Annotated in this window: 57 protein-coding genes, 1 tRNA gene and 2 pseudogenes (1 of these 60 running past the window's edge); 6 read left to right on the top strand and 54 right to left on the bottom strand. The window is 46.8% G+C overall.

What is annotated here, in order from left to right; all coding sequences use genetic code 11:
• The 4 genes from LJD32_RS04505 to LJD32_RS04490 all read left to right on the top strand — a co-directional run.
• Positions 1–720: the 3' portion of a tyrosine-type recombinase/integrase gene (locus LJD32_RS04505; protein WP_083991711.1), read on the top strand. The gene continues 75 nt to the left of window position 1, outside the view; the window shows 720 of its 795 coding nt (coding positions 76–795); its start codon lies off the left edge, out of view; its stop codon occupies positions 718–720.
• Positions 704–976 carry a hypothetical protein gene (locus tag LJD32_RS04500; RefSeq protein ID WP_048923449.1) on the top strand — a complete coding sequence of 91 codons (273 nt, stop codon included), beginning with the start codon at positions 704–706 and terminating at the stop codon, positions 974–976. Before LJD32_RS04505 ends, LJD32_RS04500 begins: the two co-directional genes overlap by 17 nt.
• Positions 951–1487 (top strand): restriction endonuclease subunit S, encoded by a 537-nt coding sequence (locus tag LJD32_RS04495; protein WP_198142577.1) that lies wholly within the window; start codon positions 951–953, stop codon positions 1485–1487. Before LJD32_RS04500 ends, LJD32_RS04495 begins: the two co-directional genes overlap by 26 nt.
• Positions 1488–1576: 89 nt before the next feature.
• The gene (locus tag LJD32_RS04490; protein ID WP_227391823.1) at positions 1577–2398 is read left to right on the top strand and encodes a site-specific integrase; all 822 of its coding nucleotides are present in this window, start codon (positions 1577–1579) and stop codon (positions 2396–2398) included.
• Between the two features lie 33 nt (positions 2399–2431).
• Here LJD32_RS04490 and LJD32_RS04485 read toward each other — a convergent pair whose 3' ends face one another.
• The 24 genes and pseudogenes from LJD32_RS04485 to LJD32_RS04375 form a co-directional block, all read right to left on the bottom strand.
• Positions 2432–3973 (bottom strand): recombinase family protein, encoded by a 1542-nt coding sequence (locus LJD32_RS04485; protein ID WP_161170256.1) that lies wholly within the window; start codon positions 3971–3973, stop codon positions 2432–2434.
• The gene (locus LJD32_RS04480; RefSeq protein ID WP_154265163.1) at positions 3958–5607 is read right to left on the bottom strand and encodes a recombinase family protein; all 1650 of its coding nucleotides are present in this window, start codon (positions 5605–5607) and stop codon (positions 3958–3960) included. The genes LJD32_RS04485 and LJD32_RS04480 overlap by 16 nt, the downstream gene beginning before the upstream one ends.
• Positions 5608–7236, bottom strand: coding sequence for a recombinase family protein (locus LJD32_RS04475; protein ID WP_154265164.1), 1629 nt, complete (start codon positions 7234–7236; stop codon positions 5608–5610).
• Between the two features lie 135 nt (positions 7237–7371).
• Positions 7372–7587: a DUF6870 family protein gene (locus tag LJD32_RS04470; RefSeq protein WP_005361189.1), complete on the bottom strand. Its 216-nt coding sequence runs from the start codon at positions 7585–7587 to the stop codon at positions 7372–7374.
• Between the two features lie 603 nt (positions 7588–8190).
• A complete protein-coding gene (locus LJD32_RS04465) occupies positions 8191–8610 on the bottom strand; it encodes an RNA polymerase sigma factor (protein WP_117658903.1) in 420 nt (139 codons plus the stop codon).
• Positions 8611–9115: 505 nt separating this feature from the next.
• Positions 9116–9508, bottom strand: a complete 393-nt coding sequence (locus LJD32_RS04460; RefSeq protein ID WP_154252854.1) for a winged helix-turn-helix domain-containing protein — start codon at positions 9506–9508, stop codon at positions 9116–9118.
• 124 nt (positions 9509–9632) lie between these two features.
• Positions 9633–10403, bottom strand: coding sequence for a response regulator (locus LJD32_RS04455; RefSeq protein ID WP_154252855.1), 771 nt, complete (start codon positions 10401–10403; stop codon positions 9633–9635).
• Positions 10404–10589: 186 nt separating this feature from the next.
• Positions 10590–12965 carry an ABC transporter permease gene (locus LJD32_RS04450; protein ID WP_154252856.1) on the bottom strand — a complete coding sequence of 792 codons (2376 nt, stop codon included), beginning with the start codon at positions 12963–12965 and terminating at the stop codon, positions 10590–10592.
• Positions 12966–12979: 14 nt separating this feature from the next.
• Entirely contained in the window at positions 12980–13645 is a 666-nt protein-coding gene (locus LJD32_RS04445; protein ID WP_002586598.1) for an ABC transporter ATP-binding protein, read from the bottom strand.
• A gap of 5 nt (positions 13646–13650) precedes the next feature.
• A pseudogene (locus tag LJD32_RS15465) lies at positions 13651–13911 on the bottom strand (hypothetical protein).
• Positions 13912–14037: 126 nt separating this feature from the next.
• On the bottom strand, positions 14038–16425 hold the full coding sequence (locus tag LJD32_RS04440) for an ABC transporter permease (protein ID WP_035300449.1): 2388 nt from the start codon (positions 16423–16425) through the stop codon (positions 14038–14040).
• 165 nt (positions 16426–16590) lie between these two features.
• Positions 16591–17622: a sensor histidine kinase gene (locus tag LJD32_RS04435; RefSeq protein ID WP_154253022.1), complete on the bottom strand. Its 1032-nt coding sequence runs from the start codon at positions 17620–17622 to the stop codon at positions 16591–16593.
• The gene (locus LJD32_RS04430; protein ID WP_154253023.1) at positions 17619–18311 is read right to left on the bottom strand and encodes a response regulator transcription factor; all 693 of its coding nucleotides are present in this window, start codon (positions 18309–18311) and stop codon (positions 17619–17621) included. Before LJD32_RS04430 ends, LJD32_RS04435 begins: the two co-directional genes overlap by 4 nt.
• Positions 18312–18675: 364 nt before the next feature.
• A complete protein-coding gene (locus LJD32_RS04425) occupies positions 18676–20085 on the bottom strand; it encodes a relaxase/mobilization nuclease domain-containing protein (RefSeq protein WP_055158534.1) in 1410 nt (469 codons plus the stop codon).
• 88 nt (positions 20086–20173) lie between these two features.
• Positions 20174–20464 carry a CD1845 family protein gene (locus LJD32_RS04420; protein ID WP_005361132.1) on the bottom strand — a complete coding sequence of 97 codons (291 nt, stop codon included), beginning with the start codon at positions 20462–20464 and terminating at the stop codon, positions 20174–20176.
• Positions 20465–20549: 85 nt separating this feature from the next.
• Positions 20550–20894: a plasmid mobilization protein gene (locus tag LJD32_RS04415; RefSeq protein WP_055158497.1), complete on the bottom strand. Its 345-nt coding sequence runs from the start codon at positions 20892–20894 to the stop codon at positions 20550–20552.
• Complete coding sequence (locus LJD32_RS04410; RefSeq protein WP_055158499.1) at positions 20891–21589, bottom strand: hypothetical protein; 699 nt, start codon at positions 21587–21589, stop codon at positions 20891–20893. Before LJD32_RS04410 ends, LJD32_RS04415 begins: the two co-directional genes overlap by 4 nt.
• Entirely contained in the window at positions 21589–22509 is a 921-nt protein-coding gene (locus LJD32_RS04405) for a DUF4316 domain-containing protein (RefSeq protein WP_005361129.1), read from the bottom strand. Before LJD32_RS04405 ends, LJD32_RS04410 begins: the two co-directional genes overlap by 1 nt.
• 13 nt (positions 22510–22522) lie before the next feature.
• Positions 22523–23155, bottom strand: a complete 633-nt coding sequence (locus tag LJD32_RS04400) for a hypothetical protein (protein WP_025580946.1) — start codon at positions 23153–23155, stop codon at positions 22523–22525.
• Between the two features lie 153 nt (positions 23156–23308).
• Positions 23309–23677, bottom strand: coding sequence for a cysteine-rich VLP protein (locus LJD32_RS04395; protein ID WP_055156923.1), 369 nt, complete (start codon positions 23675–23677; stop codon positions 23309–23311).
• A gap of 5 nt (positions 23678–23682) precedes the next feature.
• Positions 23683–24066 (bottom strand): hypothetical protein, encoded by a 384-nt coding sequence (locus LJD32_RS04390; protein ID WP_025580944.1) that lies wholly within the window; start codon positions 24064–24066, stop codon positions 23683–23685.
• Entirely contained in the window at positions 24063–26171 is a 2109-nt protein-coding gene (locus LJD32_RS04385; protein ID WP_173725462.1) for a DNA topoisomerase 3, read from the bottom strand. Before LJD32_RS04385 ends, LJD32_RS04390 begins: the two co-directional genes overlap by 4 nt.
• 3 nt (positions 26172–26174) lie before the next feature.
• On the bottom strand, positions 26175–26300 hold the full coding sequence (locus LJD32_RS04380) for a DUF3789 domain-containing protein (RefSeq protein ID WP_081017347.1): 126 nt from the start codon (positions 26298–26300) through the stop codon (positions 26175–26177).
• Between the two features lie 65 nt (positions 26301–26365).
• Positions 26366–26875, bottom strand: coding sequence for an SLOG family protein (locus LJD32_RS04375; RefSeq protein ID WP_055158503.1), 510 nt, complete (start codon positions 26873–26875; stop codon positions 26366–26368).
• Between the two features lie 149 nt (positions 26876–27024).
• Between LJD32_RS04375 and LJD32_RS04370 the strand changes: the two genes are divergently transcribed.
• Entirely contained in the window at positions 27025–27339 is a 315-nt protein-coding gene (locus tag LJD32_RS04370; protein WP_005361112.1) for a helix-turn-helix domain-containing protein, read from the top strand.
• 119 nt (positions 27340–27458) lie between these two features.
• On the opposite strand, the gene LJD32_RS04365 is transcribed toward LJD32_RS04370, so the two are convergent.
• The 29 genes from LJD32_RS04365 to LJD32_RS04220 all read right to left on the bottom strand — a co-directional run bounded on the left by LJD32_RS04365 (position 27459) and on the right by LJD32_RS04220 (position 56882).
• Complete coding sequence (locus tag LJD32_RS04365; protein ID WP_055158506.1) at positions 27459–27872, bottom strand: dUTP diphosphatase; 414 nt, start codon at positions 27870–27872, stop codon at positions 27459–27461.
• Complete coding sequence (locus LJD32_RS04360; protein WP_254887923.1) at positions 27869–28612, bottom strand: FAD-dependent thymidylate synthase; 744 nt, start codon at positions 28610–28612, stop codon at positions 27869–27871. Before LJD32_RS04360 ends, LJD32_RS04365 begins: the two co-directional genes overlap by 4 nt.
• 19 nt (positions 28613–28631) lie before the next feature.
• Positions 28632–28973: a hypothetical protein gene (locus LJD32_RS04355; protein WP_226875831.1), complete on the bottom strand. Its 342-nt coding sequence runs from the start codon at positions 28971–28973 to the stop codon at positions 28632–28634.
• 59 nt (positions 28974–29032) lie between these two features.
• A complete protein-coding gene (locus LJD32_RS04350) occupies positions 29033–30031 on the bottom strand; it encodes a nucleotidyl transferase AbiEii/AbiGii toxin family protein (RefSeq protein WP_227391822.1) in 999 nt (332 codons plus the stop codon).
• Entirely contained in the window at positions 30028–30645 is a 618-nt protein-coding gene (locus LJD32_RS04345) for a DUF6088 family protein (protein ID WP_055158509.1), read from the bottom strand. The genes LJD32_RS04350 and LJD32_RS04345 overlap by 4 nt, the downstream gene beginning before the upstream one ends.
• A gap of 181 nt (positions 30646–30826) precedes the next feature.
• The gene (locus tag LJD32_RS04340; protein ID WP_015542949.1) at positions 30827–31309 is read right to left on the bottom strand and encodes a hypothetical protein; all 483 of its coding nucleotides are present in this window, start codon (positions 31307–31309) and stop codon (positions 30827–30829) included.
• A 62-nt stretch (positions 31310–31371) separates the two neighbouring features.
• Positions 31372–36264: a class B sortase gene (gene srtB, locus LJD32_RS04335; protein WP_173725464.1), complete on the bottom strand. Its 4893-nt coding sequence runs from the start codon at positions 36262–36264 to the stop codon at positions 31372–31374.
• 39 nt (positions 36265–36303) lie between these two features.
• On the bottom strand, positions 36304–37416 hold the full coding sequence (locus LJD32_RS04330) for a DUF4366 domain-containing protein (protein WP_173725466.1): 1113 nt from the start codon (positions 37414–37416) through the stop codon (positions 36304–36306).
• Complete coding sequence (locus tag LJD32_RS04325) at positions 37406–37651, bottom strand: DUF4315 family protein (RefSeq protein WP_025577937.1); 246 nt, start codon at positions 37649–37651, stop codon at positions 37406–37408. Before LJD32_RS04325 ends, LJD32_RS04330 begins: the two co-directional genes overlap by 11 nt.
• Before the next feature lie 18 nt (positions 37652–37669).
• On the bottom strand, positions 37670–40348 hold the full coding sequence (locus tag LJD32_RS15460; protein ID WP_173725468.1) for a CD1108 family mobile element protein: 2679 nt from the start codon (positions 40346–40348) through the stop codon (positions 37670–37672).
• A 33-nt stretch (positions 40349–40381) separates the two neighbouring features.
• Positions 40382–42817, bottom strand: coding sequence for a VirB4-like conjugal transfer ATPase, CD1110 family (locus LJD32_RS04310; RefSeq protein WP_373130278.1), 2436 nt, complete (start codon positions 42815–42817; stop codon positions 40382–40384).
• A complete protein-coding gene (locus LJD32_RS04305) occupies positions 42756–43190 on the bottom strand; it encodes a PrgI family protein (protein ID WP_005361092.1) in 435 nt (144 codons plus the stop codon). The genes LJD32_RS04310 and LJD32_RS04305 overlap by 62 nt, the downstream gene beginning before the upstream one ends.
• Before the next feature lie 36 nt (positions 43191–43226).
• Positions 43227–43967, bottom strand: coding sequence for a hypothetical protein (locus LJD32_RS04300; RefSeq protein WP_217780176.1), 741 nt, complete (start codon positions 43965–43967; stop codon positions 43227–43229).
• Positions 43968–43969: 2 nt separating this feature from the next.
• Entirely contained in the window at positions 43970–44527 is a 558-nt protein-coding gene (locus LJD32_RS04295; protein ID WP_173726314.1) for an MT-A70 family methyltransferase, read from the bottom strand.
• Positions 44527–44979 carry a SpoVG family protein gene (locus tag LJD32_RS04290; protein ID WP_064785871.1) on the bottom strand — a complete coding sequence of 151 codons (453 nt, stop codon included), beginning with the start codon at positions 44977–44979 and terminating at the stop codon, positions 44527–44529. The genes LJD32_RS04295 and LJD32_RS04290 overlap by 1 nt, the downstream gene beginning before the upstream one ends.
• A gap of 38 nt (positions 44980–45017) precedes the next feature.
• On the bottom strand, positions 45018–45881 hold the full coding sequence (locus LJD32_RS04285) for a VirB6/TrbL-like conjugal transfer protein, CD1112 family (protein WP_005361084.1): 864 nt from the start codon (positions 45879–45881) through the stop codon (positions 45018–45020).
• Between the two features lie 10 nt (positions 45882–45891).
• On the bottom strand, positions 45892–46107 hold the full coding sequence (locus LJD32_RS04280; protein WP_005361081.1) for a Maff2 family mobile element protein: 216 nt from the start codon (positions 46105–46107) through the stop codon (positions 45892–45894).
• A gap of 243 nt (positions 46108–46350) precedes the next feature.
• Entirely contained in the window at positions 46351–48195 is a 1845-nt protein-coding gene (locus LJD32_RS04275; RefSeq protein WP_005361076.1) for a VirD4-like conjugal transfer protein, CD1115 family, read from the bottom strand.
• Positions 48192–48668, bottom strand: a complete 477-nt coding sequence (locus LJD32_RS04270) for a PcfB family protein (RefSeq protein WP_005361074.1) — start codon at positions 48666–48668, stop codon at positions 48192–48194. The genes LJD32_RS04275 and LJD32_RS04270 overlap by 4 nt, the downstream gene beginning before the upstream one ends.
• 45 nt (positions 48669–48713) lie before the next feature.
• Positions 48714–49529 carry a hypothetical protein gene (locus tag LJD32_RS04265; protein WP_005361071.1) on the bottom strand — a complete coding sequence of 272 codons (816 nt, stop codon included), beginning with the start codon at positions 49527–49529 and terminating at the stop codon, positions 48714–48716.
• Positions 49530–49546: 17 nt separating this feature from the next.
• Entirely contained in the window at positions 49547–49963 is a 417-nt protein-coding gene (locus LJD32_RS04260) for a DUF3846 domain-containing protein (RefSeq protein ID WP_005361068.1), read from the bottom strand.
• Entirely contained in the window at positions 49960–50790 is an 831-nt protein-coding gene (locus tag LJD32_RS04255) for a hypothetical protein (protein WP_040446570.1), read from the bottom strand. The genes LJD32_RS04260 and LJD32_RS04255 overlap by 4 nt, the downstream gene beginning before the upstream one ends.
• An 18-nt stretch (positions 50791–50808) precedes the next feature.
• A complete protein-coding gene (locus tag LJD32_RS04250) occupies positions 50809–52824 on the bottom strand; it encodes an LPD1 domain-containing protein (RefSeq protein WP_226897047.1) in 2016 nt (671 codons plus the stop codon).
• 39 nt (positions 52825–52863) lie between these two features.
• Positions 52864–53766, bottom strand: coding sequence for a hypothetical protein (locus tag LJD32_RS04245; RefSeq protein WP_040446567.1), 903 nt, complete (start codon positions 53764–53766; stop codon positions 52864–52866).
• A gap of 82 nt (positions 53767–53848) precedes the next feature.
• A complete protein-coding gene (locus LJD32_RS04240) occupies positions 53849–54130 on the bottom strand; it encodes a helix-turn-helix domain-containing protein (RefSeq protein WP_005361060.1) in 282 nt (93 codons plus the stop codon).
• A gap of 32 nt (positions 54131–54162) precedes the next feature.
• Entirely contained in the window at positions 54163–54387 is a 225-nt protein-coding gene (locus LJD32_RS04235; RefSeq protein WP_005361058.1) for a hypothetical protein, read from the bottom strand.
• Between the two features lie 13 nt (positions 54388–54400).
• Positions 54401–55381, bottom strand: a complete 981-nt coding sequence (locus LJD32_RS04230) for a DUF3991 domain-containing protein (RefSeq protein WP_067536870.1) — start codon at positions 55379–55381, stop codon at positions 54401–54403.
• 77 nt (positions 55382–55458) lie between these two features.
• A complete protein-coding gene (locus LJD32_RS04225) occupies positions 55459–56331 on the bottom strand; it encodes a DUF6017 domain-containing protein (RefSeq protein WP_005361053.1) in 873 nt (290 codons plus the stop codon).
• Between the two features lie 29 nt (positions 56332–56360).
• Positions 56361–56882, bottom strand: a complete 522-nt coding sequence (locus tag LJD32_RS04220) for a DUF5720 family protein (RefSeq protein WP_005361050.1) — start codon at positions 56880–56882, stop codon at positions 56361–56363.
• A 269-nt stretch (positions 56883–57151) separates the two neighbouring features.
• Here LJD32_RS04220 and LJD32_RS15455 point away from each other — a divergent pair.
• Positions 57152–57313: pseudogene (locus LJD32_RS15455) on the top strand (site-specific integrase); the annotation flags it as partial.
• Positions 57314–57452: 139 nt separating this feature from the next.
• Here LJD32_RS15455 and LJD32_RS04215 read toward each other — a convergent pair.
• Positions 57453–57529 (bottom strand) — tRNA-Arg (locus LJD32_RS04215).
• Positions 57530–57671 lie beyond the last annotated feature (142 nt).

Here is a 57671-nt window from a genome sequence, read left to right as displayed (position 1 = left end):
CAAATGGTTGGTGGTCAGTTTAAGCCATTTTTATATGAACTAATTAAACACAAAACGCAGGTGATGTCTTCTATTTTCAAAAAGCCAATTGTATCTGAACCAGTGCGAGCAATTACGAGAAAAGAATATAATATCATTTTTCAGGCATGTGTAAACAATAGAGATAAATTGCTCATAGCTTTGCTTTTTGAAGGTGGCTTGTGCCTTAATGAAGCATTAGGAATGCATTTGTGTGATATTTCAGAGATTGAGGATAAGATTGTTCATATCGTAGCAAGAGAAAACAATGAAAATGGGGCAAGAGTTAAGGGGAATGCAGAAGGTATCGTATACCTTCCTGATTATGTAGTAGACCTATTGCTCAAATATATCAATGAAGATGTATTGGAATATGACTCTGATTTTTTGTTCATCAATCTTTATGGAAGCAACAAAGGAACTCCATTTAAAGACTGTACAATCGAGCAACTTTTTATTCGGTTATCAAAAAAGACTGGAATTAAAGTTCATCCACATATGCTCAGACATGGTTTTGCACAGGAAAAATTAGAAGCAGGTTGGCAATTGGAACAAATTCAGGCTTATTTGCGTCATAAAAATCCAACTTCAACAGAAATATATGCTCAATTCACAGATGCTCTAAAGATTAGTAAAATGCAGGAATTTGAAGAAGTCTATGATTATACAAGGGAGGCGAAGTTACTTGGCAGACACGATTAACCTTGTGATAGAAGCAGCAATAAATGAAAAAAGAATCCACTTATTAACATTTGCTGAAGCAAATCCGAATTTAGAATATTATGAGTTCTATAAAGAACACTTAGTAGACCATATCATAAGGAAACCTATAATTTCATCCGTTGATCTTAGTCAAATAACCGATGAAAAACTTCTTAGGAGAGTTGTCGGTTTTATGTGGTATAGCATGAATCCAAATCGTCGAGGAGCAAGTGGATATCACTTGGGAACAGCGTAAGTTGGGGGATATCGCTGTTAAAATTGGCAGCGGAAAAACTCCTTCAGGTGGAAAAAGTGCATATGTTGAGAATGGAATTCCACTTATCAGATCTCAGAATGTGAACGGTGATAAGGTGGATTTTGCAGATATCGTTTTCATTGATGAAGCAACAGATGAATCAATGGCAAACTCTCGTGTTTATACCAATGATGTTTTACTGAATATAACTGGTGCTTCAATTGGAAGAAGTGCCGTATATAAAGGATTAGAGTCCGCAAATGTCAATCAGCATGTTTGTATTATTAGACCAACAGAAGGATATCAGCCTGATTTTATTCAACTGAATTTATCTTCTGATAATGGTCAGAAACAGATTGATGCAAGTCAGGCTGGAGGTGGTCGGGAAGGTCTTAATTTTCAGGAAATTGGGAAGATGCAATTTTCCTTTCCGTCATTAAATGAACAGAAGTATATTGGAAGGTATTTCAATAATTTTGACAACCTTATTACCCTTCATCAGCGTTTGTAAATATTAGTGATAATTTATATTTTTTCAATAAGAATTTGCATGTGAAATATATATTTATATTTGTGGACCACAATAGAGGGAGAATTTATATGGATGATATAGATAAAGATGATTTATTTTGTGATTACTATGAAAAATGGATAAAAATATATAAAGAAGGTGCTATAAGAAAAGTAACTTTGGATAAGTATAAGATGACTCTTAGGTGGTTGAGAAAATTAATTCCTGATTTGAAGATAAAGGATTTAACGAGAATATCTTATCAAGAGTTATTAAATAATTATGCTTTGGAACATGAAAGACAAACAACGATGGATTTTCATCATCAATTAAAAGGTTCTATTTTAGATGCGGTAGATGAAGGATTACTTGATAGAGATCCTACTAGAAAAGCAATTATTAAAGGAAAAACACCAAGTGTTAAGAAAGTGAAATTTATTAATCAATTTGAATTACATACTTTATTAGATACATTAGAGTTGAAAAATGAAATTAGTTGGGAATGGATGATTCTCTTGATTGCTAAGACGGGATTAAGATTTTCGGAAGCGCTTGCCTTAACACCAGCGGATTTTAATTTTTCAAGACAATCAATATCTGTTTCTAAAACATGGGATTATAAAGGTGATGGTGGTTTTTTGCCTACAAAAAATCAATCGTCTATTAGAAAAGTACAAATTGATTGGCAAACAGTTATTCAGTTTTCACAATTGATTAAAGATTTACCAGAGGATAAACCAATATTTGTAAAAGGAAAAGTTTATAATTCTACAGTAAATGGAGTTTTAGAAAGATATTGTAAAAAAGCAGAAGTTCCTGTAATTTCGATACATGGTTTAAGACACCCGTATGTCAAGCCCACGACAAAAAAATTTATAACTTTTTTTGAAGTTTTTCGGGCAGCTTCATAGCTGCCCATAGCTGTTTCAAATGGGTGTTCACGGTTATACCTCCTTTTCGGATTCCTTAGTTTCTAAGAAATCCTGTGTTGCATATTCAATCTCAATCCGATTTCCTGGAAAGACGTAAACTTTGTTGATAAGCCGGTCAATCAGAGCTTTTGTCAGCATGTTGGCGTTTCCGACTTCCTGCACAATTTCCTGTTGTTTCAGCTTAATCTCATAATCACTTTTTATCTGCTTTGTCTGTGCAGTAATGACAGCATGAACATTTTTGGCTTGTACCAGCTCCGTGTCATAAACCGCTTTTCGTGTTCGATAGGTTTCCAAATCAATCTCTCCGAGTGCATACTGTTCATAAAGATGCCGCTTGCTGTCTTGAATAGAACGGAGTTTTTCTTCATGTTCGGCCTGCTGGACTGTCTGCAAATCCAATTTATCCTTATTGCTATCAATTCCCAATGCCGGACACATTTGAGCCCGAATTGTTTCAAATACAACCTGCTCCAGATCTGCCATCTTTATGCGCACACCATGACAAGGAAGCGTTTCAGCCACCTCGGAATGACGGCAATAAAACCACGCACCATTTCGTAGAGACATTGCATGATCGCAGCATCCACAGAACACCTTACCACGGAGCAGATAATCACGTGGCTTTTTATTTGACAGAGAGAAACGCTTAATTGAAGCATTGGCTTTCTCAAATAGATCCACACTTACAATAGCCGGATGATGGTTCGGTATTTTGAACCACTCACTTTCATCCTTTAACTGTGTATGTCGGCTGCCAATCTCTTTTACTTTTCTCTTGCCAATTACATAGGTACCGATATATCTTTGATCTTCTAAAATACGCAGGACCGTTGATGTACTCCAAACGCCGTTTGTTCGGGAAACATTGTAATAGTCCTTGCCTTTAAGTTTGCGATATTCCCCAGGGGTGGGGATATTCATAGCATACAATCTTCTTGTGATCTCGGCTGCGGTGTTGCCTTCAGACGCCCATTGAAATATCATCTGCACATTCGGGGCAACATCCTCGTCCGGTTCCATACGTCCGTCTGCACTCTTGCGATAGCCGTAAGGACAGATGACACTCTGATATTCTCCACGACGCATCTTTGCGTATTTTGCACTTTTGGTTTTCATGGACATATCCCGGCTATAACACTCGCTAATAAGATACTTGAAAGCAATATCAATCCCTCCGGTATCACCTTTGAAATTAGCTGTGTCAAAATCATCACTGACGGAAATAAAACGGGTGTGGTAAAGAGGAAATACCCGCTCAATAAAATAGCCGGTTTCAATGCTGTTGCGTCCAAATCGGGAAAGGTCTTTTACAATAATACAGTTGATCTTTCCGGCCTGAACCATTGTTAAAAGTTCCTGCACCGCTGGACGCTCAAAGTTTGTCCCTGTATGACCATTGTCAATAAATTCCAAAATCTCACTGTTATCCCATTCCGACAGAGACATAGCTTTTTCACGAAGAATCAGTTTTTGATTTGGTATGCTCAAACTTTCGGTTTTGAAATCTTCCACAGAAAGACGGATATAAAGGGCAATCACATAGTTGTGCACGGTTCCACCGCCTTTCCCTGAAATTCATTTTTGAAACGGAAGGTTACATGAATATTCCGCTCATGGTCGATCTCAATTCGTTCAATCAGCCGTTCAATCAGTTCTGCAGTCAGCAGATGATCCTGTGCCAGTGCTTTTGCATCCTTTTCCATTGCACGGTATCGGGCAAGCTGGTTGTCCAGGGAGTCCATAGATTTTTCAAATACTTCAATCTCACCAGATAGAGCATTGATAGCATATTCATAATCCGCCTTCAATTCAAAGTATTCATCATTTGTCAAAATACCCTGCACAAAATTTTCATATAGACCACGGATCAGCCGGCGTGTTTTTTCAATTTCCTGCCGTTTGGCCGACATCTGAATTTTCAGCTTATCTTTTTCATGTTTTTGTCTTGCCTCCAACTGAAAGAGTGGCAGCGACATTCCCAGCGCAACAGTCAGCTCTTTTTCAAGAATAGCCGTAACAGTAGAAATCAGTTCCTTTTCCTGCATCGTTGCGCCTTTGCAGCTATCTTTTTCTACCCGGCTGTTTGTAAGGCAGTGGAACCAATAAGTATCGGGGCCTTTCCGGCGCTCGGCACGTTGCCGGTGAAGGCTTCTGCCACAATCAGCACAGAACACTTTGCCTTTGAAAATGTTTGGCGTGTAGGGGCGTTTTGGAGTTGCTTTGCTTTCTTCACAGATCTGTTTTCTGTATTCCTGAACTGCATTAAACAATTCATAGCTAATGATCGGTTCATGGGTGCATTTGGCAATAATCAGATTATCTTCTCCAGCCTTGACCTGCTGATGATCTACAATCTTTGTTTTTCCTTGCACCAGATCACCTGTATAGACTTCGCTTTCTAAAATTTTCATCACTGTACGGGTCTGCCATTTGCCGCTTCCGATCAGGCCCGGACTGGTAATCTCGCCAGTGGTCTTTTTATAATGGCTCGGTGCCGGAATCCCCATCTCATTTAGATTACGGACAATCCGGTTTAGCGACACATGCTCGTGTGCCCATTCAAAAATCTGTTTTACCACAGGGGCAGTATTTTCATCAATCAGAAGTTTATGACAATTATCAGGGTCTTTCCTGTAACCGTAAGGTGCCCGTGCACCAATATAGTCGCCATCTTTCATAGCCTGCCGCGCTTGTGCTTTGATTTTTCGTCCAATGTCCAGAGCATAGGCTTCATTGATCATATTTTTCAAAGGCAGCATGATACCGCCATGAAGATTTCCGGAATCCGCTGTATCAAACTGATCCGTAACAGCAATAAAGCGAACATTATGTGCATGGAAATACTGTTCGATATAATAACCTGTGTCAATAGAATTTCGCCCTAATCGGGAAAGATCCTTAACAATCACACAGTTAATGTGGCCTGCTTCAATATCAGATAGCATTTGCTGAAATCCAGGGCGGTGAAAATTTGTCCCTGTCGCTCCGTTGTCGATATAGGTATCATACACAACGAAGTCCGGTTTATCTGAAAGAAAGTCATTCAGTACCAGCTTTTGGTTTTCTACTGAGCAGCCTCGCTTTTTGTTATCCTCCACAGAAAGACGGATATACAGAGCCACATGTACATACAAAGATGGTGCCGGCATAGGTGCCGCCGTCTGTTTTCTGCTTTTTCTTGCCATTTAGCCCACCATCCTTTCTTCATTTTTTGTAGCAATCTGTTCCGCCAAAGAGATTGCTTTCTGATATTCATCCTGGTAATTAAATTCAATATGCAGTTCATCTTTACCCATTACCCGTATGCTTCGGATAAGCTGCATGACTGCCCGGCGGTCAATATCCTCCATAGTAGAAAATTTCATAAAATGGTTGATCCAACGGTTTCGTTCGCTTCGGTTTTCCAATACATCTGTAAGTTTATCGTTCCATTCAGCGATTGCCTTTTGGAACAGTTCAATATCTGCATTGTATTTTCGCTTATAAGAGAGAAATTCTTCCTTTGTCAGAATTCCACTCACCAGATTTTCATAGAGTTTTGCCTTAAAGCCCTCGGTCTGTGCCACACGCTTTTCATTTACTCTGATCTGTGCGGCATATTCCTGCGCCAATTCCCGGTTGATCCGTTCCTGACTGATACTGGACAGCAGGGCATCCAGAGAAGCAACATTTTCAATATGTCCTTTCAAACTGTCCTGCACACATTCAATCAGATCCGACTCTTTCAGCATGACCGACGATGTGCAGCCATTCTTTTTGCCGGTTGGGCAGTAATAATAGTGATACTCTTTATCTTTATAGCGGTTCGTCTTGCGGGTCATACGGCAGCCACAGCAGCCGCAGATCAAAATACCGGAAAACAGGTAAACCTTATCCGATTTGGGAGAAGTCCTTGTGTCAATCCTGCGGAGTCGTTGCACCAGATCAAAATCGTGCTTTTGTATGATCGCTTCATGGGTTCCCTCCACACGAATCCATTCCGAAGAAGGTTTGTCCTCACGCTCTTTTAATTTGAAATGGGGCGTTGTCTGTTTGCCCTGGATCAGTGTTCCGGTGTAAGTTTCATCCTGCAAAATGCGGATGATTGTAGTTGCAGACCATTTGCAATCCTTTCGGTCTGTATAGCCACCTTTTGCATGAGGCATTCCGTGATTGCGCTTATACGCTAATGGCGAAAGAATTCCTAATCGGTTCAGTTCATCCGCTATATGGGAAGCGCTGAATCCCTCCAGCCGTTTTCTGAAAATATCCCTCACAACATTAGCAGCATATTCGTCTACTTCCAGGCTCTTGTGTTTATCGCCGACTTTCACATAACCATAGATGGTAAAAGCACCTACAAAATCCCCGCTGCGCCGTTTTACTTCCAGGGCGCTCCGTGTCTTAACGGAAATATCCCGACAGTAAGCCTCATTCATAATGTTTTTGACAGAAACCGTGAGATCATCGGCAGCGTCATTTTCCGTGTCCACATTATCGTTAATTGCGATAAAACGCACTCCATAGGCTGGAAATACCCTGCGCATATAACGGCCTGTTTCTATGTACTCACGACCTAAGCGGGAGAGGTCTTTGACAATCACGCAGTTAGCTTCGCCTTGTTCGATCATCCGCATCATTTCCTGAAATGCTGGGCGATCAAACAAAACACCACTATAACCATCGTCAATTTTTTCTGCCACAACCTCAATTTCCGGGTGTCGGGCTATGTAGTCATCGATCAGGCGCCGCTGGTTAGCAACGCTGTCACTTTCTACTGTTTTATCATCCGTATAAGAAAGACGGATGTACTTAATCGCTTTGTAAACCTGCATAAAAAAACACTCCTTTCGTTGCACAGAAAAATCCCCGCAATTCAAGAAGTGTGGTTATTCCATATTCAATTCCTTTTCCGATTCTTATTCTACCATGCTTTTACGGAAAAGTCAGCCCCTTTCTTAAAATTGCAGCTATCGCAAAATACCCTTGATACATTCTTCCAGGGTAGCACCTTCAGCAGAAAAACTGGCTTGTACAGTAAAACGTCCACACTTAAAGTGGTATGGATTTTTGATTTGCTGAACAAATTCTGCAATCCGTTCATCACGGGAAAGTTCTTTGTTGACAGAGACATCCCGAATGTCTACCAGCGTACCCACTTCACTGACAATGGTGTTCAATTCCATAGTATCAACTCCCTTCTGAAAACTGTGTTATCAAAACCACATGAATAGGTCGGATCTATGGTTATTGCACACATAAATCCGGCCCATTATATCTGATTTCGATTTTACTGCCGTATTTGCCACGCACCCCGGCAAGTCCTTCTGTTATAAGGACGGGGCTGTTACAGGCTGCGGGTAGCGTTACCGCATCATAGTCCCACATACGCCGCCGCTTTGCCAGAGCAAGCAAACGCCGCAGGAACTCTCCCCAAGTCTTTAGGAAGCTGTGAAGAAGTACCATTATGATCTGCGTCGTTATCGCGTCCGGCCTGCCACAGCCGGTTTCGTAGGTTGCGTTTATCGCTCGGACAGCCTGGATTCATCACCTCCTTAGGCCGCCTGTCACCGCGCCGCCCCATCTGCCGCTCGGAACACAGAATGAAGTACCTGTAACAGCGTATATTCGGTTGTCAAGGAACAAGCAAGGGGCATGGCAGACGAATTGATATTGCAGTTGGGGTGGGAGGATGTATATGTTTCCTTACCACACCCGTCCAGCTTGTCCCGCCGAATATGTCCCTCTATTATTCAGTACATTTTTTAGGCAAAACAGGGCGGGGTAAGCTAAATTTTTTCAAAATATTTTTTTAACTGGTGCAAACCACGGTTAATGCTCTTGCGAACAGAAGAAGCATCTGTTCCTTCAGCTCTTGCAATGTCCGCTTTACTCATGCCAAGAAAAAAGTGTGCATAGATCCGTTGGCGCTGTTTTACCGGAAGTTTGGAAAGACCTTTATAAATCAACTCCGTCATTTGACGCTGTTCCCAAATTTCTGCCGGGTTAAGAGGCTTTTGCAATATCTCACGCTCAATACCTTCGTCTCGATCCAGAGAGTAAAATGCTTTATAGCGGTATGTACGAATCCGATAGGCTTCTTCCAACAACATATATTCCCGAAGCAACAAAGCAACTTCATCCGGCACCTCAACGATCATGTCCTGTGTATAATACGGGTAATAATCCCGAAGATTGATTTTCTTCATAGTAATTTCCTCCAATTTCGATGTTTGAGTTGATGGCAAAAATCGAAATCAGAGGGGGGCTGCGGCAGCGATAAAGTCTAAGTCTCTTTCTGATTAAAAAAAGGGTACAAAAAAGCGCGCCCGTACAAAGAACAGGCGCGCCAAAGCAACAGTATGAAATTTTTCCGGGAGGTTGACAGCGAAAATGCTCAAACTTTGTCGAAACCAAAAACGCCGCAATCCATACGAGCTGGACTACGACGTATAGGTGACTGAATGTAAAGCAGTTTATCTGCAGGTCTGTGTTGCATAGACGCATAGGCATTTCCTCCCATCAAGGAGGAACCTGAATCGGCTGCTTGATACCTCCTTGGGAGAAAATTATATCGGTTATGTTTCCTGTATCAGTCCGCAGACATTCGCTTTTTACTCTTTATATTCGCAATTTTCTACATATTCTGCTTTTAGAATATATGCTGCAAAAAGCAAGCCCACAAGGGGAAAACGACACCTTGTGGGCTCATTATTATAGTTGTTCAAATTTATAGCCGATTCCGGCGACACTCTCGATATAGTTTGGAAGATCCGGTTCAAAGCGCAATTTCTTACGCAACTTACTTATATGATTATGAATCGCTTTTTTCGAATAGAAATCACAATCCTCTTTCCAAACCAAATCTGTAATCACTTCATAAGTAAAAACACGTTTGGGATTGGCAATGAGCAATGCCAGTATATCAAACTCCTTACTTGTCAAGTTGATAATCCGTTCACGAACCCTGACAGTGCGGTGTTCCAGACATAGATAAAGCTCGCCTTTCTGTATTTCTGTAAGAGGATTCTTCTCTGCTGCGGAAAAAGTGTGACAGGAATTGAATACCGTTCCATGACAGACTCCTTGTTCCAAAATATATTGCATTAGAGCATTCTTTTGTTCCTCGTTAAGAAGCAGAAATAACTTTTCGCCAATCTGTTTGCCGGATTCTTCTATATCAAAAACAGCTAATGTCCCATCACATCATCACCTCCGTAAAATTTTTCAATTACTCCACAAAGAACAGAACCCGCCGGATCAGCTCCGGGATATTGACCGGGGCGGTGATATAGTCGTTCACGCCCTCATGCCGGTATTCATATTCCGTGGCAAGGTCGTTGTTCTCGGTGAGGATAAAGAACGGCAGAAGCCGGACAGGGGGATTCTTCATTTGGAACATCCCCGCCACCCGCCGCAGTGTATGAAACAGCTCCATTGCTGTGCCGTCCGGCAGTTCCAGATCACACAAGATCAGGTCTATTTCCTTATCCTCAAAAATCCGGCGCTTGGCCTCCCCAATCGAGGGAACCAGAATCAGGTCAAAGCCCTTTTGCAGCATAGCCGCCCGCAGCACTTCGGCGCTGGTATCTTCTGCATGGACAAAGAGCAGCTTGTGAAAAATCGGGGCCTTTTCGCCGGATAATTGACGGTAGGCATATTCCACCAGCTTATCTTGCAGCAGCAGCCCTTTCATTTTGTCCATGCACAGCGTCGCGCCCCGGCGCATAGCCTCCTGTTCGTAGTCGTCCCTGTCATGGCAGGACGCCAGAATAAAAGGCAGCTCCTTGTCTGCGGCCCGCACCTCGTCCAGAAAGTCCATGCCGGAACCGTCCGGCAGGTCGAGATCACAGCAGACCACCAGCGGCATTTCCTCTTGGATGGCGGCCCGCGCTTCTTTCAGTGTACAAGCCGTTTTCACCGGGTAGCCTCGGTGCTGTAAGTATTTTTGCAGACACCATGTATAGGTGTCGCTGTCGTCGATCAGCAGTATCTTTTTCATGTGTCCTCACCCCCAATATTGATTTACCACAAGCATAAACTACAAATGTTACACAAATGTCCGAGGTGCCTTCGATTTCGACAAAAAAACAGGCCGAATTGTTACAAAGCTCGGACATTTCAAAAATTTTTTGAGAAATGGCGAAAAAAGCGGGGCAGCACACGCCGCCCCGCCGATCCCATACGGTTATTCCATCGTCCGCATTTGTTCAATCAGGGATTGTTTTTTCTGTCTGCGGACTGTCCATACAGACAAAATCAGCTCCATTCCGAATAATACCAGAATGAACAGGCCCATTTCCAAAACCGGGAATTTGTAAGGCACTACCTTTCCGGCAAAAATGGCAATGCTCATTTTTCTGCAAGCAAAGATGGAAGCCGGAAGCCCAACGATCAGCGTCGCCAATGTTGCAAAGAGCGCATAGCACAGGCCCTCGCAGATGTTCATTTTACATAGCTGTTTTTGTGTTAGACCGATGGAACGCAAAACACTGTTTTCCTGCTTTCTGGACATCTGGTTAGAGAGTGTCGTATTGATAAGATTGATAACACCAAAAAGGAATACCAGCCATGAAAGCACCTCCATACTCCCGAATGCCACCTGATCTTTCGACTTCATATATTCAATCCGTATATTTATTTCATCTAAAGCAAGGTTACTATGGCTGGCAACAATATTTTTTAAGCCAGCTTTTACGATTTCCGCTTTTTTCGGATCGCTTGCAATACTCCACGAATAGTCAAATGAAGTAATTTCCGGGTGTAGTTCACAGAACAAATCCTGTGGTGCAAATGCAACAGCCCCATCAATAAGTAATTTACCATGCCCGGTATATGTGCCTGGGCCAAATAGCCCTGATATAGTAACAGGAACGGATGACTGCCCCTCTCCGAAAGATATTTCGACCGTTGAACCAACTCCCATATCTTCATAAGAATCTACAATCGAGCGTGAAATTACGATACTATGAGAATCTGTTGGCATCGTTCCCTCCGTCAATGCAGCCTCAACCTTAGCATAATTCTGATCGGTCAGCATATCACAGTTTCCAGTGTTCTGATTGATGTCCCCCTTAAAAGTTGTATGAAGCGTTTGTCTGTTTGCAATTACATCTGTGACACCATCAATAGATAAAATTTCCTGCTTTAATTCCTCGTTCAGTGGATTTCCTGCTGCCATAAGTTCTTCTTCTGGCACTTCTGATTGTAGATAAATTTTATAATCGCCATCTGGAAAATAAAGTCTTGCCCGTGCTTCCGGGGAGCGCGTTAATACAATGGAAGATACCACAAGTAGGATAATTCCGCCCAAACTCAATGAGGCTACAATAGCAACGGTCTTTTTTCCGTCACGCTTAAAATTCGCAATTCCCATTGAAACAGGATTGAGCTTGATAGTCTTTTTCCGGCTGCGGATGTCCTTTTGCGCCGGGGTAAAACGGACGGCTTCAATGGGGGAAATCCCTGCCGCAATTTTCACCGGCTTACGGATGGAAACAGATACCATGATCCAACTGCTTATAAGCGTTAAAATAACCGTTGCCACATAGGAAACAGCGTTAAAACCCTTGGAAAACAGGAGGAAACCGCCGCATACGCCCAGCACTGTGCCAATCAGAATCCCGATACTGCCGAGTTTGCGTCCCTCGTTCTTTACAATCCGCTTGATTTGCTTTGGTGTCGCACCAATCGTCCGAAGCTGCCCGTAGCTCTTGATTTTGTCATTGATGGAAATACGGAAGATACTCTGGATCACAATATAGCCGCCGATCAGAACAATGGCAATCACGCTAGCCATCAGTGCAAAATCAAAGGATTTAGAGGCATAAGCAAAATACTTGTTGTTCATTTTGGGTATAGGAAGCTGATATTCCTCCGCAATCTCCCTACAATAAGAGGTCATCAGTTCTTCGTCCAACTGGTCGCTGTTTTTGAAATGGGCATAGGCACGATACCCAGCGGGGTTAAACCCATCCCATTCTTTCAAGGCAGCTTTGGAAAGAATGATAGCGCAGGTATTCGCTTCTTTTTCGTTTACGCTGTCCATAATGCCGGTAACAACATAATTACCATGAAAGCTCTCGGTGTCTAAGGTCACAGTGTCCCCAATTTTGGCATTGTTTCCATAGGTGGAAAGAAAGTATTCGCTTACGACAACTTCATTTGCTTTTTCAGGAACCCGGCCCTCTAACAACTCCATCTGCGCCTTGGTAATCTCCATCATTTGCGCGTCGCAATACACATAGGACGCATGATAGCCTTGTTCTGAAAGTTCCTCACCCAGCATATAGTAGCCGCCTACGCGCTCAAACTCCGGCAGTCCTTTCAGGGTTTCAATGTCGTTTTCCTCTACGCCCATCCAGACCGCCTCATAAGTATCAACAACCTGATTGCGCTGCATTTGTGTCAGGGAAGTAGATACAATTCCCGTAAAGCAGATCAGAAATGCCGCCAGCGCAACGGCAATCACCACCATCAGATTCCGGCGCTTCTCGCTTTGCAAACTTTTCTTTGCCAGCTTCTTTGTAATGGCGCTGGTATCATTTTCAAAAGGCCATGTCATAGCCTGCCACCTCCTTACTCCACGATCTTGCCGTCCTCAATGCGGACAATCCGATCTGCAAGACGGGCTATGTCGTTATTGTGGGTAATCATCACGACAGTTTGCCGGAACTCCGCACTGGTACGCTTGATAAGCCCCAGCACCTCGGCACTGGTCTTGCTGTCAAGGTTGCCGGTCGGCTCGTCGGCCAGCACGATAGCCGGTTTGGTAATCAGGGCGCGGGCAATCGCCACACGCTGCTGCTGGCCGCCGGAAAGATTGTTCGGCATATTTTTCAGTTTATCTTCCAGCCCCAGCAGGTGAACGATCTCGTCCAAAAACTTCTGATCCACCGTGTCCCCGTCCAGCTCCACCGGCAGGACAATGTTCTCATACACATTCAGGATGGGAACAAGGTTATAGTTCTGGAAGATAAAGCCGATGTTGCGGCGGCGGAAGATGGTGAGCTGTTCGTCGTTCATTTTTGACAGCTCTTTGTCCCGGACAATCACATTGCCGGAAGTAGGGGTGTCCAGCCCGCCCATCATGTGAAGCAGGGTGGACTTGCCGCTGCCGGAGGTTCCCACAACGGCCACAAACTCGCCGTCCTCCACAGAGAAGTTCACGCCGTCAAGGGCGCGGGTGATATTCGGCTCTGTGCCGTAATACTTTTTCAGGTCGATAGTCTGTAAAATGCTCATAAAATTCAATCCTTTCTTTGTTTGTTGTAAATGCGGAACGCTGCTGCGCCGGTGGCCGCCAACTGTACCAGAATCAGCACAGCGAACAGGCCGAAGCTCTCATAGTAGAACAGTTCATCCCAAAATAGGAGAACATCACAGAGAGCAGTCAAGGCAACCGTTCAGCGGATGTGCCGGGCCAGCCATTGCCGGAACACCAGCACAAGAACAACGGGCGGGACGATCAGCAGCGCCAGATTCAAAATCAATGTCGGGGTCAGTTCCATTGCGTCGCCTCCTCACTTTTGTTGATAAGGGTATTGTAAAACCCAAATGTCCGCGAAATGTTACAACAGCCAAAAAAATTCATTGAAAATCGGGGTGAAATGTTACAACACTCGGACATTTCAAAATCAGTCTGCCATTTTGATCCGTTCCACCAACGAATTTCTGCATTGAATTTTTAGACAGATAGCAGAAATTATAATAGGTGTTATTATTAAGCAGACACCGTAAATCAGTAATGGAATAAAAGGAAAAGCATATTGAAAATAAGTTAATCCATTCGCAGACAATATCCGTACTAACAAATACCCTATCAAGGTTCCTACCACAACCGTAATAATCAAGCATGGAATAATCAGTAAGACACTTTCATGCAGCAGCATTTTCTTTAGCTGCTTTTTTGTCATACCGATAGATTCCAATATTCCAAATTCTTTTCTCCTTGTACTGATACGACTAATCAAGGTGTTTGTCAGATTAAAAATGCTAAACATAATGACAAAGGCAGATACTCCATAAACTTGTACGCTGGTATTATGAATCGTATTTGCCGAAGATGCTTTTACCTCTTGTAAGGTTTCCATTACCAAATCAGGGTGTCGGGACAGTATATTATTTAATTTGCTTTCTACTGATTTACCCACTTTTTCATATTCAGGTACGGACAAAGTTAAGGAAGCTGTTAAATCCATATCGCCCCACAACTTTTCTATGGTTTCTTTGGGGAGATAAAAGCCCTCATTCATACTTTTTTCGGAAGTACCGGCAATCAAAATATCTATGCTGTGTTCAGCCCCATCAAACCATCGTAATGTCACTTTTTCTCCTATTGACGGGCAAGCATGATAGACTTCTTTCTGTACACTTGTTCCTAATATAACCATAGCGTCTTGTTTCACCAATGTTTCGTATGTCCAATCAACAGGAAGCGTTTTCAAAATTTCTTCCTGATTATCAGGCGTAATCGGAATAATGGGAATTTCTAATTGTTCATTGTGATACTCAATAATGGCTGCGGTTCTCTCCGTAGCATAAATCTCTTTAACTTCCGGGATTTGTTGCAATTCTTCCATGAGTTCCTGTGAAAAAGGCGTATCAACTTGATACTCCGAAATACCATACGGTTTCGGATTGACTAATGTATTGTGGTTAATCGTAATATAATATTCTCCATCTTCCAAATTCCCCATTCTTGCAAAGGAATCTGGATTCCATGATGATATAAAAGTGGCTCCAACCATAAATAAAATCCCGCCGATTGCAAGCGAGGCAATCGTCAGATTGTGTTTTTTTCGATTCTGCTTTTCGCTCAATACGGCTAAAGAATACGGTGAGAGACGAATATGATTTTTCCTGTTCCGCACTCTACTTTCTTTTAGTTCTGGATTGTTTCCAACATATTTTGTTGCTTCAATAGGGGAAATATTTGAAGCTATTTGTGCGGGCTTGTATACGGAAATTTGTACGATGATAATGCCTAATATTATTGCGAAAATACTTGTGGCTATGGCATTGATAATCGTTATTCCATTCGGCTCTAACAAATATGCAAATATGATACCTACTGTAATACCGGCAGGTATTCCGAACAGGCAGAAACGATACCCCTCTTTACGAATCATCCGCTTAATTTGTTTTTCTGTCATGCCAATAGTTTTGAGCTGTCCAATCTGCGACACTTGATTTGATACCGAAAGGTAGAACACACTGTATATGACAATTCCGCTTGAAAATGCAATAAAAAGAGTAGCTAAAAGAACACCTCCCATTCCTGATCCACTGATAAGTGAGGAACAGAATTTGCTATTAAAATAAAGCTGGTTCCTGCTTATGTCTTGGGATAAAGCCAGACGATATACTGTATTCTCAAAATCAATAAGTCCCATTTCCGTGGCACCATTTACACGAATCAAGGCACTATATGGAATATCAGATAATAACACACCCTGTTCTGCATACGCTGGGGAGACATAAAAGTAAAATGTTCCTGTTTCCACATTATCAGTAAAACCAGTAATGATGAAATCCTCTGTTTTACTCCCTGCCGTTGGTAAAGTGATGGTATCTCCTATATTTAGCTGATACCCCAGTTCTAATTGCACATTTTTATCAATTACAATTTCATTGTACTGTTCTGGACAGGTTCCACTGACTAATTCATAGGATTTTATAATTCCAAAACCAGTCGGCATATAAACCGCTTCAAATTTGATCCCATCCATCAGAAAACTATCACTATGCTTATAGGGTACAATATCTTCAAGATCAGGTTCTTTTTTCAGAACTTCTATCTGTTCTGCTGTAAGCCCCCCGATGGTAGCTTGCTGCATTTGATTCAAAATCTTTTGTTCACTAATTTTGCTGCCTTGTTGGAATAAGGAGATTCCCACAATCAAACTAATTGCCAGCGCAATGGTCAAAACATTAAAAAAGCAAAAAATACGATTTGAAGATACATTGCGTTTTGCTAATTTCTTTACAATGGCGCTGGTATCGTTCTCAAAAGGCCATGTCATAGTTGTATCACCTCCATATTTGATAAGGGTATTGTAAACCCCAAATGTCCGCGAAATGTTACAGCGGCCAAAAAATTTCATTGAAAATCGGGGTGAAATGTTACAACGCTCGGACATTTCAAAAAAATTTACGGCGGGCAGCCGGAAATGGCCGTCCGCCGCGTTCTATTTTGTAGGCAGCATAATGGAAAATTCCGAACCCTTGCCCGGCTCCGAAACCACTTTGATATAGCCGCCCTGCCGCGTTACGATCTCGCGGGCCAGATACAGGCCAATGCCAACGCCCTGCTGTTCGTGTACTTCTTCCTCACGATAAAAGCGCCGGAAGATAGCGGCCTGATTGCTTTCGGAAATGCCCTTGCCGGTGTCGGTTACTTTAATCTCCACATACATTTCCCATAGCACCACCGACACAGCGATTTTTCCGCCCGCCGGGGTGTATTTCACCGCATTGTCCAGCAGGTTAAAGAGGGCTTCGGATGTCCACTTGCTGTCATGGGAAACGGTCAAATCCTCCGGGCAGTCCACGGACACAGCGATTTCCTTTTTCTCCGCTGCATACACGATCCCACTCATGGCCTGCGCCACAGTATCAAAGAGGCGGCCCGGTTTCTTATCCAACTGGATCACGCCTGTTTCCAGCCGGGAAGTTTTCACAAGGGCTTGAAAGAGAAAGTCCAGCTTATCCGTCTGGCTGCGGATTCCCCGGATAAAGTCGGTGCGCTCCGCCTCGGTCATAGGCTTTTCCAGCAGGGTGTCCGTCGCCATTTTCAGATTGCTTACCGGCGTTTTCACTTGATGGGAAATATCCGATACAAGGGTCTGTAACTCCTGCCGTTCCTCGTCTACCCGGCGGCGGTTCTCCTGCATGATCTGATAAAGCCTTGCCAGCCGATGTCCGATTCTGGCAAGCTGGGTTTCGCTGTCCTCCGGGCGCTGGGGTGCTTCATTCCCGGCGATCATGTGGTCTAAGGTCTGGCACAGGTCAGCGGTAAACTGTGACAACCGCTTTCCAAACGCCTGCGTCAGTACAAAAATCCCTACAAGGGCGCACAGTAGCAGCACCCCGCCCGTCAGCAGCACCGCCGTCTGTTTCGTCACAAAAAACAGGGCTATGGTGATCCCGGACATGGAGAGGGCAAGCCCTATTGCCACCCGGCCAAACAGCCGCTTTACCGAGAGGTTTTGAAACTTCATTTTGCCTCGCCTCCCGTCCATTGATAGCCCATGCCGTAAACGGTCTTGATGTAGGGCGCGCCGCCGTCGGCTTCAATCTTGCTGCGAATTCGGCTGATGGAGGTTGTCAGGGTGTGTTCGTCCACAAACCTCTCGTCTATATCCCACAGCTTTTCCAAAAGCTGCCCACGGGTCAGCACTTGCCGGGGATTTTTACGGAACAGGTTCAGCATTTTGTACTCCATCGGGGATAGGGTCAGGGGCTTGCCATTTAAGGAAGCCGTCTGCTCCGAGAAGTCCAGAAACAGCCGCCCGTCGTCGTAAATGTCCTTGGCCGGTTTGTGGTGTTCCAGCATGGCGAACATAGCTTTGATTTTCCGCTGCAAGGCCCCGATCACAAAGGGCTTTGTGATGTAGTCCACCGCGCCCACCTCATAGCCCCGTATCTGGTCGCTCTCCTGATCGTTGGCGGTCAGGAAAATTACAATGGTGTCCGGGTGCTGGGGCTTTATCAGCTTGCACAGCTCAAAACCGTTGCCGTCCGGCAGGTTGATGTCCAGCAGCACTAAATCAAATTCCCGCTGGCGGATAGCTTCGGCTGCGGTTCTGGCATTTAGGGCAGAAGTCACGCCGTAGCCGTCTGCGGTCAGGTTATAGTCTAACATCTTATTCAAAAAACTGTCGTCCTCGACAATTAAAATCTGCTTCATATCCTCACTTCCTTTGCTTTTTGCAAATAGTATAACAGGCAAATGTCCGCGAAATGTTACAACGGACAAAAAATTTTATTTTTTTGCATTTCTCTGTTATAGCAGTTCAAAATAATAACTCTATTATAGGCAGTTATCAAAGGTTTATCAATGCGGCAACTGTAAACAGATTCTCTGCCAAAGACTCTTAAAACTACTGGCAAGCAATGCAATCTTACGTAAGATTGCGTATTTAGCAGAAATCCCGTTCCCGGAATTCCTGCTAAATGCTTGTTGGTGACATATCCCCAAACCCCTGAGATCATTGCCGGTGGCAATGGCTGCGCGTTCCGTTGGAACGCTGAAAACGAAAAGCTGACAAACCTTATTGACGTGATTTTTCTGTGCTGCGCTGCGGTAGCGGTGGGGAAGAAATCTCTAATAGATATTCCACATTAGCCCGAACATTATGAAGTTCTTTCATATCATTTTTGGCCTGCTTATAGGCAGAATAGGCTTTCCGTTTTTGTTCCAGAAGATCGGTGTATTCCTCCCGGAGAGATTTAACAGAGGGGAGCTTTTGGATTCCTAGCTCGTCAAAATGATTCTTTGCCGCCTGGTGTAGCAGAATTTCAGCCTCATGTACTATTCGGTATTTTTTGCTGTACCCGGCTTTGCGATATTCTACATAGACAGCCCGCGTTTTCGCATAGTTTACGATCTGCTTTTGTAGCTCGGCATTGGCGTTCATTCTTGACTCTAAATCTTTAATTTGAACGGATAAGGTATTGAAATTAGTGGTAGCGGCGTTGGCTTTTTCCAGAAGATCCTCATAACCCATATCGCCATGTTCTTTTAAGTAGAGCACTGCCTGGGAAAGCTGTTTTAAGTTGAACACTTTTGCCCAACGCTCATAACCGGGACCTTTGCCGGAACGGATTGCAGCCTCTATATCTACCAGCAATCCAACTTTGGAAACCGGTTTTTTTGAAAAAGTATGGTGGGATTTTACTGTCCGTGTACCGGCAATTCGTTCTTTGATGGCCTGTTCTGTATAATCGCCTTTGAGCGTATCGCATCGGGTATAATTTTCTTGTCCCGGAACTCGGAACCGAAGATGTTTTCTTTCACGGTTAACTTCAATCCCGGCAGCCTCCAGCTTCTTTAGAAGTTCCTCAAAATCTTTTGGCTTTTCCTCTAATGCAGCATCAATAGCAATGCGTATCTGCTCCTGAAAGGAAGGCTGCTTTTTATTTCCCAGCCATGTGCCATAATGCTCCCGGCTGGGTTTCGGATTTTCTACAATCGAAAGTCCATGCTCCAAACACAGCTTGTCATTCATTCGCCGGATTGCCCAGGTAGAACCCCAGAAGTTGCGAAATTTTTTCTGACAGTCCAGTGTAGTAGAGTTGATAATGATGTGATTATGGACATGGTGCTTATCCACATGGGTGCAGACAACAAAGGCATGGTTTCCTTTTGTGAGCTTCAGTGCCAGCTCCCTGCCGATCTGATTAGCTTCTTCTGGCGTAACTTCGCCGGGCTTAAATGCCTGACGGAGATGGTAGGCGATCACATCATCTGCACCCTGATTTCTGCCGGTCAGATTTGCATACTGTCGTTTGGACAGAAGAAACTCTGCATCAGCAAGCCGGGTATCACACTCATAGCCATAAATGAATTTTCCAAAATCGGTTTTCTGCGGATTTTCTACATAATCAATAATATCTGAGATCGCAGTAGAGATATTCCGACCTTTTCCTACATGCAGAGGCATCAGTCTTGTGGTCGCTATTTTCGTCACCTCCTTAACTTAATTCCAATCAGAGAAGTTATAATTGCAGAAAAAGAGCGGGGCTGCCTATGCGCCCCGCCAAATCTGCTTAACCAAATATAAAATCCTTTAAGGCACTGTTTGCCCCGCCAATGATCCCTACCAGCCATGCAGCCGCCAGAGGCAGACCGTATGGACTGATAAGAAAGGCGATCATAAGCCATGCAAGACCCGGCAAAAATCCTGCGACAAAGAACAGCACCAATGCCGCCAGAAAGATGATCCCAGAAAGAATCCCAAGTACCGCACCGGAAAGAACCACTAAAAATTTACATACCAGATAAAGAATCCCCGTAACCAGCATAAAGGGAAGTGCCAGTAATTTACCTATCAAACGCATACGCTTTGCCTCCTTTCAGAAGGGCATCTGCCCTTATAAAAATTTTACCGTGACGGCAAAAAGAAAGCAACGGCTTTCCGGCTGTTTATGAAATGTTTGCAAATCCCCGGATCAGTTTGTCCATGCCATCCCAAAGGCTGTCCAGACGGGTGCGGATGTCATCTATATCTGCGGCATAAATATTGCCGGTCTCATTGGCCCGTCTGGTATATTGGTTTAAGTTATTGGAACAAATGCGGAGAAGCCGGATCATTTCCTGAATATCTCCCATATCAAGGTGGATGATGTAACCGTCTACGGCCATCTTTCGCAGATATGCCGACAGGTTGGTAATGCCAAGTTCCGCCATGCGTTCTTTTACCAGTTCGGCCTCCGCTTCGGACATGACAAATTCGACGCGGACGGATTTTTTGTTATGCCCGCCATTCATCGTTCCAACCCTCTTTTATGAGATGAGACCTCCTGCGTCGAAACCGCCGTCTTTGCTCTTTTGAGTTTTTCCCGCAGGGTGGTCTTTTCCAGCTTATCAAGATATTCCTCCAGATTTCCGGCTGTCGCATGATAGCTGCGTTTGAGGCGTTCCCGTTTTAGAATTATCATCAGCTCCGGCTCATTTTCTGGCAGATAAGTCATTGTTTTAGGGGCTCCATGCTCTGGCATAAGCCGGTTCATAAATTGTCTCCGTTCCTGATAGGGGATCGTGATAACATTTCCATCCTCAAAAGCAACGGCTACATTTCCGATTGGACAGGTCAATTTTTTCATCCGTTCCACATGTTCTCTATAATTTAGCGGATAGAGATCGCCAAATATTTTTCCGTCCCTGACTTCTTTCAAAGAGATGGCATAAGCCAAAACGGGATCATTTGTCTGCTCCTGGTAAAACCGCCACACTTTGTTTTCATGGCTGCCCTCCAGATAAACTTCCCGTTCGCGCAGGGTATAGGTTCCGCAAGGGCGTGACATCCAAAGAAGCTGTTTATCCTCTGAACGCTCTGACACAGCCAGTTTTGAGATCAGTTCCTTATCCAGGTCAAAGTCCTCTTTATAATGTTGGGTATGAAGATCTACGATACGGGAAAGAGCACCCAAAAGATCTACATCCTCAAATCTTACCCCGGCCATCAGCGTTCCCTTTCCGGCACCGGAGGGATCATCTGCCTTGCTTCATGCTCCGGTTTGTCTGCTTTCAAACGGTCCATCAAAGACGGCTTTGCTTCCGGCACCAGCTCCCGGATTTCTTCATCCGTCTGTCCGTCTGTCAGATCCGGGCGCACAGGAGGTTCGTTGTTCAGCCTGCCATCCAGCATATTGTAGTTGCCGGTCTGACCTTCCTCATAAAGTTCTGCATTGCGCAGATAACTCTCCGGCGCCTGAAATGGCTGTCCGGCAAACAGAATTTCTCTTTGGGTGGTAAACTGTGCAAGGACCCCATTTTGCAGTCTTGCAAATTCTTCATACTGGCGCAGGGTAAGCCCTCGTTCCAGCATTTCCGCCTGGGTATGCGCCCAGCCTTCTCCATAGAGAAAATAGTACATGTCGGGCTGATCACAGACAAAACACAGGGAACCGTCCTGATTGTCATAGTAAGATGGCTGCATATTCTGGTAATGGCAGCGTTCCTCACGCCCCAAATACACACGGTTGTCCGCACCCAGCATAGCGACCATACCCGCGTAATTACTATGGACCGCAGAGCGGATTTCTACCAGCGGATCTGTTTGAGAAGGAATCTGTCTGCCCGGAATCTCATTTTGTTTTTCCGCTGCATCATTTCTTGGTATCACTTCTTCATGGCTGCGTGCATCCAGCTCCGGTTGAGATGTTCCTTTCCGAACAGCACCGGGCTCCGGTTCTTTTTCTTTCACATAGTATCGGACATTTGCTGTCGTATGTTCGTTGGCTTCCTTTGCATAGTTTTCAGCAGCAGCTTTGGTATCAAACTCCAACGGTTTTCCATTTTCCTTGCACCAGCTTTGTGCCGGTCCGAAAATAGAAGTGCTGCTTCGTACTGCCCATACACCATAGGTCCGTTTCTTTTCCATTCCGCATCCCTCCTTATCGTTCCTGCTGTTTGGAAGTTTGTTGCTTTTTTACCGGGTCTGCCGGTTTTGTTGCTTTTAGCTGCTGACGGAGAGAATTCTTATGCTCCAGTTTGGAATCTGTGATGTTGACATATTCGCCAATGATACAGAGCGCTTCTCCATAACTGCCGGAAACAAATACCCGATCAGACATTTCTTTTGCCTGTTCTTTCAAACCATGCTCCCGCAAAGTACGGGAAGCAATACCCAGCAGATTAAAAATGTTCCCATCTGCTCCGATCAGCGGACAATCCGGTTTATCTGCCAACGCTTCCGGTGTTTCTATAAATCCGCCTAAATAATTCGGCACAAAGTCCGACAGCCATGTGCCGCCATAGACTTCATGGGTCTGTAAACGCCACAGGGCAAGTTTTCCTATATCCAGTTTCACATCATCAAACGGGTAAAGCAGACAGGTCAGTTCGCCGTGCTGAAAAGCAGCCACATTCTCAAACTGACAGCCATCTTTCAATATGCCTGCTTTTGTCAGCATTTCATTGATCCCGTCCACCCACTCTGTCAGATCCCCGCCACAGCCCTGTAAAATCAGTCCTTCCTTATCCGGCATGCGGCGAAGATCCTCCGCAGTAATCGTGTTGATATTCAAAAAATCGCCTCCTATCGTTTTTGTTAAAATATATGTTTTGTCCGCAACTTAACCTCATTTCAAAGCACCGGAGTATTCTTACACAGCTCCCTTGAAAACAGGTGCAAAAAGCCCTTGAAAATCAAGGACTTTTAAGGCTAAGTTGCGGACATATCATGGTTGGTTTTGCCGCTTCCGGCGTTTGCGTTCCCGCTCGGATTTCCGTCTTGCATAGACCCGGCAGGCAGCGGAACAATATGCCTGGCTGGTTGTAGGAAGATATGCCTTTCCACACACAGGGCATATTTTCTGTCTCATGGAGGTGTCCTCGCCGGTAATGGCTGATTCCAGTGCTGCATCCACCGGCAGCACCGCTTTTTCAAAGTACCTGCAATAAGCACCGGTCCACCATTTATTCAGCATGTAACAAGGGCTGTCCAGAGGAAGGCAGATCTTATCCTGGGAGTCATAGTTGGCGCAAAGCTCCGTAACCAGCTTTCGGATCGTAGCCCGCTCCGAGCGGTTCAATTCTCTCTCCGCCATAACGCCTACCTTTCCGGGGCTCTGCTTTGCCGACCGCTGGAAATTTCGGTTGTATCAGTAACATTCCTGGGCTGTGAAAGGGCATCGGCGATAGAGTTCCGCTTTTTCTGTTTTGGTTCATGGTAAATAAAAAGTTCATTTTTTCCTGGTACATACAACAATCCATTTTCTTCGCAGCGGAAAATATCACATTCTTTGTCTGTTGAAACGGTATAAAAGTCTTTGTAATCATAAGGTGCTTTTTGCCGATCCTGATAGGTACACAGCCCTAAGTTGGGGTCACTTGCCAGCCGTTTCGATATGGCGAAAAAGTCGCCTTCTTTTTTGTGAAATTTTCGTATGGGCGTGAAGTGATAACCGCCATATTCAAAGGTTTTTCGATCGCTCATTTACGCCTGCCTTTCTTTACTGGAAATTCCAGCTTGAAATTCACATATTTACCGCCGGTATCATCCAGAATCACTTCCGCATCATAGGTCTTTCCTGTTTTTTCACTGTAAAGCCCGGACATAGAAATACGGCCCTCTTTCAAAAGAGCCGCTGCCACAGACTTTGTGATGGATTTTTTCTTGCTGGAAAAGAAACGGTTATCTTTCCAAAGAGCAAAAGAACATTCCCTGTTGTCGCAGAAAAAACCTTTCTTTCCTTCATATACCGGGGCTCCGCAGCGAGGACATACCCCTACGGCTTCATGTGCAGTTCCTCTGGAAGAAGGAAACAGATCCGCAAAACGTTCTTCCGGGGTAGTATGTTCTTTTACCAGCGTCCGGCTCATATCTGCAATCTGATCCATAAAAGATGTTGCCGACAGTTCGCCATGTTCCACTTGTTTCAGCATGGATTCCCATTCTGCAGTTAAGATGGGAGATTTGATATTGTCCGGCAGGACTGCGATCAGGTTCTTTCCTTTTTCCGTAGGAATGAGCTGCTTTTTCTTTCGCTGTACAAATCCGGCAGAAACCAGCTTTTCCAGTGTTGCCGCACGGGTAGCCGGAGTACCCAATCCTTTACGCTCGGCATCTTCCGGCATATCTTCCGCACCGGCAGTCTCCATAGCGGACAGCAGTGTGTCCTCCGTATAGTGTTTCGGCGGTGAAGTTTTCCCTTCACGGAGACTTGCTGATACAGCTTCAAAAGTCTGTCCTTCCTGCAGCACAGGGAGAGCGACAGCTTCATTTTCTTTGTGTTCCGTTTCACTCTGCCTGATACTCATACGGTGAATCCGTTCCACCTCTTTCCAGCCGGACTGTAAAATAGTCTTTCCTTTTGCCGTAAAAGTATATCCCTGGCAGTCCAATATAGCGGTGACCGCTTCAAATCGGTGTACCTGCGTTGTGGCACAAAGCAGTCTGACGGCAAGCAGGGTAAGCACATCCCGCTCCCCGGAAGGAAGCTCCGACAGGTCTGTCCGTGCAATCTCCACAGTTGGGATGATGGCATGGTGGTCGGTCACTTTGCTGTCGTCTGTTACCCGGTCAATGTCCGGCTCTCCGGCGCAGCCTTTTCCAAAGGGCATATTGTCACGCAGCCATAGGATCAGGGAAGCGGCGGTTGCCTGCATGTCCTTCGTCAAATACTGGCTGTCCGTTCTCGGATAGGTTGCCAGCTTCTTTTCATAGAGAGATTGCACATAATCAAGGGTCTGTTGAGCCGTATAGCCATAAATACGGTTACATTCCCTTTGCAGAGTTGTAAGGTCATAAAGGCGGGGAGGCTGTATAGTTTTTACCTGCTTTTCCGCAGAACGCACAAAAGCGGAGTTGTGGTCACAGTCCATACGGATTTTTTCAGCCTCGGATCGTTCCGTCATTTTTTCGCCGGAAGCAGTAAAACCTCCGCAGGTGATTTCCGGCACATAAAAAGGCTTGCTGATGAAGGATTCAATATCCGACTCACGCTGTACCAAAAGTGCCAGCGTCGGTGACATAACACGGCCGACATTTAGTGTGACACCATACAGGACAGAAAAAAGCCGGGTGGCATTGATCCCGATCAGCCAGTCGGCTCCTGCCCGGCATACTGCCGCATCATAGAGTTTATCGTAATCACTGCCGGGACGGAGATGGTCAAAACCCTCACGGATCGCCGCATCCTCCATACTGGAAATCCAAAGGCGTTCCATAGGCTTATTACATCCGGCATATTCATAGACCAGACGGAAGATCAGTTCTCCTTCACGCCCGGCATCCGTAGCGCATACCACAGAATCAACCCGTTTGTCCTTCATCAGCCGGCACAAAAGGGCAAGCTGCTTTTTCTTATCCTTTGGAACTTCATATTTCCAGTTTTCCGGTAGGATCGGAAGATCCTCATACCGCCATTTGGCGTACTGTTCTTTGTAAGCCTCCGGCTGTGCCAGTTCCAAAAGATGTCCCACGCACCAGCTCACCAGATAACCGGAACCTTCGAGATAACCGTCTTTTCTTTCCGTTGCGCATAATACTGCTGCCAGTGACATAGCAACAGAGGGCTTTTCTGCAATCACAAGTTTCAATTTTTATTCCTCCTTCATAGTTTCAAATTCTTTATCCGCAAGTTTTCCGGTTTGCATAAGACACATCAACATAACGCCGGAAGCCATTCCTCCGGCAAAGGTAAGGAAATGTGAAATCAGGTTCCACATAAGCATTCCTCCTAAAAATGGGTAAAGAAAAACGCCCACTTCAAAGTGAGCGCATCAACAGGTATCTATTTTGTTTTTGGTTTCAAGTGATCCGGCAGGACGATCTCTCCAACCGGGATTTCCCGCAGTTCCTTTTTCATCCGATGGGTGAAGCGGATCGTCTTTGCCGTACCGCCGGTTTCCCGTCCGTCATATACAGCGATCACTCGGTCGGAGTGCTCCACCATATAGCGGTTTCTGTGGGAGTAGACGCTTGGGAGATATTTTTCCTGTATGACAACAACATCCGCACAAGCCTCCAGCAGTTCACGGGTTCTTGTTTTCTTATTCAGGCTGTCCAGACGTTTGCGGTAAGGGATCACTGCGATCAGCTCCAGCGCCGGATTAGTCTGCTTTCTTTCCAACACCAGCTCTGCAAAATACTGATCCACGCCATCTGCAAAGCCACTCATAAAACAGGTAAATCCATCTGTAACGGCAGCATCGATCTCATGTTCCAAAGCGGCTTTTATTTTGTTGATCTCATTCTGCGGCAAATCCCTGTGTCCGGTAACACAGCAAGTCTTTCCTTTCATCGGTCATCCCTCCATCTGATAGGTAAATTTCTTCACTTTTCACATAGTAATAGATTTTATTTAGCAAGTCAACGATAATACCCTTTTTCTCTTTGCGGATAATAAAGGGGTGTAAGGTACAATCTATTACAAAATGGGAGGTGAAGGCGATGTATGAAGATTTTGTCCCGGAACGATTAGCGAAGCTGCGGACACAGAAAGGAGTTTCCGCACGCGATATGTCTTTATCGTTAGGTCAGGCAAACAACTACATCAATAATATTGAGAATAAAAAGTCACTTCCCGCTATGCAGTCTTTTTTCTACATCTGCGAATATCTGGGTGTGACTCCGCAGGAATTCTTTGACGAAGGAAATACTTACCCGGAAACCTTGAAGGAATTCATTGCAGAGGCAAGACAGCTTGATCCTCAATCCATGCAATATATCCTTGGTATTATGAAAGAACTCAATAGCAGAAAGTAGGCGGTCACGGTAATGGCCGCTTTTTTCGTGACTTTCTTTATTATATTTTATAATGTTCTCGAAATGTCCGCTCCCTATACCGATAAGTATTCAAAAACTGTTCCCCAAACAGCCTTTTTCTATTCGCCGGTACTGCCAAAGCTGCCGGTTCCTCGCTCTGTTCCCAGATCTGTTACAAAATCCGCAATGACAGTCGGCGTGATCACAAGCTGCCCGATACGGGCTCCCTTAAAAAGAGACTGCGCCTGATTGCTTACATTGCTGATGATCGCATGGATCTCTCCTCGGTAGCCGGAATCCACAGGCGGCAGTTCACAGACCAGACCTTTTACCGCCATACTGGTACGGGGAAAGATATATCCCGCATACCCATCCGGTATTTCCAGTCCAAAGCCAAGAGGAATTTTGGCGATTTCTCCGGGCTGTAAGGTGCAGTCATAGGGCAGATAAACATCTGCTCCGGCATCATTGCCATGAGGACGGTAAGGACGCTGGTGCTCCGGCACGCCAAAATCGATTAGTTTTATTTTCATCGGCAGCCTCCTTCCCAAAGAGCGGGATAGTCTTTTTCTAAAATATCCTCTGGCGTCATATCTGCCTGCAGTTTTCGCCCGCAGGTCATTTTCCCTTCCAGACATCGATCCAACTGACAGAAAGGCCCGGTCAGTGACGGGGCAAACAAGGCAGGGCTTAGGTCATAAAGTTCTTTCCAGACCTTTAACAGCACGATCCTTGTTTCATCTGTATTTCTTCGGCATACCCGCTGGCCGATGATATGTTTCCACTGATAAGGGGTGGCGCTGATGAGCAGTACATTCCGTAATCCCTGGGGCGTGGCATAGCCGGCCGCATCGTGCCCGCTTCCGGCAGTGCACAGGGCTTCATAACATTTCATGCTTTCATTACAACTTTTTAAGTACAGCTCCTGTACCACAGCCGGAGCCGTCATAATAGAATACGGGACAGCGAAATCCGCATGTCCCGTATAGTTGCTGTACTGCAGCGATGCACTCATAAATTTTACTTCGTTCTGGTGGCGGGTGATCTGCGCCAGAAAACGCCTGCTGGCACCGACAATGGCTACCGTGATCACCGCAAATTTCTGGATGGTAGGATGGGGAAGCGCCCCCATAGCTGCTACTGTCTGAACGCTGAATGATTTTTCGTAGAGCTCCATCAGGTCGTCCATTGAGGCAATCTTATGTCCCTGCTGGGTAAGTCTTGCCGCAAAGACCATGTTTTTTTCTGCTTCCGCTACCGCCTGGCAGTTCAAAATTTTTACTTCAATCTGTTTAATTGGTATGTCCCTCCTTTACAATCGCTTTCAGTAAGAACAGATAGTTAAGACTGTCTGTGATCTTTTCGTCCCATGTGTCCATCGGATAAACTGTTTCCTCGGCAAAGCACATATCGTATAGAGAAACAATATGCTTTGCCAGCATACCGGCAAGGGCACGCTGGGGCGTTGTGTGCTGTAAAGTTGCCGCTGCCTTAAATGCACCCAGCCGGTCCGGATCATCCCCGGTGTATTCTTTGGTTTTCCGTTTCAAGGTATCAGCACAGAGCCGCACCTGTTCGTCAAAAACGGCATTGACTTCATTTTGCGTAATATAGCATCCCTCCTTTGAAAACAAGAAACCGGCTATTCTAAAGCATCTTAGAATAGCCGGCAAATAAATGGATATGTAATTGTTTATAGTGTATTGATCTCTTTTTCCAGTTCCTGGACCGCTGCTATGACTGTCTCAAATGTCGGAATATCCCCATACAACATATCCTGCATAGAGTTATAGTCCGTTTCCAATGCTGCGAACCGATATTCCGGCGGGAGTAATTTTAATGTGCCCGGCACAGCCTCCGGGTACTTCGCCCATGCTCTGGGATAGAATTTCATTTTGAAATCTACAACTTTCTTCAGGAGATCCAGCCTGGAAAAAGCAGCTTCTTTGACCGGTGTTGCAGCCATGCGGTAGAGATCATAATAATGTCTGGAATACCGCTGCGGCATTTCCAAATGTTCCGGTCTGTTCGCTTCATGGTGCAGGATTGTGGCTTTTTCCCAGAAGGTCCGTTCCGGGGCAACGGTAAGGATTGCGGTTTCTTTTTGCTCAAAAATCTTCGGATAATATTTTGCCGCGTATGGTTCGATCAGCGCTGTTTTTGCAGGAGTCCACGCTGCCAGCGCACCAATCTCTAAACGGATCACCTGTAAAGTCGCCGTATTCGTAAAAAGGTGCGGATAGGCGAAAATGACCGTCTGTTTATCCTTTTCATCTATGTAGACATTTGCTTCACAACCGATTTCCTGGGATAAGCCGGCTTTGACTGCCGGGCAGAATGTTTCGGACAGAAATACCTCTGCACGCACATTGGCTTCTTTGTTAAAAGTATCCTGTTTTGTATTGGAACGTTTCTCCCATGGTTCATCTTTGCCATATCCCAATACACGCCAGTCCAGAATCAAATCAATATCTTCTGAAAACCGGCTGATCAGGTGAAAGGCTTTTGAAAGGCTGGTACCTCCCTTAAAGGTGATGGACTCTTTCCATGGTGAGCGGTGAAATAAATAATCCAGCGTAAAACATACCCAAAAGTCTTTTTCCACGATGGCATCATTCAGCCCCATTTTATCTGCTGTATTTCTGAACAGCTCCCTGCGGTCGTTATCTGAAAGTCTTGCTATATTTCTCATTGTACCTTTTCACCTCCACAAATCTGCCGTATCGTATCGTAAACCCAATCCGTAGACTCGGTTGCTTCCTTCAAACAAGCCTGTTTATCCTTGTCTGTCAGTTTTTCGGAAAGCATCTGTATGACTTCTGGCGTAACATTCGATCTGCCAAGCGTTTTTAATGCCTGTATAACCAAACTTGTCATATAGGACAATCCGGTAATCTCCTTATTGGTCCGGTGCTTAAATTCCAGCTTTGTAGAGTTCCACTCGTAGGTCTTATATGGACCATCGCTGATATAGGACCATACTGCTGTTACCTGTGTTGAAAGACCTAACAGGTTCAATGCTGTATTCCCACATGGGGCAATCGTCCAGTGATAACTTCGTGCCAATGCGTTCGCCACCGCTTCCGGGTCTGCCGCCACATATTCATCCAGAAGTTTGCTATATTTTGGTTTTTCATAAACTCCTTTCAAAATACGGCGCAATGTTCCTGATTGCACTAAACGGCTTAAACTTTGACGAATAGTGGATGTATCTGCAATATCCGCAAAATCAGACATCACAAAAACAGTTCCATCTTCAAGAGAAAGAACACGCTCTCGTATTCGTTTTGTATATCCGTTGTCCACAATACCGCCTCCCTTCATGTCACGAATATTATATATTATTCGTGACATGATTGCAATAGGTCCTATTCCTCTTATTTTGAGTGTTCCCATTAAAAATCTGATTTATACATCAAAAATCAAAAATTTTGCAAGGCAGTACAGTTTTCATATATGTCACATATTTTATATATTATTCGTGACATCAGGCAGTTGGCAGGTAGATCCAGTCGTGCATCAGGCACACGCTGGGTTCATCCTCCCTGGGAACCAGACGGTAGGTACATTCCCCATAGACCGTGCGTTTGTCCTCGATCTCCATGCCATAGGCTTTATAAAAGCGGTATTCCAGATTGGAGATAATACAGCGCAGGGTTTGCAGAGCCTCCCTCTGTGCTGATACGATCAGGTCACGGTCAATGCTGCGCTTCAAAAACAGCAGCGATTTGTAAAGCTGTACCTCTGTGCGGTAAGGGCGGCAGTCTTTCGTTTCCAGCCATCCGCAAAAAGCGACCGGTCCGCTCTGGATCACACTGCGGTCCGGGTGATAATACTCGTAGCAGTCCAGGTTTGCCGTATTCAGAAGATAGAGCATTTCCCGGACTTCATTTTCCGGCATGTCGTAAAACCGCAAAAGCGAGCGGTAAAGATGGACATAGCCAGGAATGGAAATCATGGTATTTACCATAAAATAAAATCCTCCTTGTAAACAACAGGTGCGGGAGCTTTTGCCCCCGCACCGTCTAAAATCTATATTTCGTTATCTACTTTCACGAGTTTTCCCATGACAAGGAAGCGTCCTGTGCCGCTCGGCGTACAGGTAGAAAGGGTCAGTACCTTATCGCTGCAGGTCACAGTCACATCACTTTCCACCGCGGAACGTTCCTTCATAGCTGTAAGCCAGGTAGTATAAGCACCGTCATCCTTCCAGGAAAGCTGCCAGGGAGAAGTTTCACTGCCGGATTCTTCCGGCTTTGCTGCAAATGCCGCAAAGATCTCCATGACATAACCCCCCTTCGGAGTAACGAGATACATCTGCCTGTGAGTATCAAAGTAACTTTGTTCATCGTACCGGTTCAGCAAGGCAAACATGGAACCATCCCGCATATTATGGCCGTAGACGATCGTATTGCGGTCTGAAAAATCTGCCCGGTTTTCATAATCGGCAAACAGGCAGCCAACCTTGTTATAGGTTCCGTCATAAAGATGGTTCAGGTAATACTCGTTGTTGTCAGTCTGCGTCACCGGATAATTGAGCACCGTATCAGGAAGGGAAAGCCATCCGATGATGTCCGGTCCATTTTCACGGAGCGCTTCAAAGTCTACCGAAGGCAGGACAATATCGGCATCGTCCTGTTTTGTTTCTGTCGGATCGGTTGCCTGCTCCGGGGAGTCTGTCTGCTCCGGTACTTCCACATATCCGGCAAGATCCCGATAGGCGTCTTTACTCTCGGCATACTGGTTCAGGTCACGGAACACCAAAAATCCGCTGCCAAGAGCCACCAGAGCGCAGAGTGAAAGGACAGAAGCCCCGACAGCCGTTCTTTTTGGGGAAGTCCTGCTGTCTTTTCCCTTTTTGAAATAATACACAGCAAATACGCTGCCGCCGATCAGTGCGGCTGCCAACAGTCCGCCATATAGGAAAATATACGGATCATCCCCGGTCTGCGGTACCGGCTTTTGAGGGGTGGAAGGATTGGACGGAACAGAAGGTTTTTCCGGCTTTTCCGGTTTTTCATTAAAGAACTGGACCGTAGATGTCTGGTCAGCTTTGATTTCCACCGTAGCGGCATCAGGAATGATGTAATCCTTGCTTGCCCGGTTTGCAACTTCTGTTACGGTATAAATACCGACACGAAGGCCCTTGACTTCAATTACACCGGATTTTGGAGTGGTGAATGTCTCGCAGTAGGAGCCGTCCGCGCTCTTGACCTCGATGGCAAAACCATCTTTGCGCCCGTCGCTGGAATCCTTTGTGATCTTTAAGTTGCCGCGGTAAGCCTCATTGGTAAATCCGTGCCCGGCTTCTCCATTTTCCACAACTGCGACCTGTCCATCTTCTGTGATGGAAAAATAGTAAGCGTTTGGGTCAGGCTGATAGCCCTCCGGCGCTTTGCTTTCTTTGATAAAGTAGCCGCCAGCCAGAAGGTTTTCCGCCGTATGATAGCCTGCATCGGTTTCTTTCAGCGTACCGATCTTTTGATCGTCAGGATCATATTCCTGGTTGGCGTTGGAATCCGCATACAGGTCGAACACTGCACCGGGCAGGAAGCGCAGGAAAGAATTCTTGTCTTTCTTATCCTCCTTTTCCACAGGGGACGGTTCCTCCACAGCTTCGGTTTTAGTTACCTGCACACTGCCGCGGATCAGGGTGTTTTCCACACGGATCTCGATATGCTGTCCGTCTGCACCGATATATACATGGTGCTGCTGCGGGCTTACCGTATAAAGGTCAGGGGCAGAGATCTCCTTGACGATCCAGTGTCCGTAAGGAATATTCTCAAAGGAAAAACTGCCGTCTTTTCCGGTAACAGCAGTAAGCAGTGCATTTTCTTCGGTAAATTCTTCTGTATCAGGTCTAAACAGTCCCATGAGCGCACCGGCCAGAGTGACATCTTCACCGCCTTCCGGGTTTTCCCCAACTTTTACACCGTCTACACGCCCGCGGAGAAGTTCATTGGAAACAGCCCCGCCTTCATTGACAAGGATCTGTACCAGTGCAGTTTCCTGTCCGGCATATTCAAAGACGACCGGATATTTCTGATCCGAAAGGATATAGGCGCCGTTGGTCGTGCGTTCCTTGACATAATAGCTGCCAAAAGGCAGGTCGGAGGCGAAGGAAGCACTGTAACCGCCGGATTCATCAGACGAAACAGAGACCACTTCCAGAAGTCCATCTGCCGGGATCACGCTGCCATCTGCCGCCGTCAGGTCTGCGGAAGCATAAAGTCCAAAGGAAATATCCTTATATTCCTCGTTCATGCCAAGACCGAACAGGTCATTGGTCTCCATTGCCTTGAAAAGTGTGACATCCACTTTCTGTCGTTCGTCATAAAGACCTGTTGCTGCCTGTGTGACCTCCACGGTCTCACCCGCATAGGTCAGTTCCACATATTCCGGTTGAGGATTCAGCACACAACCGGAAGGAGCCTGACGTTCCTCCAGACGGTAACGGCCAAGATAGAGAAGCCCGCTTTTCGCTGTGCCGTCCTCGCCGGTCGTAAGGGTTTCCACAACCGTATCTTTTTCTGCCCGCAAGGTACCGTCACCGGTATAAATATCTTCATCTGCGATCACGTCATAGACCGCTCCGGGAAGTCCGGAAACCTCATACACAGGTTGGTACAGTCCGTCGTTTTCCTGGACAGAAGCAAATACTTCTCCGGTCTTTGTGATGGTAAGCTGGCCTTTCTGCGGCATATTGTACTGAGTGACCGTCACAACCGCCTCGCTGCCGTCAATGGTAAACGGTACCGGCCGATCGGAAAGCACATAGCCATAAGGGGCAGCCACCTCATAAAGTTCATAATCCCCAGCGGCCAAAGGCTCCGGCAGCATCAGCCAGCCCTCGTCAGAAACATAGAAGGTATCCAGTGTTTCCGGGTTCGGATAGTAGACGGTCTGGGTGATAAATTCCCCGGTGGAAAGATCCTTGATCTGAAAACCGGTTCCGGTCACAGGGATAATCTTTCCGGTCTCTGCGTCACATTTTTCAACTTTCAGACGGGCTGTGATGGTGCGGTTGTTCAGAATATAGCTATAAGTCTTTCCGTCAGAGGAAATGAATACCGTAAAGTCCGGGACAAAGGCTTTGCCTTCCTCGCCTGCGATCTGATGGACCGTATAATGCCCATAAGGAAGCGGTTTACTGGAAGCAAAACCATCCGCATCCGTGGTAAGAAGGTCACGTTCACTTTCCTTTGCCGCGTCATAGCTTCCGGCTGCCTTTAAGTAAACTTCAAAGACTGCGCCTGCTTCCGGGCGTTCGATGATACCGGCATTGGAATCGTCGGTATTTTCGTCCTCAGGCACATCCGGGTCCAGGTCATCGGTGTGCTTGACAAGCTGGATATTTCCGTAAATAACCGTTTCCGTCACCTGATTTTCTGTGGTATTGAGTTCCACTTCATACTGGGAAGGGGATGCACCCACTTCATAAATAGTTTCATTCAGAAGATACCCGGTGCTCGGTTCGATTTCCCGGATCGTCCAGCCATCCCCGCATACATAATAGCGGGTCATAAAGCTGCCATCTGACCCGGTAGTATAAGTGTCGATCAGTTCGCCATCACGGAAGATCCCATAGGTCGCCCCTGCAAGAGTGGCATCCCCCTGAGCATTTCCGGTGTCAGCATCACTCTTTACCACATGGACGCGGAATTTCTTCAAGATATTGCTGAAATGTACCGAAGAAGTCTGCCCGCTTTCAATGGTCACGTACTGTGCGGAAGGGGTCACATAGCGGTCCGCCGGAAGTTCTTTTACCAGATAGGTTCCCGGCAGGAGCTTCTTTTCAATCTGGCCGTTTTCTCCGGTCGTAACTTCCTCATTGACTTCATTTCCCAAAATGTCCGTACCGGAGATATGGAAGGTGATACCGGAAACAATGCCGTCCTCACTGGTCTTGACAAGTTTTGCAGTACCGTAAGTTTCCGTTTTGATCTTTACAAAGAAGGAAACCGGATCGCTGGCGCCGGTCATCATGGTCTGGTAGCCGGGTCTGCCCCAGATCAGCATGTCGTTTGCCACCGGGATATTCTTTCGGAATTCAAACAGCACCGGGTCCATCATCATCTGCCTGCTGGTAAAGGTGTATTCATTTCCGTTTCTTGTCACAGAAACGCCGCTGCCTTTCAAAGCCTCCAGGTCGATCTTCAAGTTGTTGGTATCTGTGACCGTCAGGGTATAGACCTTTTTTTCTACATCCCATTTCAGTTCCAGTTCCGGTGCTTCGCTTTTCTTAGAAGAAGTAAAGGAAGGGACTGTGGAATGGGAAGCAACCTGTGCCAGAATCCAGTCATAGGCTTTTTCTGCCGGTCGTCCGGCAATCACGCTGAAATACTGATCGGCGTCTGCGTGGCCGTTTCCGTGGCGGCTGTACGGATCGCTTCTAAGCTGCTGCTGGTATTCCCAGAGGATGATCTGGGTCGCCATCTTATAGTCGTCCTCGTTGATCCCGGAAACAGGGAGCGCCGCACCGGGTTTCCAGCCATAGATCGCAGTCAGGGTGATCCCCCTCCTTGCCTCGGCAGGAAGCAGGTTCAGGTATTGGCTGTTGGTCCCGCTTTCCGAAACATAGGTGTTTTCCGAAGTATGGTAAGGAATCCCGCTCTCCACACAGTAAACCTGGTGGCTGATCCCGTCAGAGTCCGTCAGCATATAATGCCGGTAAGCATTGCCCCCGGAACTGGTGTGTACGTCGATGGTTCCGTCTGCATGGTAGGCAAGATAGGTGTAAGGCGCCGGGGCGCGGTAGTGGTTCCCATCAGAGCCCACATACTGGTCGCCCAGCCAGGAGCTTGCCGTCTGTCCGACAGACATGGCAAAAGCCTGAGCCGGAAGAAGCCCCAAAATGCTTGCCATACAAAGCAAAAACGCCAACAGCTTGCGAAAGCCGCGGCGTCTGGTTATGATATGTTCCATGAAAAAATCCTCACTTTCATAAAATCTAAAAGGACAGCCTTATTTGCTGTCCTTGTCGTCAAAATCATCCTCGGAAAGATATTCCGGTTCCCCGTATGCCTCATCCGGGTCAAAGCCTTCGCCATAACCGTCATCCTCAAATTCCGCATCGTCCTCGGCCTGCTGTTTCGGACGCACGATTTTTACATAGTAACCGATCCCACCGACCGCAAGTAAGGCAGCAAGGATAAACAGGATCGTGCCGACGCTGCCGGTTTCTTTCTTCGGCTTTTCCGGTTCTGCCGGTTTTTCAGTTTCCGCCGGCTTTTCTTTTCCTTTGCAGCCATTTAAGTCATTTTTGCAGACCGGACAGCCGGTATTAACCTTTCCTGCCTCACATTTTTCTGTGCAGTTACAGCTTTCTTCCTGAGGGATCATGCTCATGCTGCCATTGTTCTTTTCTGCAAGCGCCATCAGGTCGGACTCTGTGACGCCGTTTAAGAAGTAGACATTGTTATCTTCCCGTTTCCCATCGATCACCAGATAAAAAACATTGCCCGCGTCCGTAGTGATGGTGTAAAACTGTTTTTCCCCATCCGTACCGCTGATGTTGTCCTGTACCGTTCCGGTGCCTTCCGGGGTAAATGCACCTTCCGGGACCGCAGAAGTATTTTCCTGCTGTCCGGTACTGTTATCTGAACCGGAAGAATTTCCGCCGCCGGAAGGAGTTGCAACGTTTGAGCCGGAAGGTTTTTCTTCCTTAGGCGGTTTTGTCTGTGTACCGGACGGACTCTGGGGTGCTGCCACAGCAGGTTTCTTTTCAGGAGCCGGTTCTTTGTAATACGGATTATCCAGCTTTACCGCATCAGAACGGTTTCCTGCATAATCCTTTGCGTATATGCTTACCTGTTTTTCTGTTCCTGCATAATCTTTTAGTGCAACCGACGCTTTCCCGTCGGTGAGGGAATTGATACGGTTTTCATCAACAAAGACTGCCTCCACACCAGAGAGATCGTCACTGCTTTCTATTTTCAGGGTATCGCCCTCCAGGGAAGCAGTCAGTGTTGGCGGTGTGGTGTCTTTGGAACCGCCGGCATGAGCCGTTACAGGTAATGCGCTGACACTTACAAGAAGCGTAAGCGCCAGCATCAGGGAAAGTTTTTTAAGCCTCATGCACATCCTCCTTCTCCTGCGGTAAAACAGTTTCCGAAGGGGCCGCCTGCTGTGATTTCAAAAAATCCGCAAGCTGCTGGGGCGTCAGTTTGAAACTGCGCGCCACCGCCACATAATCGGTATTTTCCAACTCCGTTTTCTGTTCCTCCAGCTTATGGAGCTTTGCCTGCATTTCCGCAATCTTTGTTTTGGTCTTTTCAATTTCCTTTTCCAGTTTTTCAATTTTAGGATTCAATTTATTACCTCCAATCTGTTAAGGCAGACGCCCAAATGTATAAAAATGCTGCTGCCAGTAGCTTGTATTGATGTTGGCATAAGAGATCGGGTCTCCGCAGTGGATCATCATTCCATTTCCTACATAGATCCCTACATGGCTTGCACCGCTGGTATTGTAGGTCCCCTGGAAGAAGATCAGGTCGCCCGGTTTTGCATCTGCGCTTGATACCGGCGTACATACACCTAAAAGACCGTCCGCAGTCAGCCTTCCAAAATTCCAGCCGACGCCGCAGTTGTTGATCACCCAGGACACATAGCCGGAACAGTCAAAGGAAGTGGAAGGGCTTGCGCCTCCCCATACATACGGATAGCCAAGATATTTTTCCGCCTCGGCCATCATTGCGGCAAACTGTTCATCCGCAAGGGCTTCCGGTGGAATGTCATAATCGAAGTAGTTTCCTGTGCCGCCTGAACCAACTTCCGGCAGGTGCCGTTCGCTGGTATCGCCGGTATCAGCAAAATACAGGGGATTCAAATACTGGCCGTCAACCAGAACTTCTAAGTGCAGGTGGGGACCGGTGGAATTTCCGGTATTCCCGACCTTTGCGATCACATCCCCGGCTTTGACCTCCTGCCCGGCAGAAACAAGGATCTGGGAACAGTGCCCGTATTTGGTCGTCAGGGTATGTCCTTCGTATGCCTCGCCTTCAATGGCGACACATAAGCCATAACCGCCGGCATTTCCCGCAAGGGTGACCGTTCCGTCATGCCCGGCAAGGATCTCTGTGCCCTCCGGCATCCCGATGTCCACACCGGTGTGATAGTTCTTTTCCCCACTGATGGGATGTACCCGGTAGCCGTAGTAGCTGGTCACATAAGGGAGCCAGTTGGTGCCAAAGACATTTTTGACATACTGGCGGTTTCCTTTTGTCTGCAGCAGGATCTCGCAGATCTCTTTCTGGTCTGCGTTCATCCGGGAAACGACCAGGTTTTCCAAAGGTGTGACCGTGAGCTTGACATTTAAGATGCGCCATTCATAAGGCACTTCCTCCTGGGTTTCTTCCCCGGTTTCCGGGTCAACGGAAGTTTCTGTGCGATAACGGATCTCGGTTTCTTCTGAAAAGGACAGGGTATATTGTTCCTGGAAAAGCTGCCGCAGCACGCTTTCCACTTCATCGTAAGTAAATCCCTGATAAGCAGAAGTCAGATACCCCATCAGCACATACGGGTCATGCTCGATCGCACCCAGGTTATACCGGTATTCGTCATAGCCGGGGCGGTCTGATTCCACCCTGTCTATTTCCATTTGCAAATCTGTTTCCCACTCGGTATAGGTAAGCTCCGCCTGATTGATGTCCTGATCGTCTGCGAGATAGGTAGAAGCAGCCAGACTTCCCAGACCACCGGTTCCAATATTGGAGAATGTGGAAAACAGGGACATGATCAGGAAAATTACCAAAAGGAGAAGCAGGAGGACAAGGCAGATCACAGGGTGCCGTTTGACCGCATGGACAATACCGACGCTGACCCTCTCTGTTGCGACTGCGGCATTTTTTGCCTGTTTCCCGGCTTCATGGGCAGCCTTGGCATACTGCCTTTTCAGTTTTTGTTTCTGCCATATCCGGGCAATCGCATGTTTCTTCAGCTCCGGGTGGTCGCTAAGAGCCTGCCGGTAAGCAAGTCTTGCGTTGGCCTTTGCTGATTTTTTCTGTAATTTCGCTGCCTTTCGGTAGGGGGCAGTTTTATGCCGGTGATATGCCGTGCGAAGCCCCGCCTCGCCCACAAGTTCAGAGCGGTGGGCTGCCTTGATCCCCACATTTTCATCCTCTGCATCATAAATCTTTTTATGAGCGTAACCAATAGCAGTATTGGCGCCCGCCTTGACCGGACGCAGGGGTACAGGTCCTTTTACATGGGCCTTTTGGGATTTAACCTCCTTTTCAAATTTTAAGTGTTTTTTGGCTTTTCCGGTCTCCGGGTCGGAAACCGTCTCCATGCGCAGTTTCTTCCGGGCCGGCAGACGATTTTGCGCCTGCTCTGCTTTTTGTGCAGTCCGTTCCGCCTTCCGTCTTGCATGGGTGAGCTTTTTATCCTTTGTCTCCGGCGGCAGTTCATCCGCAGTAAATTCCAGCTTGGATGTTTTCGGCGGTTCGCTATCCACACCCTTTTCCTTTTGTGCTGCCTGTTCCTCCGCCTGTGCCGCTTCCTGAAAACGCTGCTGATATTTGTTCCCATGCTGATGTGTCCGGTAACGATGTTCCTGACCGGATCTGTCTGTGCCGCTCGGTGGGGCTGTTCCTTCAGAAGAAGGTGCATATTGTCCGGTATCATGGTCTGTCACATCCTCTGTTACAAGAGAACGCCTGGAAACCTCCTGCCGGAAATTGCTTCGCCCGTTTTCCTGTATCGGGGGCTCTATCCTGGCAGCCTCCGGCGTCTCAAAGTGATCCGAAAAAACATCCAAAGCGGCTGCATAAGCCTCGCCCTGTTCCAGCAAGGACGCCGGTGTTTCCGGTGATAGCTGGGAAAATTCCGTCTGTACAGGGATGTCCTGCCTGTGTGTCTTGCCGTTGACAGAAGAAGGGGTGTCCCGTGCCCTGCGCAGGTCAAAATCCTGTTCGGTCTGCCTGGCTGCCGGCTGATCCTCCCCGTGGGAATCACGCACCGGCATCCGGGTATCTTTACGCTTCCTTTGAAATTCCCTGTCGTGTGCCATTGTTCTCACCTCCGATCCATTTTAATTTTTGCCTCATGCTTTGGTCCCCGCCACTTCATCCGGTCTTGTGGTAAGCACGCTGTACAAGAGTGTGTCCTTCGGGAAGTGGTCCACAAAGGGGATGATCACATTTCCAAAGAACAAAAGCCCCTCGCCGGGACCGGAATGGGTCACATACGAAAGTTGGTGCGGGGAGATCCCCAACTGCTTTGCCAAAATCTGACGGTCTCCCTGGGCCTGGTTGAGCATATAGATAAAGTCCGAGTTCTCAAAAATATTTTCGATCTCACGGGAAGCCAGAAGGTCCTTGACATTCTGCGTTAAACCTGATGGGATTCCGCCCCATTTACGGAAGCGTTTCCAGATCTCCACGCTGAAACTTCCTGTCTGCCCTTTCAAAAGAAGATGGAATTCGTCGATATAGAACCAGGTTGTTTTATGTTTGGAGCGATTGGCCGTGACACGGTTCCACACCGCATCCTGCATGATCAAAAGCCCGATTTCCTTTAAGGCTTTTCCCAGTGACTTAAGCTGGAAACACAGTACCCGGTGTTGATCCATCTGGATATTGGAACGGTGGTTGAACACGTTAAGGGAACCATTGACATAGATTTCCAGTGCCGTTGCGATATTCTGTGCTTCCGGTTCAGACTGTTTCAAAAGCAGCTCGTAAAGATCGCCTAAGATCGGCATATTTTCCGGGCATGGGTTCTGCAGGTATTCCCGGTACACCAGTCTGGTACAACGGTCGATGATCGTCCTTTCAATAGGGGAAAGCCCTTCTTTGCCGCCGATGATAAGGTCGCACAGCGACAGGATAAAATCACTTTTCAAAGTAATTGGGTTTTCATCATCGGAATAGTCCAGATTGATGTCCATCGGGTTGATGTAGTTCGTGGAAGTAGGAGAAATATCAATGACCTGCCCCTGGGAACCGAACTGCTGTACCAGCGGCCCATACTCATTTTCCGGGTCAGCGATAATGATGTCGTCCTCCGTCAGAAGAAACACATTGACGATCTCACGCTTGGCAGAGAAAGATTTACCGCTTCCTGGGGTACCGAGAAACAGCCCATTGGGATTTTTCAGCGTTTTTCTGTTCGCCATGATCAGGTTATTGGAAAGGGCGTTCAGACCGTAATACAACGCCTCGCCCTCCTGGAACAATTCACAGGTGGTAAACGGTACAAAGATCGCTGTGCTGCTGGTCGTAAGCCCGCGCTCAATTTCAATCTGGTTCGTGCCAAGAGCAAGCGAGGACATAAGCCCCTGTTCCTGTTGGTAATCCAGCCGTTTTAAGGCACAGTTGTATTTCTGTGCCACACCCGAAGCGGCAAAAATATCATTAAACAGCTTCTGACGTTTGGCAGCGATATTTTCCACCAGTACCGTCACAAGGAACATGCGCTCATTGCGGCTCTGTAAATCCTGCAAAAGATTTTTGGCTTCCTCTCCATAGGTGGCAAGGTCGGTGGGAATGATGTCCATGTCATACCCGGATCGGACCGCTTTCTTTTGTTCCTCAATGGTCATTTTCTGCAGGTCCGACATTTTACGCTTGATGTTTCGGATCGCCTGCGCCTGGTCGATAGACTGGATATGCAGGTTGACGGTCACGGCGTCGTTTAAGTCAAGAAGATCCGCTAAAAGCCGGTCGGTAAGCTCCGGCGCCAAAATCTGCAAAAAGGAGACAGCACCGGAATGGTCGCCTACCCGGAATGTCTTTCCATCCTTTGAAAAAGACAGCCCGGATGGGGAAATGAAGTCTTTGGTAGAAAGACCAGTCTTAGGCAGATCCGACCACTGGAAATGAAACTTTTCCTGACCGTCCGGGTGAAGCTGGCTGTGAAGAAGTTCCAGACGTTCCAGTCCGTTTAAGGATCTCGCCTGAACTCCCAGGGTCTTGAAATTTGCCAGCACATCCGTTTCAATGCGTTCCAGACGCATTTTCGCAGTACGCAGGTCATCTGCCTCGATTCCAAAGGTAATGTATTTGCGTTTGGTGAGACCGTTATTTCCTTTCTGCAACTGGTTCTTTAACATATCCCCGTATTCCCTGCGGATTCCGTCATACTCGTCGCCGCGGGGAGGGATGTCAATGCTTCTGGTAAAATCCTGCATATTGGCCCGCTGGTTGATAAAGGTAAGCTGCACATGGATCGAGGCATCGAAGTAATTTAAGAAATCGCAGTAACCCTCGAAGATCTGTGCTTTATCATCTGCCTGTGCAAGCTGATAGTTAATATCAAAAAACTGCACCGTTTTGGTGTAAAGGGTATCAGTCAGCCGGCAGATCCCATCCCGGTACATTTCACGGTAGGGGATGCTCTGCTGGACCGTCTGCGGGGCATCTGCTTTCAGCCCGGCAAAAAAGCCGCCTTTTTTAGACGGCTTGGAACGGGCAGACTTAGTTTTGCCCTGCTTTGCATCGGCTCTGGTCTTTTTGGCCTGCCTGATATTTTTTTGCAGACGCTTTTCCTGAGCTTCCTGCTGCTTGTTTTTTGGCAATCTTTGTAACCTCCTTCTTTGACATAGATTTATACAGGTTATCCGTCCTGTATGGACGGTCCTTCGGCCAGAGCTTATAACGGAGCCGGTTCTTCAAGATCTTTTCTGCCGGCTGCCCGTCACGCTCATACATGGCGAAGAAGAAAAAGGGCATCATCAGCCCGATCATCAAAAGTACAGCCGCCGAATTGCCGATCGCCCCGCGGGTAAAGAAATACACCGGAAGGCCGACAAGTCCGGCAAGGCTGAAACAAATAAGCTGGCGCTTCGTCAGATTGAAGGCCAGCTTAGTCTTAACTTTGGTTAAATCCTTTGGTACAGGTACATAAGGCATCTATACACCTCCCATCGTAATATAATTTCCGGCCCATTACCGTGCACCGAAATCGCGTACCGGTTTCTCCGCAGCCGGACATTCCCGCACTTCCTGAGCCGCATTTTGCAGCCGTGCCAGGACAGAAACAGCCGGCTCTCTCTGACACAGGTATTCCTGGCTGTCTCGGATTCCGGCAATATTTTCCCGAATATCCATATCCACGTCGAACACATCTGAAACCGGCATAAGCCAACGGTCTGCAAAGTATTTCAAAGGATTCTCAAGCGCCAGCACATCATCCAGCATTTCATCCCTGAACTCAAACTTTGTTGTCAGATAGGAATACGCCTCCTGCATGGCTGTAATTTCAGCAGCTTTTTCAATTAAGGATTCCTTATCTCTTGACATAAGGCTTTCCCTGTAAGCAAAGTAATTCTGTCCCAGCCGTTTCATCAGGAGCGTATATTTGTCCTGTGCGGAAGGTTCGCTTGTGAAATGTTCAAATTTTTGCTCTGCATCAATTTCTTTGAGAAGATCGCAGATCGGGAAACTGTGTTCATGGTTATTTTCTTCCCAACACCATCGGGCTACATCCAACGGGTCCTGAAAAGAAAGAAGCGCCTCTACTTCCGCCGGAGTAAATACATGCTCAACCTTCAGATAATAGTGGAGTTCCGAAAGTCCCTGTAACTCGTAAATACTGCCGATGTTCTGTGCATCCAGCATATCCGCATGAACCTTCAAACACTCGTCCAGCCGTTCCATAAGCAGCCGCTTTGCATCTTGTTCTATCAAAATCACCCCTTTCGCTCCGGCATAGTCAGCGTACAGTTCACTTCATTGCCCCATACATCCCAGCCGGGTGTCTTTTGTCTTGCAAACAGTTCCACTCTGGGCTGATCGCCCATGAGTTTTACGATCTTATCCCGCACCTCGTCCGGTTTCTTGCTGTGCTGCTCAATATGGGAGATCACAAACTGATGGATTCCCGCACATTGGCGTTTCGGACGGCCTCTGGTTGCCAGCAGGCAGACCTCCGCGTTTGAGCGGGTCCAAAAGCCCATGCCATAAAACCAGCTATCCGCTTTCCGGTTCTGTTTGAGCCATAGAAAAGCCAGCGTTTTATATTTGAATCCCCAGGCATCGATCACCCGGAAGGCTTCATTGAGCTGCGGGAAGGTCGCCCACAGAAAAAGGGCACTGTCTTTTGCGGCAAGTTCCGATACCGGCAGGGCACAGATTTCTTCAATGCTCATTGTGGGGTAATGGTTTTCCGCAACGCCGCTTCCATGTTTCCTGTCATAATGCCAGGGCGGATCGGCATAGATAATGCCGTACTTTTTCGTTTCCGGCATTAGCGAGCCTGCTCATTCTTAGATGGGGCAGGTTTAGTCGGCTGTTCTTTGACCTTACCGGCATTTTCCTTCAATGCACCGGTCAGGGAAGGCTTTTCCGCAGCTCCCTTTGTTGCTTCAAGAGTTGCCTGCAAATTTTCAATAGCCTGCCCGTACCCATCGATCAGGGCATCGTTGAGCTGCTTGCGGAACTCTGCCGTAACCGGCCAGCAGACATCTTTCCAGTTGCCTCCCTTATCCTGGGTTGCGGGCATATTGACATACAGCCCCTTTTCACTGGAACAGATACGGAAGCCGTCAATCTTAAAGCATCCGCCAATCGTAACATTGGCAAACGCCAGCAGGTTTCCCATTGGGGCGATCGGACGCACGCGGACATCCAGCTTCATGCCGTTTGCCATTTCCGGCGTCTGTGTCTCCGGCGCCATTTTTTCTGTATTGGTTTTACTCATATATAAAATCCTCCTTTTTAGAATTGGTTTTGTTCATGCTATCTTGCATTAAATATGGATTTGGATAACGAACCTGTCTTAAACAGGGCAAAAGCCAGCAGTACCGTATAACCCGCCGTTCCCCAGATCGCGCCGTGCACGTCGCCGGACGATGGGATAGACTGGACCAGCACTGCATAAATGGCAACACAGATCAGGATCAAAAAACCCTGAAAACCCAGGGCAAAAAGGGAACGCAGATACCCGGTTCCCATTTGTCCCCATTCCCGGTTTGCCATTGTGGAAAACGGGATCGGTGCAAGGCTCACGGTTAAATAAATCTCGATCATACGGCCATATACAATGACAAAGATCACGATGGACAGTACCCACATACACAGATTGATGATGTTGGTTTCCAGCCACAATCCAATCAGTTCCCACATTCCCATTGCTTCAAGCTGGGTTTCCAGGTCAGACAATGCCGCCTGCACATCCAGGTTCCCGTTTATGACACCGGCACTTTGCGACACCACATTTTGGGCCACATCAAAGACCGCCATCACAATCGTAAAACAGTTGGTGAGCAGGTAAGTGGCAACAAAAGTCTTGAAAATCCACTTGAAGATGTTGAATGTATCGAATTCGTGCATGTTGTTCTTTTCGAGAATCATCTGGATCAGTTCATACACCAGAACAAAGGTAAGGATCATGCCCGCAATGGGAATGACGACGGTTTCCGAAAGATTCTGGATCATGGAAAACACGCCGCCATTCCAGCCCTGCGGGGTCTGTCCTACCTGATTTGCCACATCCGCAACCTGGTTGTTGACGGAGTTGAAAATACTGGTGTACTGTCCGGTGATCGCATCGATCAGGCCCTCTTTAATCCAGTCTGTTATCCATTCAAACAGACTGCCCATAAGTCAGCCCTTAACCGAACAGGCCGGAAAGCAGCGGGATCAGCGTTGCACCAACCAGAGCGATACCTCCGCCTGCCATAAGCTGCTTGATCCCCTGGGATTTTGCACCTGGGTTATCATTTCCGTAACCTTCGAGAAGGTTTACAACACCCCATGCGCCCAGACCTGCGCCCAGGGCGATCACAAGGATCTTCAAAGTATCAATCGCGCTTGCAAAAAATGCCATAATGTTCCTCCTTTAATTTCAGAAATTTAATTTGTGATATGGCCGTATCAGGCCGGAAACAAAAAAAGCCGCCGCACTGTTTTTAGAAAAAATCTGTTTCAAACAGCACGGCGGCATGGGGCAGGAAAAATCCTGCGGTTATTTACTTTTCAGGGAGAATCACGAATCCTCAAAAAATCCTCCTTTCATCGTGACAAAAACAAAGCCTGCCAGGGCGTCATGCTTTGACAGGCAGGAACAACTTTATAAAGTCTGGGAAGCCAGATCTTCGGCTGTGACTTCATAATTGCGGTATCGTTCACCGGGACGCATCGGCATCCGGGTAGAAAGAAACTTTTCGATATTAAAAGCGTTCTTCTCATTAAAATCGGAAAGCAGTTTGTAATTTGGGTGTTTGGTTATATCGTATTTCCGGGAGAGGAACGGCCGCACACCCCTGATCTGCAACAGACATTTACCCCCGTCCATGACTGCCAGTTCATCCACCGACATCAGATCCTTTCCCAGCTTTTGAAAATTTTGTCCGTGGGATTCCTGATTGCCCTTTGTGACACTGGTGTTATACAGGTCGATGGTCTCTTTCCCCAATAGGGAGTTCCAGCTTTTTAAGGTGGTTTCTTCTTTGCCTCCTAAGAAAAGGGAGGCGTCACAGTTACCGATGATGGTGTCCATGTTGTCTTTATACAGGGCTTTGAGCTGGCTTTGCGCCTGCAGCACCAGGCAGGCAGAGATCTCACGGCTTCGGATGGTCGCCATAAGACGCTCCAGGTTCGGGATCTGCCCGATATTTGCCGCCTCGTCGATCAGGCAGCGCACATGGATGGGAAGCCTTCCACCATATACATCATCCGCCCGCTCACACAAGCGGTTAAACAAAATGGAATAGATCAGACTGATCAAAAATGCAAAGGTCCCGTCCGTATCACTCATAATAAGGAAAAGAGCAGTCCGTTCATCTCCCAGCATATCCAGATCCAGTTCGTCATACATGGTAATTTCCCTGACTTCTTTAATGTCAAAAGGAGCCAGTCTGGAAGCACAGGAAATAAGGATCGACTTGGCTGTTTTTCCGGCAGCGAGCTTATATTTCTTATATTGACGCAGGGCAAAATGATCCGGGTCTTTCTGTTCCAGCGCGTCAAAGAGAAGGTCAACGGCATTTTTGAACGACTCATCATCCTCACGGACTTCCATTGCGTTCAGCATTTCTACCAGTGTGGCAAAATTCTGTTCGTTTGCCGGAGCCTCATAATAGATATATCCGATCAGTGCCGTATAGAGCAGGGTTTCTGCCTTGACCCAGAAATCGTCTCCGGCTTTTCCTTCGCCTTTGGTATTGGCGATTAGGGTAGTGACGATCTTCAGAATATCTTTCTCGGAATGAATGTAGGCGAACGGGTTAAAGTGCATACTTTTCTGGAAATTGATCGTATTGAATACCCGTATTTTATAGGACTCATAGATGATCTTTCCTTTTTCATTACGCACAGGCTTTCCGTCCTTGTCCAGCTTTGGTGTGCCTCGCTGCAACATCTTTCCGCATTCCACAAGGACTGTACCTTTCGGATCGGTGACGACGTAGGAACTGTGCATTTGCATCAGATTGGGCTTGATGAAAAAGCGCGTTTTTCCCGAACCTGATCCTCCGACTACCAGTACATTTTTATTTCTTGCATTGGCCGGATTTTTGGGCCTTCCGTTTAACATCAGTCCTTCACTTTGGGTAAGAATGATATTGTTTTCCGGATTTGGGTCCATAAACGGGGCAATATCGGCTTTATTTCCCCATCTTGCAGAACCATATTCCACATTTTTGCGGTATTTCTTAGCGTCTTTCCCTCTAAGATAGACTGCCAGCCGCATAATGGCTGCACCGCAGAAACCGATCAGCCAGTCCATTGCCGCCCCCGGCCACATACTCTGAAACGCAAGGGCAAAGCCTTCGGACAGTCCTAACAGCTTTTGGGAAGCGTCTGCTCCGGGAGCCAGCCGCACCGCTTCGCCCAGCTTGGCAAATACCAGAAGGAACAGAACATAAGGCAGATGGAGAATGACCTGTTTTTTCAATGTTTCTGCATCAATCTTCATCGTTCCGGTCCTCCGTGTTCTTTGTTCTTTACACGGTCACGGCCAAGCGACTGTGCCAGTTCTTTGAACTTATGAAGCTGTATAAGCAGCGACGGTCTGGTGCTGCGTGTAAGGTCTTTCTTTGTATATTCCTTAAAAGCTGCCGTCAGTGCATCCGCCTGGTTTGCCTTGAAATATACCGTCCATTTTGGGGGATCGGTCCCAAGTTCCTTTTCTATATGGTAGCGTACCTGATGTTTTCTGGCATACCGTTCAAAAGAGCGGATTCGCCCTGAAACTTCAATGGTATTGGCTCCGGGGTCTTTATAAGTCAGCCGCTTCATGCTGTTGCGCCCGACTTTTGGCATTGTGCGTTCCTGTTCCATCTTTTGGAGTACCGCAGCAATAGCCGCACGCAGTACCCGCCCTGACAGTTTTGCTGCCTGTATAGAAACAGAAACCGTTCGTTGTTCGAGTTCTTCCTGCAAGAGCATCCTCCTTTCTGATAAAATCGGTATTTATAATATGGAAATAACTTTTTACCGGCTTTCCCCAAGAACCTGCTGTCGGGAAGCGTGTTCAAAGGCTTTTGCTGCCTGATCGACCTGAATTTTAGCATGTTTCAAAAGCGTCTTGATGATCGTAGCCGGGCGTTCCTGTTCCTCCAGATGATCGACCATCCCTTTGCACTCATCCGGGAGGTATGCCGCCATATCTTTCAACACATCGGAAAAGTTACCCATAAAGCCCCAGCAGCTATCCGACAGCTCCCCGTTTTTATAAAGCTCAAACCCATAACATTCGCCACGCAGATAGGAATCATAAGCGGCGACTTCGCTGCGCATCAGTGCGTCCGCTTTCTGCCGGATGGCGCCGGTCATCTTGTCAGCGTCAAATTCCTTTAGGGCATCTTCTTTGGAAACATAGATCCAGCCGACCTGTCCGCTGTCCCATTCTGCATGAGGAGCCCTGCCTGAGAAACTTTCTGTACTCATGGCAAGACCTGAGTGGTCGTAGAGATAGAGGGGGAGCATCAGATACTTTTCCGAAATTACTTTCTGCATTGCTTCATCGATCGCCCGTTCCTCTGTCTTTGGTCCATGCCGGAAACGGCTGCTTACAATGTTTACCATCCGTTCATAGCGTTTCATGCCGGCTTCATCATGTCCTACGGTATCTAAATACATTTCCCGCAGGAAGTCATCTTTGTCCATATGGTTGTGATGGTCGCCCAGCGCATAGCGGGGATGAAAGCATACCATCGTCCCAAAATGTTCATCTACCTCACGGGGAGAGATCAGAATATCGTCCGGCTGCACCATAAGGGCATAAGGTTCATTTACTGCCATTAACATAATGGGCTCCTTTCTTTCTACAAATCCGGGCCGGAATGGTGCATCATCGGTTTTTCCCGGTGCTCATTGGTTGCAGGCTGCTTGACTGCAATGATCTCGCCGGCAAGCCTTGCAAATTTTTCAGGGTACTTAAACTGCTCCCCATATTTCTCCATCAGATCCGGGGAAAGGTCTGTAAAATTTTCCTCGCCAAGACCAACGATCAGAAAATTCCCGGACACAATATCATAGATGTGGCCGTCATCGTCAAAGAGAGCTCGGTTCAAAGGCAGCCCCATCAGCTTGCCTTCTTCATTGCAGATCAGAGCCACCGGGTCCTCATACGGATAGACCGCCTGAATATCTCCGCCCACTGCCGCCTGCAAGGATTTCAGACCACTTTCGATCTCCGCAGCATAAGGGGACTTGCCCGGCTCTACCATTAACACTTTCATAATTGTATATCCTCCTTCTTTTTCATTGCCGTACCGGGAGTGGTTGGCGTTTTTTCCTGAGTTTTTGCCACAGAGAGCTTCCCCAGGACGGAAGGCTTCTCCTGGTTTTCGGGTGTAAAAATACCGCCCTCCGAAACCTCGGCGGCGGCATGTTCCGTTTTGGCCTGTTCCAGTCCTTCAACCGTATAGCCAGGTAAAAGAGTACCGTGAACCATAAAATGGTGCTCATATTCTTTCGGGATCGGCGGGGAAATTTCCGTGAATAAATGGGAATAGGCTTTCTTTCGCCCGTCCAGGTATTTTATGGCTGCGTTCTTATCTGTATATCGTTTCTGGTTTTGTCCGGCAATCTTTGCTCCATATCCCTGCTTCGGGGAATGAATACGGACTTCCCATGTCACATACCAGGCAATCGGAACACTCTGTTTGGTTTCTCTGTCATATTTCGTATCTTCCCAAATACTGCAGGTCATCTGATAGACCCGGTTGCTGATTTTCTGATCCGCCCTCCAGTTATCGGTGTCTTTCCACTGGTTGCCGGTATGTTCAATCTCCGGTGTACGAAGATATTCCAAAGCCCGGTTGATCGTCTGTGTTGCCGCTGCCTGCTGTTCCCATTGTTTTGCAGCAGCCACCACGATTTCATAGGCTTTCTGCTCCCCGTCGATACTTCCCTGGCGCATGGCTTCCAGGCTATCTATTCCCATTGTGATCAGAGTAGAAATATCCACATTTTCACAAACTACGCTGTGTTCAATTTTAAGCTCTGATCCCGGCGTCAAGTGGTCGCCATACCGGTAGGCATGATAATCTTTATTTTCTTCCAAAATGCTGTTCACCTCCTGCTATATTTCCGGCTCGTGGTTTTTTCTGGAAAACGTCTGTGCCGGTGATTTTTTATCTGCCGGCCTGTTTGCCGCAAGCTGATCCATCACGGAAGGACGGCCGACGCCGAACATGGATAGCTGCCCGTCCGCCGCCTCACGAAGTTCAGAAACAGAGAGGGGAAGCGTTACATCGGCATGGGTCAATAGCTGTTCCCGTTTCAAATCCTGAATGATCTCGTCAAAAACAGCGTTGATTGCACGGCGTTCTTCCCCCACAGGGAAGGCTTTCAATACCTCCATTTCTCCGTCTTTACCGGAAACCAGGGTAAGGGCACAGTCGGCATGGCCTGCCAGATAATCCGATGTGTAGGGCAGTTTGTCCTTGATATAACAGGCAAAGGCTCTGGCTGTCATTTCCACATTGCTGTCCCAATAACCGCCGTCTTTTTCACATTCTTTTCCCATGCGTACCGAATTACGGTAAAAATCAGTTTCCGTCCGTCCAATCTGCGGAGCTTCCTGCGCCTGCATCCCGGAAAGCATACGCTCAAAAATTTCCAGCCGTTCCCGTTCACTTTTGGGAATTACCCGGCCGGTAACATTCTTCTTAAATGCGCTGATCTGTTCCACAGAGCCGGGTTCGCCGGACAAAAATGCTTCCCGCAAGACTGCGTAGGTTTCCATCTGTTCCTCATTGCCATACCGTTTCAGGGAGGCAAGAACCGAGGAATCCAGCCAGCTTGCCGCATTTTTCCGGGTGCGTTCTGTTTGTGCTTCCGTGCGCTTTGCTGCCTGTTCCGGTGTTTCCGGTTTATACTTCATGGTGTCAATGAGTTTTTGGAACGGCGCATAGAGGTGGGGCTGTTCTGACAGCATCCCTTTTGCTCTCATCTTTGTACCAAGATAATCGTCAAGTCCATGCCACCATTCATGTGCCAGGGAACCGGCCCCGTGCATTTTTGTAAGATTGATGACTGTACGCAAAGGTTCATAATGAGCTGCAGCATTGCCGCTGCCTCTTGCACCAAAAGCGATAGCAAGTGTTCCCTGATAAGCAATATCTTTATCGCTGATCTTAAGGGCTGACGCCAGATCCTTTAGTGCTTCAAATCCCATGTTAAGGGAGGTCTGCCGGTCGTTCTGGTTCATCCAGTTTCCAAACTCACCGCCGCGGAACCCAAAGGTATCAAGATAATGCTGTCCGGTGATCTCCACGCCATTCCGATAATCCGGTCCGGTACGTTTGACATGGGCAAGCTGTGGAGGGACAAAACGGATCTTTCCGTTTTTGTTCCTGCCTTTGGCAAGTTCCTGCACCCATTTCAGGGCAGCTTCTTTGGTCCCAAAATTGGTCCGCAGGATCGAATAGCCTTTTGTCACATAGTAGGTACCGGGTTTCCAGTCCCCATTTTTAGAATAGGTCTGTTTCCCGTCGTTGAAGTGGATCGCATAACCTTTCGGTATTTTCTGCTCTTTGGAAACACAAAACTGTTCCTTTTTTGCTTCCTGAGTAAAGTTGCGCTCAAAATATTCAGCTGAGCGGATCAGCATGGTATTGGACAATTTGTTTGTGATCACGGGATTGTCCTGTCCCTTTTTCGTTGCCCGGTAATGGATTCCGCTTCCCCAGCCCTGTACCTTTTCTAAATATCCATTGTCAACGAAAAAGCGGTCATAGGCTCTCACAGCATCCTCCACAGTACGGACATCTGAAAGCACTGTCTGCAATTCCCGGACTGTTTTTATATATTCCTTTTGTCTCGCGGTCCGTGTTTCCGGGGTGTCATCCGTGCGGTAATACTGAGGGGAAGCGTTTAAGCCGTCTCTTGCTTTTTTAATAAAATAGACCACGCCAAGAGGAATCCCTTCCTCCAGCATGGCTGCATAGTCCGGCTTTTTCCAAACATTATCCTTTTTCACAAATTTTTCGGCTTCGCGCTCATTCATGGCTTCCAGATCATCTGCATACAGCCCGCGGTCTTTCCACAGGTCTTTTTTCGCACCGCCGATCTTTTCGCCGAAATCTTCATGCACTCCTGCCAATCTTCATCACCTCCAGTCAGTGTAAAATTCTTATCGCTCCGGGGCAGGGCGGCGTTCTTCGTTTTTGTGAAGTTGTGGGAGGTTTCCTGTGAGCCGGTCAGTTTCCCTGCGGATCAGTTTGTCCAGAGCGCCTAAATCCTCCGGTGCAATGGCAAACTCCCGGTAATTTTCATACCACAGGCCCGTAGAGATTGCCGCGATGGGCGCAATTTTCTCCGAACCGGATGGAAGAAGGCGATACACAGGGGCTTCGTCATAAAGAAGCATCTGCTTTGCCGTTCCCTGTGGTATGCGGTACTTATCCATATCCGGGTTCTGGGCTGCCTCCATATATTGCATATTCAGGCGTTCTTCTAAATCCTGGGGCATATAACGAAATGCCTGATCCATCCACTGTCTGAACATCGTGGAATAGTGGTACTGCCATTCCGTAACTTGATTCGGGGCATAAGAAAATCCCCAACTTTTCAGAGCATCTTTTTCGTAAAGCTCCATTTCAGTCCATTCTTTCAGGCTGACCGTAGCCGCTGAACCATCTTTGCGTTCAATATTGACGCCGCAGGGATAGAGGATATTTCTTTTTATATCCTGCCGCAGCGTGTCTAAATCCATCATCAGGACATCTCCGTACAAGTGACCGCCCTCGCTCCGATCCGTATGAAACAGGAAAGCCCTCGCTCCGATGAACTCCGTTGTTAAGATCATTTGATGAAGATCCGCCGTAGAACAATAAGCAAATAAGGCGTCGGAAAGCCACATGTGATTTTTCCCCATGATGGCAATGGAATCAGCCCCGGTATTTGTTGCCAGAGAACGCATATTGAATTCGCATTCTCTAAGAAAATCTCCGGCAAAAATATGGAGTTCATACGCAAAGACGGATAAGTCTGTATCGCGGATCAAATGAATCTGCGGTAGTGGTTCCTGATTCAATCAAATTCCTCCTTTCATGTGAAGCAGCTCTTTGACCTGCTCATTTTCCGCAAACGGCTGGCTATCTGTCCCCGCCATTTAATCAATCCCTCCCATCTGCCGGTAGCTGCCCGCCGGCAATCTTGCCGACAATCTCCGGACCGGTTTCATAAATCTGCATGAGGCGTTTTGCTGTGCCGCAAGGCTGTGCAGCTCCGCTGGTCCAAAGACGCACTGTGGATGGGGCAACATTCATCAAAAGCGCAAAGCCCTTTTCGTTCATGTCCAGCTTTTTCATCAGCGATTTAACCATATCGGGGCCGTAGTCTGGACACCGGGAAGCCTCGGCAATCATCTGCAAAGCGGTATTTTCAATTTTTTTCATTTTCAAATCCTCCTGTTATTTGTTTTCCAGCCTTATGCCGGGGCAAAGCTGATCTGGTTGTGTTTCATCCTTTTGGCAAAGTCCGGCATCGAATAATTTACCCCGTCAATTTCTGCATGGGTGTCATCCAGACGATGACAAACAGCAAAGTGCCTGTCCCCGTTTCCATAGAACAGGCAGAGTAAACCATTGTCGGGAATGGAAAACAGCGCTTTTCCGGCGCTGTCTGTAAAGCAGATATGTTGAGATCCATTCATGTTGAAATCCTCCCTAAATTGAAACAGCCGCCTCTTTTGGGCGGCGTTGGTGCTGGCTGGTTTGCAGTTGTTCCCGAACCAGCAGCAATTTCTCATTGTAATCTTTTCCCATCCGGGGAGGGTTGACACTTACCCGGATATGACGGAAACGTTTATCCTCGTGAAGCATGGTCTTGATTTTCCGGGCATTGACAAATCCGGCAAGGTCGTGGTCCATATAAAGGGTAACACGCCGTATCTCCGGGTGGCGTTCCAGGAAAGAAGTCAGCGCCACATGGGAAGTACCGCCCAAAGACAAGCGATAACCATTCCATTTCCATCCCTCCAGCTCTTGAAGTGTCGCATGGGAAAGCGCATCAATAGGAGCTTCAAAGACTGCCACATGCCGGCTGCCCGGACTTTGCGGGGGATAACAAAAGTTATATCCTTTGTCGCTGCCATAGACATCCTTTTTGAGATTGCCGCTGATACTGCGCATACAGGCAAACTTCGCTTTCCCGGAATCATCTTTCCCAACAAACACACAAACCGGTTCTCCATGATACCGGGCTTCGTAAAAAATCCCGGCTTGTAAACACTGGCGAATGACTTCTGAGCTGATCCCCCGTTTCTGCAAATAGAAGACCGCAGCGGTCGCGCAACGTCTGGCCCAGGGGAGAGCGAATGTTTTCTTTTCCGGCTCTTTTGATACCTGTATTTCTGCCGTACTTCGGTAAGCCGGTTCCTGTGGGATTTCGCCACCTACCAGAGCATGAACCGCATCCACAAGACCATATCCCCGAATCTGGATCAGGTAGTCCAGCGCATTGATACTCCGTCCGCGGCTGTTCCAGTACCAGTACCTTTTCCCGGTCACATATACCAGACTGTCATGCTCCTTATGCCGGAAATTAGGTCCATCCTGTTTCAGCACGCCGGGTTCATGGAATTGCAGGTAAGTAAACAAGTCAGCTTCCCGCGCTGCCTGAATCTGTTCTTTGGTTACGCCGGGCATAGTACCGGCACAGTGTTTCTTTTCATTGTGCTTTGCCTCCTTCCTGTGATGAAATGAAAAAAGACACCCAAAGGTGCCTAACAGCCGTACAGGTCGTGATTGACCTCGGCACGGTAATAGCTGTCCATTGTAGCCGGGGCATTATACAGCGCCGCCAGCAGATACGCTTTGATGTTTCCGACCTTCGTTGTGTTCTTGTCGATACAGTCAAAGACATACTCTAAGTGGCCGGAATTGATCTTCAGGAACCGGCTCTTGACGATTTCCCTCGGAAAATCATCTCCGGCAATGCGAATGTAAGGGCGTTTCGACAAAATCACTTCAAGCATAAGTTCAAGGGCTTCATCCAAACGTTCCCTGCCATACCGTAAGACCAGTAAGTCATATTCAATATTTTCTTTGATGATTTCACGATAGGCTTCTATCAGCTCTATCCGATCCATCCCATCCGTGCGGTTTGCCGCTTCCGGCTCTGCCGGATAGATTGATGGATAAGTTATTGATTTATCTTTTTTTGATTTTTTTGTTTTTAATGGATTAGTATTTAATTGTGCCGGATTTTCCTGTTCAGGTTCCGCCTGTTTAGGTTTTGCCTGTTCTGGTTTTACCTGTCTTGGATTTTCCCGTTTAGGTGAAAGCCCTGTGTTTTCGGTACTTACAGGCTGCTCATGGATCGTATATTCAATGTCTCCCAACTGCCCGTTATCATAGCGGAGGCGCTGTCTGGTGAGATAACCATGCCGCTCCAGTTCCTTCAGGGCAGTAGTGATAGAATCCACACCATCCTTGCAGATATGGGCGAGTCCCTTTGTGGTATAATCCCAATCTTCCGGCAGCGACAACATAAGTGATAAAAGCCCCTTTGCCTTTAAGGACAACTCCGTATTGCGCAGATGGTGATTGCTCATTATCGTAAAGTCCTTTGTTTTCTCTACACGGAATACTGCCATTGTACCGCCTCCTTTCTTCGACTATTCCGTTACAAGGCATGATCCCTGCGGTCATAATGGAGATGACCGTCAGAGACCTTCGCATGGTTTTTCAGTTTCACTTCGCCCCGTTCCTGGCTCTCTAAAAATTTCTGATAGCCGGCATCTGTAAGGAACAAGCGCATCTTATCGCCTTTGTCGCCAACAGGGGAATCGTAAGACAATACATCAAAGACGATCATGTGCTTTACTTCTGGATCAAAGCGTTCAAGTGCCATGATGTCATGCCCCTTCAATTTTTCTGCCCCTGATTGTTGTCTGGCCTCGGCGATCTTTTCTCCAATCGTCCGGGCTGGATAGGGCAGACGGTAATTCTTCTGAATATCTTTTACCAAGTCCATGCACTCTGCATTTGACAGAACACGAAGTTTTGCCATAAGACCTTCTGCCGCCTCCCGCTGTTCGGAATTATTTGAATACCGCACGGTCATATAAAGTTCATTCAGGATCTTTGTCTGATAATCGCCCTCCACTTGAAAGAGCAGCTTTTTTTCCATTTCGTTTAATTCCATGTGGATCTCCTTTCTCTCGAAAATGAGTATGAAAAAAGGGCGTCCACCTATAAAAGTGAAACGCCCACGGCAACCAGCGGTCAGACATAAAGCCGGACCGCTGGCACTATTAAATTTTGTCGTTAATAAAACAGCCTCCTTTTTTCTTTATAGTTTTCGTCAATTTTCAACTTGGAAAAGGAATTGAATAAAAGACGACAAACGCTCAAACCCCTTGAAAATAAAGGCTTTTTCTGTTTGTCGTTATTATACCGTAACGGCATACTCACGCATCTTTACTTTTATTTGCTGGGGTATCGATTGCAAGTGTAGCAAGAAGATTAGGACATTCTAGTATGAATACGACACAAAAAACGTATTTACATATTATACAAGAATTAGAAAATAGGGATGTTGATCTTGTTATGAGATCATTGTCAGGATTAAGTTAAAAAATAAATGTGGTCCACAAATATAATTGAATAATTTATAAAAATAACAAAATAGTAAAAATAGAATCCAGAGATATTTATCTCTGGATTAAACGTTTGTATAAAATAAAAAACAACCCAGAGGTTGTTGTTTATTAAATGGCGTCCACGAAGGGATTCGAACCCCTGACCGCACGCTTAGAAGGCGTGTGCTCTATCCAGCTGAGCTACGTAGACATTGCTTACTTTCAACTGCTCATATATATTAGCATGAATATGAAATGATTGCAATAAAAAATTACAATTTTTTTTAAAATTTATATTTCCTGTATTGTAAAATGAAACTGGAATTAAGGAATTGATAACAAGGGGCATGCCC

The organism is Faecalibacillus sp. TM498, assembly GCF_020589955.1.
GTDB classification, from domain to species: domain Bacteria; phylum Bacillota_I; class Bacilli_A; order Erysipelotrichales; family Coprobacillaceae; genus Faecalibacillus; species Faecalibacillus intestinalis.
The sequence above is the reverse complement of the archived record's forward strand: the minus strand, read 5'-3'. Positions and strand labels throughout refer to the sequence as shown.

What these genes read in the sequence shown, in the direction of transcription:
- LJD32_RS04490 (WP_227391823.1), top strand. Translation starts at nt 1,577, where the DNA reads ATGGATGATATAGATAAAGATGATTTATTTTGTGATTACTATGAAAAA.
- LJD32_RS04480 (WP_154265163.1), bottom strand. Translation starts at nt 5,607, where the DNA reads ATGGCAAGAAAAAGCAGAAAACAGACGGCGGCACCTATGCCGGCACCA.
- LJD32_RS04475 (WP_154265164.1), bottom strand. Translation starts at nt 7,236, where the DNA reads ATGCAGGTTTACAAAGCGATTAAGTACATCCGTCTTTCTTATACGGAT.
- LJD32_RS04470 (WP_005361189.1), bottom strand. Translation starts at nt 7,587, where the DNA reads ATGGAATTGAACACCATTGTCAGTGAAGTGGGTACGCTGGTAGACATT.
- LJD32_RS04465 (WP_117658903.1), bottom strand. Translation starts at nt 8,610, where the DNA reads ATGAAGAAAATCAATCTTCGGGATTATTACCCGTATTATACACAGGAC.
- LJD32_RS04460 (WP_154252854.1), bottom strand. Translation starts at nt 9,508, where the DNA reads ATGCAATATATTTTGGAACAAGGAGTCTGTCATGGAACGGTATTCAAT.
- LJD32_RS04455 (WP_154252855.1), bottom strand. Translation starts at nt 10,403, where the DNA reads ATGAAAAAGATACTGCTGATCGACGACAGCGACACCTATACATGGTGT.
- LJD32_RS04450 (WP_154252856.1), bottom strand. Translation starts at nt 12,965, where the DNA reads ATGACATGGCCTTTTGAAAATGATACCAGCGCCATTACAAAGAAGCTG.
- LJD32_RS04445 (WP_002586598.1), bottom strand. Translation starts at nt 13,645, where the DNA reads ATGAGCATTTTACAGACTATCGACCTGAAAAAGTATTACGGCACAGAG.
- LJD32_RS04440 (WP_035300449.1), bottom strand. Translation starts at nt 16,425, where the DNA reads ATGACATGGCCTTTTGAGAACGATACCAGCGCCATTGTAAAGAAATTA.
- LJD32_RS04435 (WP_154253022.1), bottom strand. Translation starts at nt 17,622, where the DNA reads ATGAAGTTTCAAAACCTCTCGGTAAAGCGGCTGTTTGGCCGGGTGGCA.
- LJD32_RS04430 (WP_154253023.1), bottom strand. Translation starts at nt 18,311, where the DNA reads ATGAAGCAGATTTTAATTGTCGAGGACGACAGTTTTTTGAATAAGATG.
- LJD32_RS04420 (WP_005361132.1), bottom strand. Translation starts at nt 20,464, where the DNA reads ATGCGTTTGATAGGTAAATTACTGGCACTTCCCTTTATGCTGGTTACG.
- LJD32_RS04415 (WP_055158497.1), bottom strand. Translation starts at nt 20,894, where the DNA reads ATGAATGGCGGGCATAACAAAAAATCCGTCCGCGTCGAATTTGTCATG.
- LJD32_RS04410 (WP_055158499.1), bottom strand. Translation starts at nt 21,589, where the DNA reads ATGGCCGGGGTAAGATTTGAGGATGTAGATCTTTTGGGTGCTCTTTCC.
- LJD32_RS04405 (WP_005361129.1), bottom strand. Translation starts at nt 22,509, where the DNA reads ATGGAAAAGAAACGGACCTATGGTGTATGGGCAGTACGAAGCAGCACT.
- LJD32_RS04395 (WP_055156923.1), bottom strand. Translation starts at nt 23,677, where the DNA reads ATGGCGGAGAGAGAATTGAACCGCTCGGAGCGGGCTACGATCCGAAAG.
- LJD32_RS04390 (WP_025580944.1), bottom strand. Translation starts at nt 24,066, where the DNA reads ATGAGCGATCGAAAAACCTTTGAATATGGCGGTTATCACTTCACGCCC.
- LJD32_RS04380 (WP_081017347.1), bottom strand. Translation starts at nt 26,300, where the DNA reads ATGTGGAACCTGATTTCACATTTCCTTACCTTTGCCGGAGGAATGGCT.
- LJD32_RS04375 (WP_055158503.1), bottom strand. Translation starts at nt 26,875, where the DNA reads ATGAAAGGAAAGACTTGCTGTGTTACCGGACACAGGGATTTGCCGCAG.
- LJD32_RS04370 (WP_005361112.1), top strand. Translation starts at nt 27,025, where the DNA reads ATGTATGAAGATTTTGTCCCGGAACGATTAGCGAAGCTGCGGACACAG.
- LJD32_RS04365 (WP_055158506.1), bottom strand. Translation starts at nt 27,872, where the DNA reads ATGAAAATAAAACTAATCGATTTTGGCGTGCCGGAGCACCAGCGTCCT.
- LJD32_RS04350 (WP_227391822.1), bottom strand. Translation starts at nt 30,031, where the DNA reads ATGAGAAATATAGCAAGACTTTCAGATAACGACCGCAGGGAGCTGTTC.
- LJD32_RS04340 (WP_015542949.1), bottom strand. Translation starts at nt 31,309, where the DNA reads ATGGTAAATACCATGATTTCCATTCCTGGCTATGTCCATCTTTACCGC.
- srtB (WP_173725464.1), bottom strand. Translation starts at nt 36,264, where the DNA reads ATGGAACATATCATAACCAGACGCCGCGGCTTTCGCAAGCTGTTGGCG.
- LJD32_RS04330 (WP_173725466.1), bottom strand. Translation starts at nt 37,416, where the DNA reads ATGAGGCTTAAAAAACTTTCCCTGATGCTGGCGCTTACGCTTCTTGTA.
- LJD32_RS15460 (WP_173725468.1), bottom strand. Translation starts at nt 40,348, where the DNA reads ATGGCACACGACAGGGAATTTCAAAGGAAGCGTAAAGATACCCGGATG.
- LJD32_RS04305 (WP_005361092.1), bottom strand. Translation starts at nt 43,190, where the DNA reads ATGCCTTATGTACCTGTACCAAAGGATTTAACCAAAGTTAAGACTAAG.
- LJD32_RS04295 (WP_173726314.1), bottom strand. Translation starts at nt 44,527, where the DNA reads ATGCCGGAAACGAAAAAGTACGGCATTATCTATGCCGATCCGCCCTGG.
- LJD32_RS04290 (WP_064785871.1), bottom strand. Translation starts at nt 44,979, where the DNA reads ATGAGTAAAACCAATACAGAAAAAATGGCGCCGGAGACACAGACGCCG.
- LJD32_RS04285 (WP_005361084.1), bottom strand. Translation starts at nt 45,881, where the DNA reads ATGGGCAGTCTGTTTGAATGGATAACAGACTGGATTAAAGAGGGCCTG.
- LJD32_RS04280 (WP_005361081.1), bottom strand. Translation starts at nt 46,107, where the DNA reads ATGGCATTTTTTGCAAGCGCGATTGATACTTTGAAGATCCTTGTGATC.
- LJD32_RS04275 (WP_005361076.1), bottom strand. Translation starts at nt 48,195, where the DNA reads ATGAAGATTGATGCAGAAACATTGAAAAAACAGGTCATTCTCCATCTG.
- LJD32_RS04270 (WP_005361074.1), bottom strand. Translation starts at nt 48,668, where the DNA reads ATGCTCTTGCAGGAAGAACTCGAACAACGAACGGTTTCTGTTTCTATA.
- LJD32_RS04265 (WP_005361071.1), bottom strand. Translation starts at nt 49,529, where the DNA reads ATGTTAATGGCAGTAAATGAACCTTATGCCCTTATGGTGCAGCCGGAC.
- LJD32_RS04260 (WP_005361068.1), bottom strand. Translation starts at nt 49,963, where the DNA reads ATGAAAGTGTTAATGGTAGAGCCGGGCAAGTCCCCTTATGCTGCGGAG.
- LJD32_RS04240 (WP_005361060.1), bottom strand. Translation starts at nt 54,130, where the DNA reads ATGAAAAAAATTGAAAATACCGCTTTGCAGATGATTGCCGAGGCTTCC.
- LJD32_RS04235 (WP_005361058.1), bottom strand. Translation starts at nt 54,387, where the DNA reads ATGAATGGATCTCAACATATCTGCTTTACAGACAGCGCCGGAAAAGCG.
- LJD32_RS04230 (WP_067536870.1), bottom strand. Translation starts at nt 55,381, where the DNA reads ATGCCCGGCGTAACCAAAGAACAGATTCAGGCAGCGCGGGAAGCTGAC.
- LJD32_RS04225 (WP_005361053.1), bottom strand. Translation starts at nt 56,331, where the DNA reads ATGGCAGTATTCCGTGTAGAGAAAACAAAGGACTTTACGATAATGAGC.
- LJD32_RS04220 (WP_005361050.1), bottom strand. Translation starts at nt 56,882, where the DNA reads ATGGAATTAAACGAAATGGAAAAAAAGCTGCTCTTTCAAGTGGAGGGC.